Source organism: Streptomyces sp. NPDC017202 (assembly GCF_044331705.1).
GTDB lineage: Bacteria > Actinomycetota > Actinomycetes > Streptomycetales > Streptomycetaceae > Streptomyces.
In genome coordinates, this window is record NZ_JBIRNP010000027.1 from 1 (window position 1) to 54584 (window position 54584).

Sequence of the window (54584 nt, forward strand, 5' to 3'; positions counted from 1 at the left end):
ACCCGCTACGACAAGACCGCCGAGTCCTACCAAGCAGCCGTCACCCTCGCATCGCTCCTGATGTGGGCGTGACATTTGAAGACACCGCCTAGCGCGAGTCGCACAGGGCAGGGGCCTCTCGGAAGTGCCTCGCACAGGATGCAGGTTCCGAGAGGCCTCTTGCGAACGACGACCCGTGGAAACGTGATCACGGAGGGATCGTCGCGGAACTCCCGCAGACCGGTCATGTGCGGGAGTCACCGGGCGCGACGATCACCACTTCGTGCTACGCGGTGCTGCGTCGGGAGAGCGTGGCGGACTCCGGAAGCCCCAGGGTCCGCCGATGTCGCGGTCGGGCCCGCACCGGGAGGGCGGGTGCCGAGGTTCATTCGCGGCGTTGGCCGCGCAGTCCGTCGAGGGTGAACCCCAGCATTCTGCTCCGGGCCTCGGGGGCGGCGTGCGCAACGCCGATCATGGAAAGCAGTAGAGGGTGCAGGTCGTCGGGACCGAAGTCCGCTCGCAGGGCGCCGTCGCGGCGCGCTTCCTCGATCAGGCGAAAGCCTCGCTCCAACCCCTGTCGGCAGACCTCGTGCACAGACGGGGTCGGCTCCGAGCACCCGGTGAGCGCCTCGCGCAGAACCGCGTCGCTGCTGCCCAGCATGCTCAGCCCTTCGACGTATGCGGTGAAGCGACCCCAGGCGGTCTCCTCACCTTCTGCGGCGTCGATGACCGCGCTGACCTTCTCGGCCGCCACCTGCGGGGCGACGGCGTCGACAAGCCCGGCACGCCCGCCGAAGCGGTGGTAGATGGTGCCCGGGCTGACCCCGGCGCGCCGGGCGATCTCCTCCAGTGGACAGTCCAGTCCCTGCTCGGCGAACAGTTCGACGGCCGCGACGGTGATCTTCTCGATGCTGCGCCTGGCGTCGCTCCGCACGGTCGTCGTCACGTCCCCATCCTCGGCTCCCACACCGCCGCCATAATTTGACGGCACCATCAGGATAACTTACGGTCCGATCCGGAGATAACTTGATGGGCTCCTCAAATTAGGTGGTGCAGGTTATGGCGGAGACGATCGCTGTCTTTGGAGCCGGTTCGGGGCTGGGCGTGGCGACTGCCCGGCGGTTCGGCCATGAGGGGTACCGGGTGGCGCTCGTCGCCCGCCGCCCCGAGCCGCTTGCCGAGCTGGCGGCGCAGCTCGGCAAGGAGGGGATCGAGGCCTAGCCCTTCACCGCGGACCTTTCCGACCCGGCCACGGCGCCCGCGCTCCTGGCGCGGATCACCGCCCGCTTCGGCCGCGTCGACGCCGTGGAGTACGCTCCGGTCGGCTCCATGGCCCAGTTCATGCGGCCGGCGTCGCAGATGAGCGCCGAGTTCCTGCAGAGGCACGTCGACCTGCTACTGAACACTCCGGTCGAGATCGTGCGCGCCCTCGCCCCGCAGATGGCCGAGCGGGGAGACGGCTGCTTCCTGTTCGGCCTGGGATCCTCCGCCCTCGACGCCTCGGTCACGCCCGGCATGAGCGGCGCCCCCAGTGTCGCTGCCGCCACCCGGCACTGGGTGCACGCCCTGTACCAGGACCTCGCCGGCAAGGGCGTCTACGTTGGCCTGCTCCTGGTGGCGGCAGTCGTCGACGGCAGCCATGGACAACGCGAGGCCGTCCGGCTCGGCGTCGACCTGAGCGCCATCTCCACCGTCTCGCCGGCCGACCTCGCCGACGTCCACTTCGACCTGTTCACCGCGCGCGACCGCGTAGAACAGATCGCCCCGCACGGCGCCTCCTGACTGGCCCCCGGCATGGCCCTCGGCGTGGTCCCGGGCTCCCGGGCCAGACGACCGCACCGGGGCAGCGCGCTCAGTATCCCCGACCCCAGGAGCACACGTGGAAGCGAAGACCATCGTCATCACCGGCGCGAGCGACGGCGTCGGCGCCGAGGCCGTCCGTCAGTTGCATCACCACGGCCACCAAGTCGTCGTGGTCGGACGCTCCGCCGGCAAGACGAACGCCGTCGGCGACGAACTCGGCGCCGACCGCCACATCGCAGACTTTTCCCGCCTCGCCGACGTCCGCCGCCTCGCCGCCGACCTGCGCGCCGCCCACCCCCGCATCGACGTCCTGGCCAACAACGCCGGCGGTATCTTCGGCGACCGCATCAGGACGGGAGACGGATTCGACCTGACCTTCCAGGTCAACCACCTCGCCCCCTTCCTCCTCACCCACCTTCTCCTGGACACCCTCACCACCAGCAGGGCATCGGTCATCCAGACCTCCAGTGCCGGCGCACGCCTGTTCGACAACATCACCTTCGACGACCTCGCACACGACCGGGACTTCACCCCTCAGCGCGCCTACGGCACCGCCAAGCTGGACAACATCCTCTTCACCCAGGAGCTGCACCGCCGCTTCCACGACCAGGGCATCTCCGCGGCCGCCTTCCACCCCGGCACCGTCGCCTCCAACTTCGCCTCCAGCTCTGGCAACTTCGTGCAGCGCCTGTACGGCAGCCGCCTCACCCGACTGCTGATGACCACACCGCAGAAGGCCGCCGGGCAGCTTGTGTGGCTCGCCGAGGGCCGACCCGGCACCGACTGGGAATCCGGCGTCTACTACGAAAGGCGCAAACCCGCCAAGCGCACCCACCCACAGACGCGCGACTCGAACGTCGCCCGGCAACTGTGGGACGAAAGCGAGCGCATGCTGAAACTCCCCAAGGGATAACCGCCGGTCCCAGCTCGACACTGCGCCGGTCCGCACGGCGCCTGGCAACGGGAGTGTCCAATCAACAGATCCGCCGTTGGTTGGACACTCCCGGCAGCGCACCTCATGAAGGGTGGCGACCCATGTGCGCGTCGGGTCGGGTCCACGCCTGTCGTTCCTGGCCGCGAGGGTCGTCGTTCTGGGTCCACTCCGTGTCGATACGCATGGTGGTCCGGCGCTCGGGGTCGTACGGGTCCCACCCGGGATCGCCGGTCGAGGCGAACCGGATCCATGCCTCGTGGACGCGGGTGGCAAGGCCCGAGGGTGGCTTGTCGGGGCCGAGCAGGGCATGGGCACCGCGCAACCGCGGCAGGTGCGTGAGATCGAAGACGAAGGGCAGCTCCACCGCGTGGGTGGCCCCAAGCTCGCCGTCCAGAGCGTGCGAACGCCACGCGAACTCATAGCCGAAAGTGGCGGATCCGGACCGGCCGGCGTGGGCGTCCGCCAGGGCCCGGCTGCCCGCGCCGAACAGCGCGTCGCCCATGATGGCGGACCGCAGCTCGCCGAAGGTCGCTCCCGGGCGGGTCCTTCGGTACGTGTCCACGAGTCGGGCCGGATCGTGATGGGCACGTACCGCGGCGGTTTCAACGTCCTCGCTCGTCGAGGTGGCGTAGGCACCCACCGGGACCAGGTAGAGGTTGCCCTCCTCCGTATTGGTCCCGACGAGTAGGTCGACGTCGGCGCCGAGGCCCGCGGCGACGGTTTCGGCGGGCTGGGTGTCCAGGACCAGGCTGAAGGGGCTGAGCCCGACCAGCGGGTCGTGGTGGGTCGCTGTCCGCAGGTCTATGCCGGCGAGTGCGGAGGCCGCCTCGACCAGGCGGTCGTCCGGCATCTTGGCGAAGGCGTCGACGTGCGGCTCGATGTTCAGGTGCCGGGCCGCGGCCCCGGTGACGCGGGCGGCCTGCTCGGTCGTGAACGCGCCCAGGCCGTTGCCGCTCTGGACGATCGCCCGGCGGAAGAGGCCCGCGGCCTCCGGAGTGGCCAGGACCCCGCCGACGACGGTCGCTCCGGCCGACTGGCCGAAGAGAGTGACGTTGTGCGGGGAACCACCGAAGGCGGCGATGTTGTCCTGCACCCAGCGCAGCGCGGCTACGACGTCGAGCAGGCCGCGGTTCGCGGGTGCTCCGGGAATGTCCAGGAACCCCCCTATGCCGAGGCGGTAGTTGAGGGTGACGAGGACGACACCGTCGCGGGCGAAGGCGGATCCGTCATACAGCGCGGACCGTGTCGACCCCGCGACGAATCCACCGCCGTGGACGAACACCATGACGGGCAGGTCACCGTCCGCGGCGGCGGGTGTCCAGACGTTGACCGTGAGGTAGTCCTCCCCGCGGCTCCAGCCGTCTCCGAAGTAGGGGGACATGTCCACGCTGCCGAGCCTGCGTTCGGACTGCGGCGCGTTGGGACCCGGCGCCGTGGCGTCCCGTACGCCGTCCCACGGTTCGTGCGGTTGCGGCGGCGCGAACCGGCCGGCGCCACGGGGCGGAGCGGCGTAGGGGATGTTCAGGAAGGCGGTGGTGCCGCCCTGGCGCAGGCCGCGGACGGATCCCCGCGTCGTGGTCACGACGGGGTCGATGCGAGGGTTCACTGATGTGCCTCTCCGCAGGGCTCAGCCCTGCTCGGTGTACGGGGCGAAAGGGGCCCAGCCCCTGATGGCGAACCTGCTGCCGTCGCGCTCCACTTCCGCGGCGCCGTGGCCGCCCAGGTGCGCTGGAACGACGAGGGCGTTGTTGTCCGCCGCCCAGCCCAGTACCTTGCGGCGGGTGGCGCGCGCCTGCGCGGGGTCCTCGCAGAAGCAGCTGTTGGAGTCCGGTTCGAGGATCTGCACCGGACTGTGCAGCAGGTCGCCGACGAAGACCGCCCGGTCCGTCCCGGAAGTGAGGGTGAGTACGGAGGATCCCGGCGTGTGCCCCGGGGCGGTGTCCAGACGCAGACCGGCGTCGATCTGGTGGCTGTCCTCCCACAGCAGGGTCTGGTCGGCCTGGTGCACCGGGGCGACACTGTCCTCGAACACGTTCTGGTTGCCGCGGCCGAGTACGGTCCTGTGGCCGTTCTCCGGGTTCCAGAAGTCGAAGTCGTCCTTCGGCATCAGATAGGTCGCGTTGGGAAAAGTGGGGACCCAGGTACGCCCGTCGAGGCAGGTGTTCCAGCCGACGTGATCGATGTGCAGGTGCGTGTTGATCACGATGTCTACATCCTCGGGACGGACACCGGCGCGGGCGAGGTTGTCGAGGAATCCGGTGCCCATCCGGCTCCACACAGGCGCGTACGGGCGCTCCTTGTGATTGCCCACTCCGGTGTCGACGAGGATGGTCCTGCCCTCGCTGCGCAGCAGCCAGGTCTGGATCGCCGAGTTGACGATGCGGGTGTCGTCGTCCAGGAAGTCCGGGACCAGCATGCCGCGGTTCTCTTCCCATGCCTTCACGGGGCTGTTCGGGAAGAACGTCTCGGGAGTCATGTCCACGGGCCCGGAGTACTCCCAGACGCGGGTGAGTGAGATGTCACCCAAGGTGATGGTGTTCATGGCCGGTCTCCCTTGTGTTGTCTCATCAGGTGTCTTGTCTCATCCGGTCGGTCCGTCCGGTGGGACGGCTGTTGTCGCCTCGCTCCGCAATCCAGCGGGCCAGGGCGAGGAGGGTGTGCTCGACGCTGGTGGCCATGTGGTCGCGGAGGGCGTCGAGGTCTCGGCGAGTGTGGCCGAGCACCGGGTCCAGGCGCAGGAGTTGCCAGGACTGCTCCACGACGGTCCCCGTGCCGTCGGCGCGAAAGGTCCAGCGCCATCGGACGATGTCGTCGACGACGAAGGCGAAGGCCTTGCCGGGCAGGCACTCGACGACCTGGGAGCGGCTGCTCCACTCACGCTCGCCCCTGCGGTTGCGTCCCTGGAAGCGAGCGCCCGGCCAGGGGCCGTCACCGTCGTCGTAGGCGACGTCGTGAGCGCTGGGGCTCCACGTGCTGATCATCGAGACATCGCTGATCAGCTCGAACAGGGTCGCCGGGGCAGCGTGGGCCCACGTGCTGCGGGTGAACGCGTACTCGGCCGCCTCGGGCGCGGGGGCGGAGTCGGTCCGGTGTGCGGTGGTGTGCAAGGTCTGCTCCTGGGTCGGACGGTCGGCGGACAGTCGCTCGGGGGGGCTGGAGGCTGCGCGGGCCGGGGAGCCGCCCAGGGCTCCGGTCCGCTGCCTGTGGCGCGGCCGACGGGCGGCCGGGCGGCCGGGCGGCCGGGACACGGTCGCGTCAGGCCGTCACCGCGCGGTTCAGTGCTTCGATGTCGGCCGCGCCGAGGCGGACGGAGGCGGCGGCGATGTTCTCCTCCAGGTGGGCCACCTGCGAGGTGCCCGGGATCGGCAGCACGTTCGGAGCCCTGTGCAGCAGCCAGGCCAGAGCCAGTTGTGCGGGACTGGCGTCGTATTCCTTGGCCAGGGCGTCCAGCGGGCCGCCCGGCGCCGCAAGTCGGCCGGTGGCGACGGGGAACCAGGGGATGAAGGCGATGTTCTCGCGGGTCGTGTGGTCCAGGACGTCCTGGGCGGAGCGTTCGACCAGGTTGTACATGTTCTGGACCGACACGATGTCCACCACGAGGCGGGCGCGCTCGATCTCCTCCACGCTCACCTCGGACAGCCCGATGTGCCGGATCTTGCCCTCCTGCTGCAACTGACGCAGCTCGCCGAGCGATTCCTCCAGCGGGACGGCGGGGTCGACACGGTGCAGCTGGTAGAGATCGATCCGCTCCAACCTCAGGTGGCGCAGGGAGAGTTCGAGCGCGTGCCGCAGGTACTCCGGGCGTCCCACCGGCTGCCACTCACCGGGACGGGGACGCACCACGCCGCCCTTCGTCGCGATGACGAGATCGTCGCGGTAGGGGCGCACGGCCTTGGCGATGAGCTGTTCGGCGTGGAAGGGGCCATACGCGTCGGCGGTGTCGATCAGGTTGACTCCGAGTTCGACGGCCCGGCGCAGTACCCGCACGGCCTCGGCCTCGTCGCGGGCCGGGCCCCAGTACCCCGGGCCGATGATCTGCATCGTGCCGTAACCGAGCCGGTTGACTTCGAGATCACCGCCGATGCGGAAGCTCCCGGAGGGCGCGGTGGACAAAGCGGCGGCATCGGAGAGCTCAGTCATGTGGTCGTCCTCACGAGACGTACGTGGCGACGGGGCGTGCCCTCCGTCGCCAGGGGTGAACGGTGCTGAACCCATGTCAGCGGCATCGCGGCGGCCGAGCCAGACCGGGCCGTGCCTACCCCTGAGCGGGGCAGGTTGCCGGTCGGCGGGGCTCGCATACTGGGTCTCGTGAGCGGACAGCGAGAACTCGGGAACTTCCTGCAGACCCGGCGGGCTCAGCTGCGTCCCGAGGACGTCGGCCTGCCGGACTACGGTGACCGGCGCCGGGTACCCGGCCTGCGCCGTGAGGAACTGGCACTGCTGGCCGGCGTGAGCTCCTCGTACTACACGCGTCTGGAACAGGGCCAGTCCGTGGGCGCCTCACCGGAGGTCCTCGACGCCATCGCCAGGGCGCTGCACCTGGATGGGGCCGAGCAGCGTCACCTCCACGACCTGGCGGGCAGCGTGAAGCGGCGCACGGTCGTCCACCGCCCGCCCGCCGAGCACGTCGACGCGACGACCTTCAACCTGCTGGAGGCCTTCGGTGACGTTCCGGCCCTGGTCAGCGGGCGGCGCAGTGACGTACTGGCCTGGAACCGGATGGGACACGCACTGTTCGCCTCCCACATCGACCCGGCCGGCCCGGCGGATCCCGGCAACCGCCCCAACCTGGCCCGCCTGATCTTCCTCGACCCCCACACCCGCGCCCTCTACGCCGACTGGCCGGGCAAGGCGAGGGCTGTCGTCGAGAACCTTCGTATGACGGCCGGCCGGCACCCCGACGACGCGCTGCTCACCTCGCTCGTCGGCGAGTTGACCATGATGAGTCAGGAGTTCGCGGCCATGTGGGCCGACCACGGTGTCAGCCCCTGCGACTCCACCGTGTACGAGATGCACCACCCGCTGGTCGGCAGCCTCACCGTGACGCAGCAGAGCCTGCGGCCTCCGCAGGACGAGGAACGGCACATCGTGCTCGCCGTCGCCGCACCCGGCTCCCCCTCGCAGGCCGCACTCCACCTCCTCGCCCAGGCGACAGCCCCATCGACCCGTCTGGAACGCCCTGCGGACCACGTCTGAAGCTGCGCTCGCGTCGCCGCATCGCGCATCCCCGTCAGGCCTCTTCTTCACAGACCGGGTACCGAACCGGTCGGTGAAGAAGAGGCCTGTGCTCTGCCGCTCGCGTAGCTGTTCACGTGCGCCGAGCGGCCTCGGGCGTGGCGGTGTCAGCCGCCAAAATGATCACCGACAACGGAGCCGTGCCCCGCGCGGTCTGCACCGCACGGGGCACGGCTCGCCGTGTCAGTGCCGGGCCAGGTGAGCCAGCAGCAGGTTCGGGTCGCTCTGCGTCGTGTACGCGGCGCTCGGTACGTAGACCTTGGTGCCACGGATCGCGACCGACGTGGGATTGGACAGACCGTCGGCCCGGGTCAGTACGACCCTGCGGGCTCCCTTGCCGTCGGCCAGCACCACCGTGTTCTCCGTGACGAGGCTCGCCAGGAACTCGTCGCCCCTGCCGGTGAACTCGAAGTCGTCGATGCCGGTCAGCCCGTCGGCGAAGGTCGTGAACGTACCGGCGCGGGGTCCTCGCAGCGGCGTACGGGAAACAGTGCCCTTGTCGGTGTTGGACACGTACAGGTCCCCGTTACGGATCTTGGCTCCGTTCACGCCGAAGAAGCCGGCGGGGGCAAGGGCCTCGCTGTCGCTGAAGAGGGTGGCCCGTCCGGCCGCGGGGCCCCTGGTGGGCACCGTGTAGACGGTGCCCTTCGCGGACTCGGTGATGTAGAGCGTGCCGGTCCCGGGGTCCATGACCAGGCCGTTGGGAAGGCCGTCGGGGGGCAGGTCGGCGAACTTCCGGGGTTCACGCCCTTCGGTGAAGCTCCAGACACCGGTTTCCGCCTCGGTGCCGGTTGCGTACAGGACATAGAACGTGTGACCTTGACGGGCCAGACCAGTCGTCAGCGGAAATCCCAGCAGCGGCGTCTTGGCCGTGGCGTCCGCGGGAGCCGGCAGAGTGGCTAGCACCTCGGTCCTGCCCGCCGCCGTGATGCGGGCCACCTGCCGGGCTCCGGCGAAGGTGACGACGACACTGCCGTGCCGGTCGAGCACGATGTTCTCTGGCATCTGGCCTGTCTGCAGGTCCAGATGGAGCACGGAGGACCTGCCGCCCCGTGGCGTCGCGGCTTCGGCCGTACCCACGGTGAGCGTGCCCAGGAGCGCCGAGGCGACAGACGCCCCGACGATGATGCGGTGCAATCGAGTACGCATGACTTCTTTCTTGGTTCTCTGCGCGAGCGGGCAGTCGGAAGTACGTGGTCGTGGGCGGCGTCCGCTCGTGAGGCACGGGCGGACGCCTTCACCGAGGCGCGTGTCAGCCGGTCGCCCGTGCCGCTTGTGTGATCAGACGGGCCACGGCCCCGGGGTGGGCGACGGGAGCGGCGTGGGACGACTTGATCTCCACGATCGAGGCCCCGGCACGCTTCGCCATGAAACGCTGGGTCTCCGGCGAAAGGGATTGGTCGTCCTGAGTCACCAGGTACCACGAAGGAATGTCTCGCCAGGCGGCCTTCTGCGTGGTCCCGGTCAACGCCTCAGCCGCCGCAGGTCGCTGGACGGCCGCCAGGACCGCGGTCCGCTCGGCGGATACGTCAGCGGCGAAGATCTCGCGGAACCTCGCGGGGTCCAGATAGATGTCGCTGCTTGCGGTCCCGTCCGGCAGGACGGTCGGCACCGTCACGGTGGGCAGCTCGGGAAGGGGCTTGCTCACCGGCCGGGACGCCAGCTCACCCAGGCTCTCTCCCTCGGCCGGAACGAACCCCGCGATGTACACGAGGGCCTTGACCACCGGAAGGCCGGCAGCGGCGTCAGTGATGACGTTGCCGCCGTAGGAATGCGCCACCAGCACGACGGGACCGTCTGTAGCGGCGAGGAAGGCACGCACGCCGGCCGCGTCGGTCCGAGGCCCGCGCAGCATGTTGGGTATCGCTCGCACGGTGTACCCCTGGCGCTGCAGAGTGCCGATGACGCCGGACCAGCTCGACGCGTCGGCCCAGGCGCCATGCACGAGGACGATCGTCGGAAGGGGCCCGCGACGACCTCGGCCGGTCGTCTCCCCTCTGGCGGTGACCGGGACGGAGGCCACGCCGGCGGCGGCGACGGCCGCGGACGCGCCCACCATGACGGATCGGCGGCTCAGCCGATGTTTCACGTTGTCTCCAGGATTGGACGATGGGGATGGAGTACCTGCCAACCGGCACGGCGAAGCAGGTATGACCGCCTCGATGCGGTCCTTCGTCGACCCGCTCAGCCCGTGCCGTCGGCCGTTGCACTCATCCTGGAGCCGGGTACTCCGGGCAACCAGACCCGCTGCCGCCTACCCCCGGCATGATCAGGCAGGACATCGCCCTGTGCGGTTGGGAGTGGCAGGGCCGTTGGAGAACAGGCCTGACCCGCCACAGCGCGCGACCTTCCGCCTGATCCTGTTGAAGGCCTTAACCACGGTGGTCCCGCGGTGATCCCGCGGTGGTCGCCATCCATCTGGGCGGTTGCTTCACCGTGGGACGGGCGACTGTCCCTGGACGACATGACGTCTCATGTTCGCGGGTGCCTGCGGGACGTGGTTGGAGCGGGTACGCCGTGCCGCAGGTTGACCACCTGCATGGCTGCTCCGGCCGCGATCACGTCGGTGCCCAGGGTGGTCAGCGTGACGTCGACATCGAGCCAGTCGGCCCCCGGGAGCTGGGTTTCCACGGCTCGTTCGACGGCCCTGAGATAGAGGTCACCGTGGCACAGCAGATCCGCGCCGGCGAGGATGATGTGGCCGAGGTCGAGAGTCTGGATCAGATTCACCACACCGGTGGCGAGAACGTCCGCGGCTGAGGCGGGGTCGGCGGCCCGCTCGTGGACGACCTCCAGGCAGCCGTGCCGGCCGCAGACGCACAGCGGTCCGCCAAGCTGAATGACGGTGTGTCCGAACTCGCTGGCGTTGGTGTGGGCGCCGCGGTGTGCCGTGCCGTTCAGCCACAGTCCGGCGCCGACGCCGGCTTCGACCAGGATCAGTGCCGCGTCGCGGAAGCCGGCGCCACGGAGCCAGGCTTCGGCGGTCACTCCGGCGGTGACGTCCTTGTCCACGACCACGGGCAGTCCGAGCTCGGATGCGGCGAGCTCCGCCAGCGGGACATCGTGCCAGTGATGAAGGCGGTGCGCGTCGCGGATCCTGCCGCCGGCCTGCTCAAGCGGTCCCATCATGCCGATGCCCAGCCCGATCAGTTCACGGGCGACAACAGTCTCCGCCTTGATCCGTTCCAGCCGGTGCTCGTCGATCATCCGGCCAACGCCGGGCACGAGGAGATTCAGCAACTGTTCCGGGGTGAAGTCGGCCGGCAGTGGCGTAGTGGTGGAGGCGTGGACCACGCCGGCCAGATCGACCAGGACCAGGCGCAGCTCCCGGCGAGTGACGTGGGCGCCGACGGCCCAGCGACGGTCGGGCACCAGCCGGTACACAGCGGCCGGTTTGCCGAGGCGGGGGCGGCGCACTCCGGCCGGTGCGATCACGCCTTCCTCGACCATGCGTGCCAGCACGTTGGAGACGGCCTGTGGTGTCAGGCCGGTGAGATCGGCGATCGTACCGCGTTCGATCGTCGGCGTGGTCCGCGCCAGGGCCAGGACGAGTGACTCGTGGTAGTCCCGCAGGAAACTCTGCTGCACGAGGACACCGTACAAGTAATGCAAAAGCTTTGCGGAACCGCTTCTACTAACGCAAGAGCCTTGCTAAAGTCGCCGTCATGGCTGCTAATCCGCCCGCCGCCCTTGGCCGGCACTGCTGGCGCTGACTCTCGGTGCGGTCGCGATCGGTCTGACCGAGTTCGTACCGGCCGGACTGCTGCCGCAGATCGCCGACGGAATGCTGGGTGCCGAGTACGTCGGCTCGCACTCCCGGGCAGAGGGGCACGCCGGCTGGATGATCACCGCATACGCGCTGGGCGTGGTGGTGGGCGCGCCGCTGATAGCGGCACTCACCGCCCGGATGCCCCGCAAGCGTCTGGTGGTCGGGCTACTGGTGCTGTTCGTGCTCGGCACTCTTGCCTCGGCTACCTCAGTCCCATCGAGTTCGAAGAGAAGCACTACGCCGACCAGGCAGCGGCCGAACCAGTGAACCTGAAACCACGTCAACCCGCCCTGACTGCTAGTCAGCCACTCCCGCGCAGCGGGGGAACCTCAGACCAAGCACACCCCCGTCACGGCACGAGCAGGCTGACACTGTCGACAACACTGGCCGGCTTCCCCCGCCCTCGACCTCAACGGCGCGTCCTCTCCATGGTGCTCCTCCGTGGCAGGGCCTTTACTCACCGTCTCGATCGGCCTGAGGTTCAAAAATTCGACCTGCTGGCTGTCAGCACACTTTTGTGCCCTCTGCCACACATGGCAGGCCCTACGGTCGGCGGCGATCCGGATCGGGCGCCCCTTCTCGTAGGTCAGGGCGAGGAGGGCGGGCTCGCCGCCCGACGTGAGCAGGCGAGCCCGTGGTCGGACCAAATCCCCACGGTGTCGGCGGGTCACCGCACCGACCGCCGAGGGGCCGATCGCCGGCCGGGAGGCGCCGCTCCACCAGTCCCACACGCTCAGACGCGCGTTCTCGGCGTCTCCCGCACGGCCGTGCGCGTGGCGTGGCCCACAGCGCGACCGACGGCATTGCGTACCGCGAGCCCGCGGCGGGTGCGCGGGATCATCAGCGTGGCGATCAGGTTGGTGCGCCGGTGCCGCGGGTCCACCTGACGTCGGTGTTTCGCCTCGTAGACCTGGAAGGCGCGGGCATGGTCGCCGGGATGGTCCGCGAGTGCCTGGGCGAGTGTATGCGCGCCCGCCATCGCCATGCTGGACCCGTCGCCGAGCAGTGCTACGGCGGACGCCGCGTCACCGAGCAGTGCCACCCTGCCGCGCGACCAGGTGTCCACCCGCACGTTGTTCAGCGGGTCGAAGAAGGGCGCCGGATGGTTCCGGTACGCGTCAACCAACTCGGGCACCCGCCAGCCCACTTCGGCGTACGCCTCGGCCACGAGGCGCTTGTGGAGTGCGGTGTCATGGCGGTCGTACCCGACTACACGCGGGCCGCGGAACGTAAACATCGCGAGCGGCTTTCCTCGCGATGGATGTACGGCCAGCATCCGGCCGGGCGCGTTCAGCATGACCATCTCGTGCGGGTCGTCGAGGGCGCCGGGCTCCAAGGGCACTGTCGCTCCGTACATGCCCAGGTCGTTGGTGAACTGCTCCTCTGGTCCGAAGACCAGCCGGCGCACCGTGGAGTGTACGCCGTCCGCACCGATCACCAGGTCGAAGCGGCGTGGCGTGGCGTGGCGGAAGGTGACGTCGATACCCGACTCGTCCTGCGCGATGGCCGTGATCGTCTCGTCGAAAAGGAACTCCGCGTCGTCGGCGGCCGTCCGGTGGAGGACCGCCGACAGGTCGGAGCGGGTCAGCTCGACGGACGGTGACCGTTCGGACGTCAGCGGGAGCCGGAGGATCCGCCGGCCGTCGGGGTCGAGGAGGGAGACTGAGGTCGCGTGGGTGGCGACCTCGCGCAGCTGCGGCATGATGCCCATCTTCTCGGCGGCCGGAATCGCCGGCCCCTTGACGACTATGGCGCTGCCGCCGGAGCGTAGTTCTTTGGCCAACTCCACGACTGTGGGCCGGAACCCGTGCCGGGCCAGCCAGTAGGCGAGTGCGGGTCCGGCGATGCCGGCGCCGAGGATCATGACGCGCGGAGGAGCCATGCCAACTACCTTTCAAAATAAACGAATGAGGAAATTGAGGAAAGCAAGAGAGCGGTGATATTCACCGAATCATTTTTTACGCGCGCTTCTTCAGCTTTTGGACCAGCCGATGGCCGGTGCGACATGTTCGGCAATGTTGTCCAGTAGCCGGAGGTTCTCGGTGACACCGAGAAGATTGGGGATGGTGACCAACAGGGTGTCGGCGGCGGCGACCGCTTCGTCCTTCCGCAGGTTTTCCACAATGGCGTCGGGCTCACCTATGAAGCTCTTTCCGAAGCGCGATACGGCTCCACCGAGCACGCCGACATGCTCCTGCGACCCGTATACCGCGGATGCGCCGAAAAGGGCGCGGTCGCGCTCGGACACGATGGGCAGGACACTGCGCACCACCGCGACACGGGGTGTTCCGGGATGACCTGCCGCCCGCCAGGTTTCATGGAACACACTGATCTGTTCCGCCTGAAGTTCCGCGAACGGTATTCCGGTGTCCTCGGACAGCAGCGTGCTGCTCAACAGGTGGAGTCCTTGCTCGCCGGCCCACCGCGCACTCTGCCGCGTGGACGACCCCCACCAGATCCGTTGCGGCAGGGTGCGCGATCGCGGTTCGATCGTGAGAGGCACACTCATGCCGGTCTCGACCGGGTCGCTCGCTGCCATGGGGGTTCCCGCGATCGCAGCCCTGAAGCGGTCCGTGTGCTCCCTCGCCATGCCCGGCGCTTTCGGCTCGTCGTCAGGAGAGGGGCGGAAACCGAAGGATTCGTAGCCGCGGAGAGCGGGTTCCTGGGACCCCCTGCTCAGACCGAGTTGCAGACGGCCCCCACTGATGAGATCCGCAGCGGCGGCCAGTTCAGCCATGATGAGCGGGTTCTCATACCGCATGTCTATGACCGCGGTGCCGATCTCGATGCGTTCCGTCCTGACCGCTGTCGCGGACATCAGTGCCCACGGACTGGAGAATTGCTTCTGATAGTGGTGGATCCGGCTCCATGCGCCATCGAAACCAAGTTGCTCGGCACCGACGGCAATGTCGATTCCCTGGGTCAGGGCATCGGCCGCACCACGAGTCCCCGATCCCGGGATGTCCTGGTAGTGGCCGAAGGAGAGAAAACCCAGACGCTTTCGCATGTTCACACCTTTCGCTTTTCACCGGCTGATGACGACGCATTCCGGATGTGCTGCATGGTCACCGTCGACGGGACCGGGGAGATACGCCGTTGCGCGCCGGAATATCCGCCCCGACCCGGCAATGAGCGCGGCGAGCGGAAAGCGGAAAGCGCGGGAAGACGTCAGGGCACGGCTCGCGAAGCGCTCACGCCGGTCACTCCGACGGCGCGAGCGAAGCCATGCCCCTTCCTAGGTACCATTAATCTAGTACCTTGAGTGAATCACACTCCGAGGTACGATACAAGTCGTACCAACAGGGAGGCGGCTTCAGTGACAGACACCCACACAGGACGTACAGGCGCCGATGGCATCGACCTGGGCGTCGTACTTCGCGCCCTCGCCGACGAGCACCGCCGAGCTGTGATCATGGAGCTCGCCGCCGATCCGAACGACGGCGAGCGCGCCTGCCACTCCTTCGACCTGCCGGTCGCCAAGCAGACCCGGACCTACCACTTCCGAACGCTTGTCGACTCCGGACTCCTCTGCGAGATCGACTACGGCAACAAGAAGGGGGTCAGGTTGCGGAGGGCAGATGTCGACCGCCGACTTCCGGGCCTGCTCGACCTGCTCGCAGCAGAGTTCAACAGCTCCCCGGCTCCAACTCCACGACCGTAGACACACGTCTCCCACACCGCCAGCATGGCCCCCGACGCCCCTTGTATGACCTGCCCACCGGATTCAACGAACTACCGGTAACGGCCGAGTCGAGTGTTTGTGGCGGAAGCGGGCCGTCCCGTGACCTGCGCCCGATACCGCCCTGGTGTAGTGCCGAACTCCCTCTCGAAGGCGTGAGAAAGCGCGTACGGGCTGCCGTAGCCGACTCGGCCAGCGATGGTGGCCAGGGTTTCCTGGGTGTCGCGGAGCAGGGCCGCGGCAAGGATCACGCGCCACCATGTGAGGTACGCCATCGGAGGACGACCGACCAGAGTGGTGAACCGGCGCGCCAGGGTGGGACGGGAGACGCCCGCCTCCGCGGCCAGACGGTCATTGCTCCACGGTGCGGCCGGTGCCGAGTGCAGCGCCCGCAGGGCGGCGGCCGTCACCGGGTCGCCCAGCGCGCCGGGCCAGGCTCCGCAGGTGGTCTCGGTCATCCAGGAGCGGATCATGTAGACGAGGAGGAGGTCGAGCAGGCTCGGTAGCGCCACGCAGGAGCCGGGCCGGATCTCGTCCAGCTCGCCGGCGAGTAGGTCGATCGCGGCACGAAGTTCGAGGTGGCTTCCCACTCGGCTGGGAAGGTGGACGACCTCGGGCAGCTCCGCCATGAGGGGGTGCATGCGGGTGCAGTCGAGCCAGTACTTGCCGCAGAGTATCTCCGTCTCGTCGCGATCAGGCCGGGCTGGCGGCCCTGTCTCCGCGAGCCACTGCTCGAATGGCACTGCCCTCTCCCTGGCCGCGGTCGCGTCGACGGCGGAATCGGCGATCACATGGCCTGTGCCGTGAGGCAGCAGCACCGCGTCACCCACGCCGAGAGACACTGGCGCACCGCCGTCGGTCAGCAGCCAGCAGTTTCCCTTGAGTACGACATAGAAGCCCGCCCCTTCGTACGAGTCCAACCGCGCGCACCAGCTCGCCCTCGTCCGTACTCGGTGGGACCAGGGGTGCCCGATGTGCGCCACGGAGATCGCATCGCTCACCACATCCATTCGTCCAGCGTATCCCCTGTATGAAGCGTGAGACGGTTGCGTATCTTATTGAGCTGGAAGCGCATTGAGAGAATCTTTCGATCTCTCTTAACGTCGACTCATGATGAACGAGAACGAGCGTGTGCAGAACATGATGCTGGGGGATGTGGAGGTCATCCGGGTCATTGAGTGGCACGAACCGTTCCTGACCACCTCCGAGTTTCTTCCGGAGGTGAATGCCGGCGCGTGGAAGGACAACGAGCACTGGCTGGCACCGGACCACTGGAGGCCGGACAGTGACAGGACGGTGATCGCGTTGCAGTCGTGGGTACTGCGCAGCGCGGGCCGGACTGTCCTGGTCGACACAGGAGCGGGTAACGGGCGCGATCGGCCGGGCATGGCACCTTATTTCGACCAGAGGCAGGGAGATTTCCCCGAGCTCCTGGCGAGGGCCGGTGTCCGTCCGCAGGATGTCGATGTCGTCGTCAACACCCACCTTCATGTCGATCACGTCGGCTGGAACACCGTCGACGCGGACGGGCAGTGGGTACCGATGTTTCCCAACGCCCAATACCTCATTCCGGCCGCCGACGACTTCCACTACGGTCCGGTCAACGCGTACGGAGGCGGCGTGCAGGAGGTCGACCGCCTGATCTACGAGGACAGCATCGCCCCCATCCACCAGGCCGGACAGGCCGTGCTGTGGGACGGCCTCCACCACATCGACGAACACCTCACCCTGGAGTCCGCACCTGGCCACACTCCCGGTGCCTCCGTGCTGCGACTGGCGTCCGGGAGCGACCGGGCGGTCTTCGCCGGAGACCTGCTGCATAACCCGGCGCAGATCCTGCACCCCTGCTGCAACAGCAGTTCCTGTCTCGACCCGGGGCAGGCGGCGGCCAGTCGCCGTCGGATTCTCGGGCGGGCGGCCGACGAACGAGAGTTGCTCGTCCCCGCGCACTTCGGTGGCGCGGGCGCCGTGGAGATCCGACGGGACGGCGACGGGTTTGCCCTCGGCCCATGGGCGGAATTCAGTCCCCGCACCGGAGTGCATCCGACTGATGATCAGCTACTGGCACAGGGCCCTGCTAATTGATGTCGGCAAGGACTTCCAGAGCCCGTGTGATGTCCTTGGGTTCGGACTGCCACCCCGGGCGGGCGAACACCCGGCCAGAGGTCTCGAACAAGGGGGTGAGCAGCTCCAGTCCGTTGGCTCCGGCTGTCCGGCCGCTCATGTAGGCGTCCACCGCTACGTCCACCATTCCGGTGCGGACGTAGAGTTCGGCCGCACCGCTGATGTTGAGCAGGTGGCACTCGGGTGATCCCGGCCTAGCCTCGATCTTTCGTGATGGGCCGCCGAGGGAGTCGGGGGCCCATTTCGTTGTCGGTGGCTGAGACCGGGCAGGTTGAGTGCCCGGGTGTCGTCTCGGGTGGACGCCGGGTTCCACTGCTCCGGGCTGGCACGTTGTCTTGCAGGGACAGGTGAGTTGGCTGGTCAGCCAGGGTTTGGCAGGGGTGCGAGCCGCGCGAGGGCAGGTCCAGGGCCAGTGGCGGGCGAGGCGGAGGATGCGGCGTCGGCCGGTGGTGACGAGCTGGCCGGCCGCGGAGAACAGGCGGAGTCGCAGGCGGCGGGGTTCCCAGAGCCGGGTCTGGCCGGTCAGGGCGAGCATGGGCATCCAGGCCAGCAGGTCGAGGGCGATCTGGACGATCTCCAGCCAGAGCTGGTTCTGCGCGGTGTGGTGCAGGGGCAGGTTGCGCAGTCCGGTCGCTCGCGCGGCCCGGATGCGGTCCTCCGCGCGGGCTCGCAACCGGTGGCGGAGTTCGAGTCCGGCGATCGGCTGGTTGAGGGTGCTGGTGGCGAAGCAGGTGATCCGCATGCCGTCGGCGTCCGTGATCCTCAACTGGGCTCCGGGATGGGGCCGTTCCTTGCGGACGATCAACCGAGTGCCCTGCGGCCAGCCGTCGAGCGGGTCACCGGTGAGTTCGGCGACCCAGGTCCCGTCACGGACCTCGCCGTCCGATTCGACCGCAGGCGTCCAGGCCGATGCGGGGATCTTCAGAACGTGCTCGTGGATCGCCTCGGTGATCACCATGCCGACCGAGTAGGACAGCCAGCGTCCGCGCTGGGCGAGCCAGGCCACGAGCTCGTGGGTGCCGCCCGCGGAATCACAGCGGATCAGTGTCCGCCGTCCCCGCCGGTATTTCTTGGGCAGTTGAGCGAGGGCGAGGCGAGCGACGGTGATGTGGTCGGCGGCCGTGTTCGAGCCCGCGTTGCCGGGCCGGAGGTGCGCTGCGACAGGTTCGCCGGTTCCTCCCGGGCCGTGGTCGACGAAGCCCATGAGTGGATGGTGTCCGTAGGTCTTCTTCCAGGTCGGGGCCGCGTCCTGCTTGTCCGAGTGTGCGACGACCAGGACCCCGTCCAGGTCCACGGTCACCTGTCCGCCGGCATCCGGAGCCCGCTCGCCGGGGCCAACTCCCATACTTTTTTGCGGACTTCGGAACGTGCAGCGCGGATCGCGGTCAGCGCCTTCTCGCCGGAGGTGGCGAGGGTGCCGATCAAACGGGAGACCGTCGGATCGGAGGCAACCGGGCCGAACACACCCGGCTCGGCCCGCAGCATGGCGACGTCGGCCAGGCAGTCGCCGCCGAGTGCGACCGCCAGTGCGAGGTCCACGAGCATCTTGCCGGGGTCATGGACGGCTCGCGGTCTCCGCCACGGGGTCAGGGCTGCGGATATCGCCTGGTCAAGGCCGATCTTGCGGACCGTTTCGACCAACAGGACCGAACCGGCCTGCGAGACCACGGCCCGGCCGTCATCTCGGACAAGGACATGGGGATAGGCCCCGATAGGCTGCTTCACCTGGAAAGTGCCTCCGACAGGGGCAGGAACAAGGACCTCGACAATCCTCATTCTTGCTGGTCAGAGGCACTTCCTGCTTTCCTGACCGCCTGCCGGACAGCCCGCTTCATGAAAGCGCGAGGCTAGGGCCGCACGTGCAGTCCGCTCCGTGCCGGTAGAGGTGCTCCAGGAGCCGGACTGCATCGTTTCCGGTGGTGAGGGTTCTGGTCTTGGGCTTGGTGGGGTTTGTGCCCAGGCGGACTGGACGGTCATAGCGACGCGCCCAGTCCTCATCGACCAGCTCGTCCAGCAGGTGCCCGGCGAGGCCAGCGACCTCTTCCAGCACGGCGCGGACCGCCTCGGTGATCAGCTCCAGGCGGGTCAGGTCACGCACCGCGGCCAGGACATGGGTGGAGTCGGTGCGCTGGGTGGCGCATTCGCGCATCAGGCTGGCCTCCTTGAGGCGGACCCGACGCGAGGTCGAGGAGACGGTCGGCACGATCTCCCTCGGCGAGACGGTCGCGGAAGTCGGCCGGCACGCTGTGGTGAAAGCCAGGGTCGGCCGGCTCCATGGCCATGGCGTACGTGAAGTCGATGTGGCAGCGGACCGCCTCGGCAACCTCTCTGCCCGACTAGCCGCAAAAAATATAAAAAATAGCATTTTGTAATGAATTCCGTGTATGAGCTACATTCATCCGGATACCCGGACGGCATGGAAGGTATGACGGGCACGCCGCGGCCGGCCAGAAAGTCGAGGCCGGGCGGGGGGCGGGTGCCGGACCGGATGAGCAAGTGGAGCGGCAGGCGCCGGACACTCCGGCGGACCTGCCCAAGGGCTCCCGGCGGGCGGCGCTGAAAGGCACTCTGAAGGAGTTCAAGAAGGATGAGCTGGCCGACCGGGCCGCGGCGCTGACCTACTACGGGATCCTGGCGCTGTTCCCGGCCCTGCTGGCGCTGGTCTCGCTACTGGGGATCGTCGGCCAGAACGTGACGAAGCAGGTGCTGGACAACATCCAGAAGCTCGCCCCGGGCGCGGCGCGCGACGTCCTGAGCAACGCGGTGAAGCAGATGCAGGGCAACGGCGGGCTCGGCTCGATCATGGCGATCGTCGGTCTGGCGCTCGCCGTGTGGTCAGCCTCCGGCTATGTCGCGGCGTTCATCCGCAGCGCGAACGCCATCTACGACATTCCCGAGGGCCGTCCGATATGGAAGGTGATACCGGTCCGGGTCGGTATGACCGTTGTGCTGATGATCCTGGCAGTTGTCAGTGCGCTGATCGTCGTCTTCACCGGCGGCCTGGCCCGGCAGGTCGGCACCGCGCTAGGCATAGGGGACACGTTCCTGACGGTGTGGTCGATCGCCAAGTGGCCAGTGCTCGTCGTCCTGGTCACGGTCATGATCGCAATCTTGTACTGGGCGACGCCGAACGCGAAGGTCCGCGGCTTCCGCTGGATCACACCGGGCAGCTTCCTGGCCCTGGTGATCTGGATGATCGCCTCCGCCGGGTTCGCGCTGTACGTGGCGAACTTCGCCTCCTACAACAAGACCTACGGCGCCCTCGCCGGCGTGATCATTTTCCTGGTGTGGCTGTGGATCACGAACCTGGCGGTCCTCCTGGGCCTGGAGTTCGACGCCGAGATGCACCGGCAGCGCGCCGCCGCGGGCGGCCACCCGGTCGGCAAGGAGCCCTACGTCCAGCCCCGCGACACCCGAAAATGGGACGAAGAGGACCGCCGCCGCCTTGAATCCTGAACGGCGAGACCACCGTCGCCAGGTCCGCTCCCGGGCACGGCCTCGGCGTCGTCCTTACGGACCCACGTCCGCAGCGACTCCGCGGTGATGCCGAGATCCGCGGCCACCGCCGCCTACGTCTGCTTGCCCGCCGCGGCGCGGTAGAGCGCGACGGCGTCCTTCCGGAACTCCTCCGGGTACGGAGACTTGCGTCCCACCTGGACACCCCTCCCTGGACCATCAAGATCCATTATCAGGGTGTCCACTCCAGAGGATCAGCCTCAAGGAACCAGCTCGCCCTTCCTGGCGGCCGCCACGGTTAGGGACGCTCCATGGTCTCATCGTCGTCGAGCCACTCCAGACCGGCGCTGCCGCTGCTGAGCCCGGCCGCGACGGCGCGGTGGCCGTCTCCTTCCAGGAGGTCAGCTCTGCGATCGCGAGGTGCGGCTGGTCGGTGGAGAACGACGCGCGCGCCGCATCGACGCGGTCCTGCGCACAGGACTCCTGGTCGGCCGGCGACAGCGCGAGCATCCAAGGAAAGGCCTTGGACATCCGCTCGGCGAGCGAGCCGCGGTCGTCGAGGGTGACGGTGATGAGCTGCGCGGCAAAGTTCAGCAAACGGGCACGGCCCTCGGCCTCGCGCTGCGACATCAGGACCAGAGCCTCTCCGTCGCGCCGGGTCACCGTCACGGGGTGGTCCTCGGCCTCGGCGAAGACCTCGGCAGAGCGCTTGCTCAGGTCCGAGGAGCGTCGAGTCGCCGCGGGGAGGTCTGCTGCGATGGTCATGGATCCATAGCATTCGGAACGTATTCGGAAGTCCAGTGGGGGCCGCGGAGTGCGTGCGCCAGATTCGACCTCCGGATACGGTCCGAAGTCAGATCTCAGCCTTCCTTCTGTCCGGGGCGCGGCTGTACGTGTTCGCGGTGATCGGGCACGCCGGCCGGCGCATCCGCATCCTGGGCGCGACAGCCCACCCGACCGCCTCCTGGGTGGCACAGGCCGCCAGTGACCTTGCGGATGGCCTTGCCCAGGCCCAGGTGGTGATCGCCGATGACGAGCCGGACCCCGGTCAGACCGCGTTCGCACAGGTGACGCATGGAGCAGGAGATTGCCGATTCGCTGCAAACCCGGTGGCTGCGCTTCGTGGCGAGCGAGGAGAACGCTGGACGGTGCCCCCTCTCTCCCATTCAATCTTGAAGAGTGGCGGAAACAGCAGGTCAAAGCACTCAGGACCTCGACCTATGAACCCGTTCATGAAGTTCATCAGCACCAAGTCGTTCATGCCGTTCGTGTACTACCGGGTGGTCCTCGGCATCGTGATCATCGCCCTCGTCGCGATGGGCGTCCTGAGCCCGCACGCGGCGGAGTCGGCGGGCTGATCCCGCTCGGGCGGCAGTCGACCCGCACCGCCCCGGCACGGCCGTTCCGCGACCGGCCGGGGCGGTCCCGTCCGCGGGCAGCGGGCAGCGGGCAGCGGGACCGGCTTACTCGGCCACCACGATCCGGTCGACCGCCGCCGCCACCAGTTCTTCGCGCTCCGCCGCCGTGAAGACGTCCGGCAGGGTGAGCTGCTCCACGATCAGCCAGTTCAGCGCCAGGATGAGCAGCTTGACGGCCATGGCGTCCCCGGGGAGCCCGGAGGCCTCGTGATAGGCGACGTTCCCCTCGATGTCGGCCCGGACCCGTTCGGTGAGGACCTTGCGCAGTTCGGGGCGGCGGGTGGCCTCGAGGCGCAGTTCGAGCAGGGCGAGGTAGCCGGTGCGGAACGAGGCGACGCGGCCGACCAGTTCACGCATCAGCTCCGCGTACGTCTCCCGGTCGCGGCCTGCCGTGCGCTGCCGGACGAGCGTGGCCTCGTCCGGCTGGAGCCGCTCGTAGACGCGGGCGCCGGCCTGGGTGAGCAGGTCGTCGCGATTGGCGAAGTAGTTGGACGCGGTGCCGACGGGCACAGCGGCCTCGGCGTCCACCGCCCGGAAGGTCAGGCCTCGGGCTCCCTCCCGGGCCAGCACCTCGATCGCGGCATCCACCAGGGCGGCGCGCCGCTCGTCGTTCCGTCTCGCCATGGACACCCTCCCGGTGCGTCATCAGACCACTTCGGCGAGAGTACTACGCGTGAAGTTGCCGGGCCGGGCACCGGCAGGCCGCCACCTCTTCGCTACTTCACCCCTTCACCCCTTCACCCCTTCACCCCCTCGCCCCTTCGCCCCTTCGCCCGGCCGACAACGCCGCCCCCGTGCGGTGAACTCGGCCCGTGACCAAGCCCATAGGGATTGCGTAGCCACCCGGTAGCGCAGTGTCAGTGCTTGCGCCTAGGCTGTTGCGCATGTCCCCGAGTTCATTAGCCCCTGGTTCCGTGCGGTCTGCCGCCGAGTTGAACGAGCAGATCCGGGCTCTGTGGCTGCGCGCGGGCGGGTCGCTGTCGGCCCAGGAGCGGGCGGAGTACGAGCTGTTGGTGGTCGAGTGGGCCGCGGCCATCCGCGGAGAGGTCGTCAGGGCGGCCTGAGGCCGGCCCCGCCGCGGCACGTCTCCCGGCCGGGCCCTCGCCCTGATCCCCGCCCGACCCGGCCGGGCGCGCCCCCGACCAGGTCGGCGCCGCGCCGCGCCGCGCCGCGCCACCCCATCCGCCGGCGCCTTCCCCGGCAGGAGTGCTACGACGGCACCACGACCCCGTCGTGCACCTCGTCCGCCCCCGGCCCCTCGGCCGGGTCGGTGAGTTGCTCGCGCACGTAGTTCCAGATCACCGCGAGCAGTGCCGCGACCGGTACCGCGAGCAGACTGCCGACGATCCCGGCGAGGCTGCCGCCGAGCGTCACCGCCAGCAGGACCACCGCCGCGTGCAGGCCGAGCCCCCGGCTCTGGATCATCGGCTGGAAGACGTTGCCCTCCAGCTGCTGCACCACGACGATGATGGCCAGCACGATCAGCGCGTCCGTCAGACCGTTGGAGACCAGCGCGATGAGGACGGCGACGAATCCGGCGAACAGCGCGCCCACGATCGGCACGAACGCGGAGACGAAGGTCAGCACCGCCAGCGGAAGCACCAGCGGCACGTCCAGGATCCACAGCCCGAGGCCGATGAGCACCGCGTCGAGCAGACCGACGACCGCCTGCGACCGGACGAACGCGCCCAGCGTGTCCCAGCTGCGGGCGGCCACCGTCGGGACGTCCGTGGCGAACCGACCGGGCAGCTGGCGGGCCAGCCAGGGCAGGAACCGGGGGCCGTCCTTGAGGAAGAAGAACATCAGGAAGATCGCCAGGACCGCGGTGACCAGGCCGTCGACCACCGTGCTCACTCCCGTGACGACGGCGGTGACCATGCTCCCCAGGCCGTCCTGGGCACGGGCGACCCCGGTGTCGAAGGCCTTGTTGATCTGGTCGTCGCCGATGTTCAGGGGCGGCCCGGCGGCCCATTCGCGCACCCGCTGCAGGCCTTCGACCACCCCGTCGGTCAGCTCCCCGGACTGGGAGGCCACCGGTATCGCGATCAGCGCCACGGTGCCCGCGGCGACCAGCAGGAACAGGACGGTCACCAGCGACGCGGCGAGGGCGGGCGGCCAGCCGCGCCGGCGCAGGTAGCGCGTCGGGGGCCAGGTCAGGGTGGTCAGGAACAGGCCGACGACGAGGGGCCACACGATCGACCACATCTGTCCCAACAGCCACAGTGCGACCGCGAGCCCCACGAGGAGCAGCAACAACTCGACGGATATGCGCGCCGACGCGCGGAGCGCGGCGCGGGTCCTCGTGGAACTCAACGTGGCAGACATGGGGCTCACCCTATGGGTACGCCGCTCGGGGATACGTCGGTCGGGGATACGCCGGTCAGGGTTGCGCGTGAACCCGGACCCGCCCGGCCCGGTTCCTGCCGGAAGGACTTCGGCCCTCCGGCCGCGCCGATCGGGCGGACGTACCCGCACGGCCCTTGGCGCCACGCCCGCCATGCCCAACACTCGGGCCATGACGCAGCGTGTGGAGCTCGCGGCCGTGATGGACCGCCTGGCCGTCGACGGTCTGATCACCGACTACGCGGTCGCCGTCGACGACGGCGACTGGGCGGCCTACCGGGCCTTGTTCACTTCCGACGGGCGGGCGGACTACCGCTCGGCCGGCGGCATCGAGGGAGAGGCGGGAAAGGTCGCCGCCTGGCTGGAGGAGAGCATGCGGCCGTTCTCGATGCGCCAGCACCTGATCGTCAACCGCCGGCTGCGCTTCGGGATCCTGGAACAGGACCCGGGCGACACCGCCCGGCTCCAGGCCGACTACGTGAGCCCGATGCGGCGGGCGGGCGGGGAGGAGGGGGCCGCCGGGGCACCGGACCTCGTGTGCGGCGGCCGGTACGCCTTCGAACTGCTGCGGACGGAGGACGGCTGGCGGGTGCGCGAGGTGGTGGTGCGGGAGAAGTGGCGCCGGCTGCCGGGCCGGGACATCGCCGGCTGACCGGAGGACTCCCCGTCCGCCGGAGACCATCTGGTCGGAGATCGCCCCGGACGCGCACACTGGAGCGACCACGGGGTAGGGAGGTGCCGTATGAAGACGTTCGGTCACTGGCTCTCCTCCCCGTGGCGGCGCTCGGCCCTCGTGGCCCTGGCAGGCGCGCTGCCCGTCCCGTCCTTCCCGGCGCCCGGCCTGTGGTGGTGGGCGTACGCCGCGCTGGTCCCCTGGCTCCTGCTGGCGCGTTCGGCGCCCACGGGCCGGCGGGCCCTGTACGACGGCTGGGCCGGCGGGTTCGGGTTCATGCTGTCCATGCACGTGTGGCTGCTGCCGAGCCTGCACGTCTTCACACTGGTCCTCGCCGCCCTGCTGGGCGCGCTGTGGGCGCCGTGGGGCTGGCTGGCGCGGCGGTTCCTCGGCGGGGTGCCCTCGCGGGGCCGGGCCTGCGCCGCGCTGCTGGTGCTGCCCTCGGGCTGGCTGGCCGTGGAGCTGGTCCGTTCCTGGCAGGGGCTGGGCGGGCCGTGGGGTGTGCTCGGGGCCGGCCAGTGGCAGGTGGAGCCGGCGCTGCGGCTGGCGTCCGTCGGCGGGGTGTGGCTGCTGAGCTTCCTGGTGGTGGTGGTGAACGTCGCCCTCGCCCTGCTCGTCGCGGTGCCGGCGCACCGGGTGCCGGCCGTCGCCGGCCTGGTGGCGACGGCCGCCGCGGCCTCCGCCGCATGGGTGTGGTCGCCGCGGCCGGAGACCGGCGGGCAGGCGCGGATAGCCGTCGTCCAGGCCGGTGTCGTCGACGGGCCCGAGCGCCGTTTCGACCGGGAGGAGCAGCTGACCCGCCGGCTCGTCGGGCAGGACGTCGATCTGATCGTCTGGGGCGAGAGCAGCGTCGGCCACGACCTGGCCGACCGTCCCGACCTGGCGCGCCGGCTGGCCGCGCTGTCGCGCGCGACCGGCGCCGACATCCTGGTCAACGTGGACGCCCGCCGGTCCGACCGGCCCGGCATCTACAAGAGTTCGGTCCTGGTCGGACCGGACGGACCGACCGGCGACCGGTACGACAAGATGCGGCTGGTGCCGTTCGGTGAGTACGTCCCCGCCCGGTCGTTGCTGGGCTGGGCCACGTCCGTCGGCAAGGCGGCCGGCGAGGACCGGCGGCGCGGCACGGAGCAGGTCGTGATGAACACCGGGGCGGGCCTGCGCATCGGCCCGCTGGTGTGCTTCGAGACGGCGTTCCCCGACATGAGCCGCCATCTCGTCGAGGACGGCACCGACGTCCTGGTCGGCGAGTCGTCGACGTCGACGTTCCAGAACAGCTGGGCCCCCGCGCAGCACGCCTCGCTGGGCGCCCTGCGGGCCGCGGAGACCGGCCGCCCCTTCGTGCACGCGACGCTGACGGGTGTCTCGGCGGTGTACGACGCGAGCGGCGCGCGGCTCGGCCCGCGGCTGGGGACGGACGCGAGCACCGCCGCCGTCTACGAGGTGCCGCTCGCGGACGGTGTCACCCCGTACGTCCGCTTCGGCGACTGGCCGGTCCACGCCGCCCTGCTCGTCCTCCTCGTACTCGGCCTGGTGGAGGGGGCGCGGGCGGTCAGGCCGCGCCGGAACGCTCCCGCACCGCTCGGACCACCCGCTCGCACAGTTCGTGAGTCGCCAGCGCGTCCCGGGCACTGAGCGTCCTTCCCGCGCGGACGGCGTCGAGGAAGGCCCCCGCCGCCTGCTCGATGCCGCGCTGGCGGGCCACCGGCACCCAGTCGCCGCGCCGCCGCACGGTCGGCTGCCCCTTGTGGTCGATCACCTCGGCGAGGTTGACCACCTGGCGCTTGGTGTCCTGGCCGGACACCTCCAGGATCTCCTCGTTGGACCCGCTGAGCCGGTTCATCACCCCGAGCGCGGTGAAGCCGTCACCGGAGAGCTGGAGGACGACGTGGTGCAGCAGCCCGGCCTCGACGCGGGCCCGCACGGTCACGTCCTCGACCGGTCCCGGGGCGAGGAAGCGCAGGGTGTCGACGACGTGGATGAAGTCGTCGAGGATCATCGCCCGCGCCTCCTCGGGCAGGCCGACGCGGTTCTTCTGCATCAGGATCAGCTCGCGCGGGTGGTCGGCGCACTGCGCGTACCCGGGGGCGAACCGACGGTTGAAGCCCACGGCCAGGCTGGTCCCGCGCTCCTCCGCGAGCGCGACGAGCCGCTCGGAGTCGGCGAGGTCGTACGCCAGCGGCTTGTCGACGTAGGTCGGGACACCCGCTTCCAGGAGCCGTGTGACGATCTCGGGGTGGACGGCGGTGGGGGCGTGCACGAAAGCGGCGTCCAGGCCCTGGGCGAGCAGCGCGTCGAGGTCGCGGTGGCGCTGCCCGGCCGGCAGGCGCAGGCCGTCGGCGATCCGGTCGAGGGTGGCCGGGGTGCGCGTCTGGAGATGGAGTTCGATGCCGGGCAGCGCGCCGAGCACCGGCAGATACGCCTTCTGCGCGATGTCGCCGAGTCCGATGCAGCCGACCTTCACGGGGGCTCCTTCACTGCTGGTCCGCGCCTGCCTGCACGGCAGCATACGGGGCCCGCGGCGGCGTCCGGCGGGCGCTCCCGCCGAGGCCCGCGCGGCGGGAGCCCGGGTCGGGTCGCCGGGTCGCCGTTGCGCACGGCGACGACGGCCGGACGGGCGCGGGACGCGCCCTGAGAGGCAGCCGGGCGGGCGGGGCGGGGCGGCCGGTGTGACGCCGGGCGGGGACGACGGCGCACTCGCCCGGCCTGGCCGCCGGGCCGGACGGGCCGGACGAGCCGGACGAGCCGGACGAGCCGGACGAGCCGCGGCAGCATCGTGCAGCCGCGGCAGAGAGGCGGCCGCGGCGTGGAGGTGGCCGTGGCGGGGAGGTGGCCATGGCGGGGAGGTGGGCAGCGTCGGCCGCGGGCCCGGCGAGCGGCCCGGCGGGCCGGGCCGCGGGCCTTCCGAGCCGCGCGGGCGCCGGGTCCCCGGCCTGGAGAGACCGGTCCGGGCTGCGGGAACCGCCGGCCGGACCCTCGCTCGCCGGCCTCCGCCCGGCGGAAAACACGTGGTGGCGGAGGGGCCGGCCGGGCGACCATGCGGGCATGACGACCGAGCGCACCGAACCCGCCCAGAACGCCGGCGAACGCACCATGCTGGAAGGCTGGCTGGACTACCACCGGCAGACCCTCGCGTGGAAGTGCGAGGGCCTCACCGACGCCCAGCTCCGCACCGCTTCCGTGCCGCCCTCCGAACTGTCCCTGATGGGGCTGGTGCGGCACATGGCGGAGGTCGAGCGCAACTGGTTCCGCCGGATCCTCGTGGGCGACGAGGCCGGCCCGATCCACTACGGCGACGAGGACCCCGACGGCGAGTTCCACCTCACCGAGCAGGACACCTGGCAGGAGGCGTACGCCGACTGGCAGGCCGAGATCGCGATCGCCCGGCGCAACGCGGCCGGTTTCGGGCTGGACGACCTCTCCCGTGGCAGGAGCCGGTTCACCGAGGATCCGTTCAGCCTGCGCTGGATCTACACGCACATGATCGAGGAGTACGCGCGGCACAACGGCCACGCCGATCTGCTGCGCGAGCGGATCGACGGCGTCACCGGCGACTGACGTCACGTCACCCCCGGCCGCCGCGCGCCCTCCCTGGGGGGTATGGGATCACCCGCGTGGGGGATCCTCCGCCGGTGCGCCGTGCCTCGGCGGGCCGGAGCCAGCAAAGTGGCGCGGGTGCAGCGAACGACGACTACCGCGACGCTTCTGGTGACCGTGGCCGTCACGGCCCTCGCCGGATGCGTGACCGTCCGGCACCCGCCCGTGCCCCGCCCGCCCACGGCCCCGGCCCAGCCGTCCCTGCCGCGGCCCGACGGACGGACCGGGGCACAGGTGGTGCAGGCACCGGCCCAGGAGGCTCTGGAGATGGTCGGGACGGAGCCCGGGCGGGAGCCGAGCACACCGGCGTCACCCCGACGGGCCGCGCCCGCCGCGCAGCCTCCGTCCGCCCGCCACCGCCCACCGGCCCCGGCGCGCCCGGGACCGGCCCGGCCGGAACGCCGCCGCCCCACGCAGCCGCGCGGCGAGGTCCCCGACGGGAAGGAGGGGGCGCGCGGGAACGCCGATCTGTGCGACCTCGGCCGGAAGTACGGGGGCTGGCGGCCGGGCAGCCCGGAGTCCGTGATCTGCGAGGGCACCTACGGGCGTTGAGGCCCTGCCGCCCCGCCTACTCGGACCAGAGGTGGTCCTGACCGCCCTCCCCCAGCCGCAGCTCCATCCGGCTGATGGCCGCCCGCACGCCGTCGCCGTAGGTGTCGTCGCCGAGTCCCCGGGCCGCTCTGCGGGCCTTGCGCACGTGGGTGCGGGCGGCTTCCGTACGGCCGAGTTTGACGTAGTCCGCCGCGAGGTTGAGGTGGAGCGAGGGGTACAGCGCCCGCACGGCGGGCGCCCGCTCGTGCTCCTCGGCCGCGGTCAGCGCTCTCAGGTCCCAGGCCAGTTCGTCGAAGGGGTCGTCCTGGGTGTCGGCGAGGTAGTGGGCGACGGTGCAGCGGTGCAGCGCGTCGCCCTCCTCGCCCAGCTCCTCCCACAGCTCCAGCAGACGCCGCCTGGCCTCCTCCCGGTCTCCCCCGTGGTGCAGCATCACCAGCTGCCCGATCCGGGTCAGCACGGCGTCCGGCGCCGCCTGTTCCTGCCGATGCTCCGCCACGAACCCTCCTTGCGTTGTTGCGAAGACGCTAACCGCAGGCACCGGGGATCCCGGTCAGGCGGCACCGGGCCGGTCCGCCGGGGGGACCGGCCCGGTGCGGGTCAGGTCAGGTTCGGCACCGTCCAGTCGATCGGCTCGTGGCCCTGCCGGGCCACCGCCTCGTTGATCTGCGTGAACGGACGGGAGCCGAAGAACTTCTTCGCCGACAGCGGTGAGGGGTGCGCGCCCTTCACCACCACGTGCCGGGTCTCGTCGATCAGGGGCAGCTTCTTCTGCGCGTAGTTCCCCCACAGGACGAAGACCGCCGGGTCGGGCCGCTCGGCCACGGCCCGGATCACCGCGTCGGTGAACCTCTCCCAGCCCTTGCCCTTGTGCGAGTTGGCCTCACCGGCGCGGACCGTGAGGACCGCGTTGAGCAGCAGCACGCCCTGCTCGGCCCACGGCATCAGATAGCCGTTGTCCGGGATCGGGGTGCCCAGCTCGGCGTGCATCTCCTTGTAGATGTTGCGCAGCGACGGCGGGATCTTCACCCCGGGCCGCACCGAGAAGCACAGGCCGTGTCCCTGGCCCTCGCCGTGGTAGGGGTCCTGGCCGAGGATCAGGACCTTCACCCGGTCGTAGGGCGTCGCGTCGAGCGCGGCGAAGACCTCCTCGCGCGGAGGGTAGACGGGCCCCTTCGCCCGCTCCTCCTCGACGAACTCCGTCAGCTCCTTGAAGTAGGGCTGCTCCAGCTCGTCGCCCAGGACCCCGCGCCAGGTCTCGGGCAGCATGGCGATGTCGGTCACGTCAACGTCCTCCGTCGTGCGGTCACTTACCGGGCACAGAACCTACAGGTGACCACTGACAACGGCGTCCGCGGTGCGCCTACCAGCTGGTCTTGCGGGACAGCTCCCACACCATCATGATCGTCGACGGGTCCAGCGCCCGCTCGCCGCCGGAGACGTCCTCGTTCGCGGCGATGTACTGCTTGCCCTGCCACAGCGGCAGCAGCCGGGCGTCGTCGACGAGGATCTGCTGGGCCTCCTGGAAGTCCTTCACCACGTTGGCGCGGTCGCTCTCCTGGCGCGAGCGGGGCAGCAGCACCTGGGTGATCTCCTTCGCCGGGTAGGGCGTGCCGAGCGCGTTCTGCTCGCCGACGAAGGGGGCGATGAAGTTGTCGGCGTCCGGGAAGTCGGGGGCCCAGCCGCGCCCGAACACGGGGTACTCGCCCTTCTGGTAGCCCACCACGTAGGTCTTCCAGGGGCGGCTCTTGAGGGTGACCTCGAACAGGCCCGAGGCCTCCAGCTGGGTCTTGATCTCCTTGAACTCCAGGGCCGTGTCGGAGCCGTAGCGGTCGGTGGTGTACCAGAGGGTGAGCGGCACGGGGGCGGTGATGCCGGCGTCGTCGAGGATCGAGCGGGCCTTGTCCGGGTCGGGGTCGCCGAAGTCGTCGAAGAAGCCGGTGGTGTGGCCGGTCAGGCCCTTGGGGACCATCGAGTACAGCGGGTCGACGGTGTCCTTGTAGACCTTGTGGGCGAGCGCGGCCCGGTCGACGACCTGGGCGACGGCCCGGCGCACGGCCAGCTTGTTCGACCACTTGTCCTTGGGGTTGAACACCAGGTAGTTGATGTTGCTGGCGGCACCCTCGACGAGCTGGAGGCCCTCGTTCTCGTCGCTCTTGTTCTCCAGGGTGACGATGTCGTCGGCGGCGAGACCCTGGTAGGTGATGTCGATCTGCTTGCCCCGCAGGGCCTTGACCATCTCGGCGGAGTCCTGGAAGTAGCGGATGGTCACGGCGCCGTTCTTGCGGTCGGCGGCACCCTTGTAGCGGTCGTTGCGGACGAGCTCCGCCCGGTCGCCCTCCTTGTAGGCCTTCAGGTCGTACGGGCCGGAGCCGACGATGCCGTCGCCCTCGCGCACCGCCTTGGCCGGGTAGTCGTCCGGGGCGACGAGGGACATGCCGGGGGTGGCGAGCACGAACGGGAAGGTGGCGTCGGCCTTGTTCAGCCGGAAGACGACCTCGCGGTCGCCGACGGCCTCGACCCGGTCGAGGCTGCCGAGCAGTCCCGCGGGGCCGGTGGGCGCGTTGATGGCGAGGATCCGGTCGAAGGTGTACTTCACGGCCTCCGCGTCGAGCTTGTCCCCGTTGGAGAAGGAGAGGCCCTCCTGCAGCTTGCAGCGGTACGTCCGGCTGGTGCCGTCGGTGAACTCGCAGGTGGCGGCGTCGGGCTGGGGCGTCGTCGCGCCGTTGGGGTACGACAGCAGCGTCTGGTAGACGTTGCGGAACAGCTCCCAGGAGCCGTCCCAGGCGGCGGCGGGGTCCAGCGTGCTGGGGGCACTGGTGGTGCCCACGACGATCGGCCCGGCATCGTCGGAGCCTTCCTCTCCCAGGAGGCTGCATCCGGCCACCAGGGATATGGACACGATCGCCGCGACCTGCTGCAAGGATCGGTTCCGGTTGAACACGCGCACGCTCCTCGATCTGCCATGCCAAGGGTTGGCAGACCATACCGCAGCGCCACGCCGGCTGAACCCGCTCCAAACATCACGTTATGGATCACGGTGAATGACGACGTTGTCATGACACTGTGCGACGTTTTCACGGCCGTACGGGCGCCGCTTCCGGTGTCGGAGGCGGCGCCCGTACGGCGGGTACGGCGGGGTCTCGTCAGGCCACGCCGGCGTTGAGGAACATGCCGCCGTCGACGACGAGGGTCTGACCGGTGACCCAGTCCGACTGCTCCGAGGTGAGGAACGCGGCGGCGCCCCCGATGTCGGAGGGCACGCCGAGCCGGGCCAGCGGGTAGGCGGCGGCCGCCTCGGCCTCCCGGCCCTCGTACAGGGCCTGCGCGAACTTGGTCTTCACCACGGCCGGGGCGATGGCGTTGACCCGCACCTTCGGCGCGAACTCGTGCGCCAGCTGCTGCGTCAGGTTGATCATCGCGGCCTTGCTCACGCCGTACGCCCCGATGAAGGGCGAGGGCGCGAGGCCCGCGACGGAGGCGATGTTGACGATGGCGCCGCCGTTGTCCTTCTGCCAGGCGTGCCAGGTGCGCTGGGCGAAGCCGAGCGCCGAGATCACGTTGGTCTCGAACACCTTGCGCGCCACGTTCAGGTCGAGGTCGGCGATCGGCCCGAACACCGGGTTCGTACCGGCGTTGTTGATCAGGTGGTCGACGCGGCCGAAGGCCTCCATCGTGCGCTCGACGGCGATCGCCTGGTGCGCCTCGTCGTGGGCCTTGCCGGCGACACCGATGACGCGGTCGGCGCCGAGCCTGTCGACGGCCTCCTTGAGGGCGTCCTCGTTGCGTCCGGTGATGCAGACCCGGTCGCCGCGGGCGAGGAGCGCCTCGGCGATGCCGTAGCCGATGCCGCGGCTGGCGCCCGTGACGAGGGCGACCTTGCCGGAGAGTGCGGGCAGTTCAGTCATGTCCGTGATCCCTGGTGGTCTAGTTGAGCGGTCCGCCGGCGACGTACAGCACCTGGCCAGAGACGAAACCGGCGGCCTCGCCCGTGAAGAAGGCGATCGCGTTGGCGATGTCGTCGGGCTCGCCGACGCGCGCCACCGGGATCTGGGTGGCGGCGGCGGCCTTGAACTCCTCGAAGCCCATGCCGACGCGGGCGGCGGTCGCGGCCGTCATGTCGGTGGCGATGAAGCCCGGGGCGACGGCGTTGGCGGTGATGCCGAACTTGCCCAGCTCGATGGCGAGGGTCTTGGTGAAGCCCTGCAGACCGGCCTTGGCGGCGGAGTAGTTGGCCTGGCCCCGGTTGCCGAGCGCGGAGGACGAGGAGAGGTTGACGATGCGGCCGAAGCCGGCGTCGACCATGTGCTTCTGGACCGCCTTGGTCATCAGGAACGAGCCGCGCAGGTGCACGTTGAGCACCGTGTCCCAGTCGCCGGCGCTCATCTTGAACAGCAGGTTGTCGCGGAGCACACCCGCGTTGTTGACGAGGATCGTCGGGGCGCCCAGTTCCTCGGCGACGCGTGCGACGGCCGCCTCGACCTGGGCCTCGTCGGAGACGTCGGCACCGACCGCGATCGCCCGGCCGCCCGCCGCGGTGATCTTCTCGACGGTGTCCTTGCAGGCGGCCTCGTCGAGGTCGATCACCGCGACCGCGCGGCCCTCGGCGGCCAGCCGTACGGCGGTGGCGGCACCGATGCCGCGCGCCGCGCCCGTGACTACTGCGACCCGCTGCTCTGTGGTGGACATTGCTGCTTCTCCTCGCCCTCGAGAATGTACGTCCGTGTGGGGAGCGACCGTCCTGATCACCGTCGACTCGGTGAGCGACCGCTTAGTACCTTCGGCAGACGTGACGCTAGAAGCCTTGGCATCCGGTGTCAACGCCACACGGGGGCGGTGTGATTCATCACCCGGCCGCTCACCTCACCAGGAGCTCCAGCAGGCGGTCGGTCTCGGCCGCGGGATCGGTGGTGAGCCCGGTGTGCACGGGCCCCGGCCGGACGACCGTCGAGCGGGGGGCGATCAGCCAGCGGAACCGCCGCCCGGCGTCGTCGTGCGCCGCCTGTCCGGCCGCCTCGCCGCCGCCGCACACACTCTCCACGGCGCGCAGCGCGGCGCGCACCCCGGCCACGTCCGCGTCCGGGTCCAGCGCCAGCAGCCGGGCCTCGTCGAGGTGGGTGCGGGCGCCGACGTAGCCCTGGGCCCGGCAGTAGACGAGCACGCCGGCGTTGATGCGCTCGCCGCGCTCGACGCGGGGCACGATCCGCAGCAGGGCGTACTCGTAGACGTCCCGCTCGTTGGCCTCGCCGGCCCTGATGATGTGGCGCTCGTTCACCGGTTCCTCTCGATGCGTTCGTGGATGACGGCGGCGCGCGCGAGGAGGGGCGCCGCGTAGGCACGCCGGAGCGCGTCCGGAGTGTCGAAGCCGGGCTCGTCGGTCAGCCAGACGTCGGGGATCTCGGCGGTGACCTCGGTGAGGAGATCGGCGGTGATCAGGGGGGCCAGCTCGGTCGCGGCGGCCTCGACGTCCGGGCGGAAGCGGGCGAGGGCGTGGTCGGTGGCGTCGTAGGGGCGGGCCGCGGAGGCCTCGGCGGAAGGCCAGTTGTGGTGCCAGATCATGGTGGCGCCGTGGTCGATGAGCCACAGGTCGCCGCGGTGCACCAGCAGGTTGGGGTTGCGCCAGGAACGGTCGACGTTGTTGACCAGCGCGTCGAACCAGACGATCCGCCCGGCTTCGGCGGGGTCGACCGGGAAGGCGAGCGGGTCGAAGCCGAGGGCTCCGGACAGGAAGTCCATGCCGAGGTTGGTGCCGCCGCTGGACCGGAGCAGGTCCTGCACCTGCTGTTCGGGTTCGCCGAGGCCCAGCACGGCGTCCAGCTCCACGGTGACCAGGCGCGGCACCCTCAGTCCCAGGCGGCGGGCGAGTTCTCCGCAGACGACCTCGGCGACGAGTGTCTTGCGGCCCTGTCCGGCACCGGTGAACTTCAGGACGTAGGCGGCGAGGTCGTCGGCCTCGACGAGGCCCGGCAGCGAGCCGCCCTCACGCAGGGGCGTGATGAAACGGGTCGCGATGACTTCCTTCAGCATCGCCCCAGGCTACTGGGGTCGCGCGGGCCCGCGGGGCCCGGCCGACAGCTCCGCGACAGCTGTGGCTCACGCCCCGCTGATCCCGAACGGGTCAGGATGTCGACACCGTCCGAACGGGCTCGACCGCCGCTGAACGGGCGGCACCCGTGGTCCGTACCTCTCGGCACACCGTCGAATCCGCCCGAAGGGAACCCCAGCATGACCAGCGCATCGTTCCACCCCGCCCCGGGACCCGCCCGCCGCACCGTCGTGGCGGCCGCCGGAGCCGCGGGGCTCGCCGTCGCGCTGACCGCGTGCGGAGGCTCCGACGACGACTCGTCCGCCTCGGCGGACTCCTCGGGTGCGGCCGGCGCCACCGGCGGTTCCGGGTCCGCGAGCACCGGCGGCGGAGCCGCGGCGGGTGCGGCCCTGACGACGACCGCGGACATCCCCGAGGGCGGGGGGAAGGTGTTCGCCGATCAGAAGGTGGTCGTCGTACAGCCGACGGCGGGTGAGTACAAGGCCTACTCGGCGGTGTGCACGCACCAGGGGTGCGCGGTGAAGAGCATCGCCGACGGGGTCATCAACTGCCCCTGCCACAACAGCAACTTCTCCATCACCGACGGCAGCGTCAAGAGCGGCCCGGCGACGAAGTCCCTGCCCGAGGTGCCGATCAGCGTGAGCGGCGACTCCATCACGCTGGCCTGACGCGACCGCCCCGGCACGCGGGGACGGCCACCGTTGCGCGAGCGGGGAGGAGAACTCATCCTGTGCGGGCGGGCCGTCCTTTTGCGACGTGACGCCGGAGATGCCTGCGGCACGACGTGCGTGACGTGCGTGACGTGAGAGAAGCCGAGAGAGAAGAGGGATGGATGACCGTCGCCCAGCGCAGGGGCCGGAAGATCATGATGTCGCCGGGCGAGGTGAGCGCGTTCCTCACCACCCAGCGCACCTGCCGGGTGGCCACCGTGTCCGCCGACGGCGCCCCGCACGTGAGCGCCCTGTGGTTCCTGTGGGACGGCTCCGCACTGTGGCTGTACTCCGTGGTGCGCAGCAGACGCTGGGCGGACCTGCGCCGGGACCCGCGGGTCGCGATCGTGATCGACAGTGGCGAGGAGTACGAGTCGCTGCGGGGTGTGGAGCTGTCCGGCACCGTGGAGTTCGTGGGCGAGATCCCGCGCACCGGGGAACTGTGCGCCGAACTCGACTCCGTGGAGACGCTGTTCGCCCGCAAGAACTTCGGTCTGGACGCCATACCGCACGACGGACGGCACGCGTGGGTGCGGCTGCGCCCGGAGAAGATCGTGTCGTGGGACTTCCGCAAACTGGCCGACCTGTAGGGCCTGTAGGGCCTGCGGAGGCGGAAGCCGGCGTCCGTCGCGTCGGCCGGCGGCCGGCCGGTGCAGACCCGGGCCGTCGGCGGGCGGCCGGTGTCAGCCGAGGTTGTCGGCGGCCGACTTCAGTGCCCGCACCGCCGCCCTGATCGACGGGCGGCGGTCGGCGTCCGCCCGCCACAGGGCGTAGACGTGCCGCCGCAGCCGCTGCCGGAGCGGGACCATGACGATTCCCTCCGGGACCGGGTGGCGTCCGAGAAGCGGGGCGATGCACACCCCCAGACCGGCGGCCACCAGGCCGAGTTGGGTGTGCGTCTCGGCCGCCCGGTGGCCGACGATCGGCTCGACGCCCCGCGAGCGGAGCGTGAACATCAGCCACTCGTGGCAGAACTCGCCGTCGCCCCAGGTGATCCACTCGTCCCCGGCGAACTCCGCGAGGTCCACCTCGTCCCGTCCCGCGAGCGGATGCCCGGCCGGCATCGCCACGTCGGCGGGATCGTCCAGGATCGGCGCCTTGACGAGCCCGTCCGGCACCGGCATCGGCTTGTTGTACCAGTCCAGGACGACGGCGAGATCGAGGTCGCCGCGGATCACCCCGGCGATGCCGCGCTCCGGCTCCAGCTCGCAGGAGCGCACGCGGAGCCCGGGGTGCTCCCCGCGCAGCCCGGCGAGCGCGGTGGGGAACAGGCCGCGCGCGGCGGTCGGGAACGCCGACAGTCTCAGCTCCCCCACCACCTGGCCGCGCTGGGCCTCCAGGTCCGACTGGGCCAGCTCGACCTGGGACAGGATGCGGGCCGCGTGGTCGGCGAGCAGCCGGCCCGCGTCCGTGAGCCGGACGCCCCGCCCGTTCTTGGCGAGGAGCTGCTGGCCGACCTCCCGTTCCAGCTTGGCCATCTGCTGCGAGACGGCCGATGTGGTGATGTGCAGCCCCGCGGCGGCGCCGCTGACCGAGCCGTGCCGGGCGAGGGCGTCGAGGGTGCGCAGGCGCTCCAGATTCAACATGTAAGCGATGCTACGAGATATCGCTCGCGAATTCTCGCTTGTGCTACGACGTTGTTGTCGGGGACGGTGAGGACCATGACCACCGCCACCACCACGGGTTCTCCGTCCACGCCCGCACCCGAGGCGACCTCCGCACCCGAAGCCACCTCCGCGTCCGGGGCCATCTCCACGTCCGGGGACGTCCGGCCGTCCGCCCCGCCCCGCCGCGCCCTGGACTGGCGGCTGCGCTTCGGGTTCCTCTCGCTGATCTGGGGCTTCAGCTTCCTGCTCATCAAGGTGGGCACGGGGAGCTACGCGCCGTTCCAGGTCACGCTCGGCCGGCTGGCGTTCGGGACGGCGGTGCTGGCCGTCGCCATCGCCGTGAAGCGGGACCGGCTGCCGCGAGGCGCCCGCACCTGGGCGCACCTGACCGTCGCCGCGCTGCTCCTGAACGCGCTGCCGTTCTCCCTGTTCGCCTACGCGGAACTGACCATCCCGTCCACCCTGGCGGGTATCTGCAACGCGACCTCGCCGCTGTGGGGCATGGCCCTGTCCCTGGTGGCCCTCTCCGAGGACCGGCCCACCCGGGTCAGGGTGGCGGGCCTGGGGCTCGGCTTCCTCGGCGTGCTGACGGTCCTGGGCGCCTGGCAGGGCTTCAGCGGGCTCGACGCCCGCGGCACGGTGCTGGCGCTGCTGGCCTCGCTGAGCTACCCGATCGGGTGGATCTACGTCCGCCGCACCCTGGCCGGCACCGGCAGCTCGGCCCTGTCGATGACGGGCGCCCAACTGTTCCTGGCCACCCTGCAACTCGCCGTGGTCACCGCGCTGTTCACCACGTTCCCGGCACGCTTCCCGCTGCTGCCGCTGCTGGCGGTCGCCGCCCTGGGCGCCCTGGGCACCGGCCTGGCCCTCCTCATCCAGTACGGCCTGGTCACCGAGGTCGGCCCGACGACCGCCCAGATGGTCACGTACTTCATCCCGGTCATCGCGACGGCGGCGGGCGTGGCCCTGCTCGGCGAGTCCCTGAGCTGGTCGACACCGGTGGGAGCGGTGATCGTCCTGGCGGGAGCGGCACTGACACAGGTGCGGGGCAAGGCGTAGCAGCGGGGTACGGCCCCGAAGTCCTGGCCCGGGCACCGGGGAACCGGCCCGGACACCGGGGAACGGACAGCCCGCCGGTAGGTGACGACGGGCCCGCGCCGCCGTTGCCGTACGCCGGGCGCGTCGTTGAGCCGTCCGTGTGAATGCCCGGAGTGGCCGACCGCGAAGGGGCGGGGCGCGCGGCAGGAGTGGTCGCCGGAAGCCGTGGTGGCGTGCTGGACCCTGGTCGACGGGGACGGGGACTTGGTGCTGGTACAGGCAGATCGCGTCGACGCCCAGGCGCTCGGCGGAGGCCTCAGCGGCTTGCTCGAGGTGGGCGGGGGCGGCGGTGACGGTTCAGCTGCCGTCGTCAGGGCGGCCGCGGCCGCCCTGGGCAGCCACCAGGACAGGGGAGGTGTCGCCGCCACAGTGGGCCAGGGCGCGGGTGATCAGCAGCTCGTCGTGGCCCGCCCCGTCGGCGTGGCAGTGGTAGCTGTCAGCGGTGTCGACAAGGGTGGCACCGGCATCGAGGGCTGCGTGGACCTCGCCCTCGCCCACCACTTCGACGGCCTGCTCCCCGCTGGACCGGGCCCCGGCTCCAGCCCGGCCTGATCCCAACGAGAGGCCCTAGACGACCCCCCGCCCGCTCCCCACCCGTACCGCTGAGGCCACCGCGTCCGCCAGCGCCTCCACCTCCCCCTCCTCCAGCGTCGACACGGTGATCCGGATGCCGGGCGGAGCCGCGAGCCGGAACCGCGCGCCGGGCGCGACCGCCCACCCCGCGTGCAGCAGCCGCGCCACCGCCCCGGTCTCGTCGGGGACCGGGATCCACACGTTCATCCCGCTGCGGCCCCGCGCCGCGACCCCCCGCTCGGCCAGCGCGCCGATCAGCGCGTCCCGGCGCCTGCCGTACGCCCCCGCGACCGCCGCGGTGTCCACCGCGCCGTCGGTCCACAGCCGCACGACGGCCCGCTGAGTGATCCTGCTGACCCAGCCGGGCCCGAGCCGCTGGCGCCCGCGGACCCGGTCGAGGGTGACCTCGTCACCGGTGAGGACGGCGAGCCGCAGATCGGGGCCGTAGGCCTTGGCGACGGAGCGGACGAGGGCCCAGTGCCGGGTGACGCCCGCGAGGGGGTGCAGGGGCAGGTCGACGATCCGGTGCCCGTGGTCGTCCTCGATGAGCAGGGTGCCCGGATGCCTGCGCAGCACGGCCCGCAGGGTACGCGCGCGTACGGCGCCGAGCGTGGCGCCGGTCGGGTTCTGTGCCCGGTCGGTCACGATCAGGGCGCGCGCGCCGGCCTCCAGGGCACGGTCGACGTCCTCCGGGAGCGGTCCGTCGTCGTCGACGCCGACCGGGACCGTGCGCAGGCCGAGTGCCGGGACGAGGTCGAGGAGCGAACCCCAGCCGGGGTCCTCGACGGCCACCGTGTCGCCGGGCCTGATGTGCGCGGCGAGCACCCGCTCGATGGCGTCGAGCGAGCCGGAGGTGACGGCCACCGGCCCGGCCGGGACGCCGTCGGCGTCCAGCTCGGCGCGGGCCAGCCGCGCCAGTTCGGGCTCGACCGGCTCGTCTCCGTAGAGGACCGGTTCCCGGTCGCCCCGGTCGGCGGCCCAGGCGAACGCCGGCCCGAGCGGCGGCAGCAGCCCGGGGTCCGGATTGCCCTCCGACGCGTCCCGCACCCCCTCCGGCACGTCGACCCGGATGAACTCGCGGCCGGTCGTGGCGGGCTTGGACCGCACCCTGCTGCCCCGCCGGCCGTCGGTCTCGATCACCCCGCGCTCGCGCAGGGTGCGGTAGGCGGCCGCGACGGTGTTCGGGTTCACCCCGAGCCGCTCGGCCAACTCCCGCATCGGGGGCAGAAGTCGCCCCGGTTCCAGCTCACCGGCGCCCACCGCACGCTCGACGCTCGCGGAGATGTCGGCTGCGCGCCGCCCTTTGATCGGATACTCTCCTAGCACAAACACGATTATGCACTAGTGCAATGGAGGACGCCATGCAGGGGACCACGCAGCCGCAGGGGACCGCACCGTCGACGACGCCACCCGCCGCCTACGCCCCGAGCGACCGCACGGTCCCCACCCGGTCCGCCGAGAGGGCCTCCTACGACAAGGACCTGGTGCACGCGATACTCGACGAGGGTTACGTCTGCCACCTGGGCTTCGTCCGCGACGGCGCGCCGGTGGTGCTGCCCACGCTCTACGGCCGGGTCGGCGAGACGCTCTACGTGCACGGGTCGACGGGCTCGCGCCCGCTGCGGATGACGGGACAGGCCGACCCGGGCCTGCCGGTGTGCCTGACGGTGACGCATGTCGACGGACTGGTCCTGGCCCGCTCGGCCTTCCACCACTCGGTCAACTACCGCTCCGTCGTCGTGCACGGCCTCGCCCACGACGTGACCGACCGCGAGGAGAAGCTCATGGCCCTGGACGCCCTGGTGAACCACGTCGTCCCCGGCCGTGCCGCCGACTCCCGGCCCGCGAACAAGAAGGAACTGGCCGCCACCGCGGTCATCCGCATCGACCTGAACGAGGTCTCGGCCAAGACCCGCACCGGCGGCGTGAACGACGAGCCCGAGGACCTCGCCCTCCCGCACTGGGCCGGCGTGGTCCCCCTCCGCAAGGGCTACGGCACCCCGGTCCCGGAGGCCGACCTGGCGCCCGGCACCGGACTCCCCGCCTACCTCGGGGCCCTGTGATGCTGATCCACCCCTGGGACGCACCCCGCGACGACGCCGAGTGGCAGCGGTGGCTGGCCGGGCGCGACTTCGGCCAGCTCGCCGTCAACGGCCTTCCGGGCGACCCCCCGTGGGTCCAGCCCCTGCACTTCGCCTACGACGCCGACCGCGGCGAGGCCGTCACCCACCTCGCCCGGCCGAACCCCCTGTGGGCGGCGCTGGAGGCCGACCCCGAGGTCGTGCTCAGCGTGGTCGACGACTACGCGTACGTTCCCGGCCCCTGGCAGGCGCCGCCGGAGGGACCGGCCGAGCACGGCACCCCGACGAGTTTCTACACGGCCGTCCAGCTGCGCTGCACGGCCCACCCGGTCGACGACCCCGAGGCCAAGGCAGACCTGCTGAACCGGCAGATGGGCCACTTCCAGCCGGAGGGCGGCTCCGCGCGGGTCGCGGTGGGCGAGGTGCCGTACGGCCGCCTGCTCCCCGGGATCCGCGGGATCCGGCTGGAGGTGACGGGCGTACGGGCCAAGTTCAAGTACGCGAACCACCGCCCGGCCGAGACCCGGGAGCGCATCGCGGCGGGCCTCGCGGCGCGCGGCGGTCCGGGGGACGCGGCGGCACGCGAGCACCTGCTGCGTCGCGGCCCCGGGACGTGACCGCGGGGCGGCGGGGCCGCGTCCGGGCCGGCTCTCCCGGCGCACCGGCCGGATCGGGCAGTGTGCTGGGGCCGCACAGCCCGCCCGGCGCCCGCCCGGCCCTCCCGGGCCCCTGTCAGGTCGCCGTCCCGCGGGCGGACAGCTCCCGCTCCGGGCCGCCGGCGGCCACCGGGTCCGGGGAGCCCTTGGCGGGAGCGGACGACTGGGCGATGAACGCGCCGAGCAGGACGACCGTGCCCCCGACGATCTGCGGTGCCGAGAGGTGCTCGCCGAGCAGGACCCAGGCCAGCACGGTGGCGATGACCGCCTCCAGGCAGGCCACGACACCCGCCACCTGCGGGGAGAGCCGGCGCACGGAGACCACGCCGGTGACGTACGCGACGACCGTGGCGATCAGGACGATCCAGCCGAGCAGCAGCCAGGCCGGGACCTCGGTGCCGTCCAGGGCGGCGGTGCCCGCGAGCACCGACCAGTCCATGCCCCACGGGCGGGCCACCGCCGTCAGGACGACGGCGCCGACGAGGAGGCCGTAGGCGATCACGCCGAGCGGGTCGGGGGCGTCGTCGCCGGAGTCGCCGCCCTGGTCGGAGAGGACGAAGTAGCCGACCTGGCAGCAGGCGGCGGCCAGCGCCAGGGCCAGACCGAGGGCGTCGAAGCCGAGCCCCGACCAGATCTCGACGACACAGGCGAGCCCGCCCACCGCGAGGACCACGCCGAGCGCGGCGGCCCGCGTCACCGGCCGCCGCTGCACGAACCGTACCCAGCCGAGCACGAGGGCGGGCGCCAGGTACTCGACGAGCAGGGCGACGCCGACGGGGATGCGGGAGAGGGAGGCGAAGTAGAACGCCTGGACGCCGGCCACGCCGAGCAGCCCGAACCCGGCGAGCAGCGCGGGACGGCGGCGCGCCAGTGCGCGGTGGCGCACCGCCAGGGGCAGCATGACCAGGGCCGCGCCCGTCACGCGCAGCCACACCACGTGCAGCGGGTCGAGTCCCGCCTCGATCAGCGGTTTCGCCGCCACTCCTGATCCGCCGAAGGCGATGGCCGACCCGACCGCGAGAGAGAGCCCGATGCCCTTTCCGCGACTGACCTGACTGCTCACAGACGTACGCACCGGCACATGATGACAGGCCACGACATGACCGTCACCCTGGTTGACACCTGTCTCAGTCGTTGGACGGGGAAGGAGCCCGGTCAGGGCACGTCGCCGTCGACGGCGTACTCGTCGAGGCCGCCGTCGATCCGGGCACACACGGCCAGTGGCTCGATGCCGGCCCGGCCCAGCACCTCGACGGCACGGGCCTGCGGGTCGGCGAGGATCGCGGCGAGCAGGTCGACACCGCGGGCGGTGCCGCGCGCGCAGGAGGGCAGGCCGGCGTCGGGGGCGCGAAGTCCGGAGCGCCCGGCGGCACGGACCCGCGCGTGCCACAGCGCCGCGGAGGCGAGGGGAGAGAAGCCCTCGACGGCCGTGCCGACGGACAGGGCGCCGGAGTCCTCGACGCCGCCCTGCCAGCGCAGGCCGTAGCCGATGCTGCGCTGGACGAGGTAGCCGAAGAGACGGGCGAGCCGGGGACCCCCGCCGAAGGCGGCGCGCACCTCGGGGTCGCTCTCCAGGAGGGAGTGCAGCAGGTGCGCGGTGTCGATCTGCCGGTCGCCGTCCCGGACGGCACGCCGGCGCGCGCCCCCGACCGCCGCCGCCAGCTCGACACTGAGCCCGGCGTCGTCTTCCATGGCCCGGAACGCGTGGTCGCGGACCGGCTGCCGGGGGATACGGGGTTGCACGTCCTCCATCCCATCAGCCCCGGCCGGCCGGGACATCCACGGAGGGAACCATCTTCGCGTCCCACGCAGAGCCGACGGCGGACGCCGCGATCTCCTCCTCACGGAGGAGATCAGGCCGTTTTCGCACCGGCGGCGCACGTCGTCCCGCCTCACAGGGACACGGGGAACGGGTGCCACCCGGTGGCCTCCACCGACGTCTTTGACGGCGGGCCTCCCGGCGGAGAGAGCGAAGGCGCCCCGCGGAGTCCTCCGCCAGGCGCCTTCGTTCTCGTGCGGAACGGCCGTCAGTCCTCGTCGGCAAGGATCAGGTACAGCTTCTTGCGGGCGTCGTTGACGACCGTGAGCGCCTTCTCGCGCTGTTCCTTGCTGCCGGTCTTCCAGACCTGCCCGAAGGCCTCCATCAGACCGAACCCGGCCTGCCGGATCTCCCCGAGGGCCTCCCAGTCGACCCCGCGGGAGGCTTCCTCCCAGGGGGCCTCGGGCCCCTCCTCGGCCGCCGTACGGCCAGCGTCGGTGAGCGAGAACAACTTCTTGCCGCCCTCCGACGCACTGCTGATCAGACCCTCGTCCTCCAGCAGCTGGAGGGTGGGGTACACCGAGCCGGGGCTCGGCTTCCACGCGCCGCCGCTGCGCTCGGCGATCTCCTGGATCATCTCGTAGCCGTGCATGGGCCGGTCCTTCAGCAGCGCCAGGATCGAGGCCCGCACGTCGCCGCGCCGCGCCCTCCCCCTGGGTCCGCCGCGGCCCCGGCCGCCCCAGGGTCCCGGCCCGAAGCCACCACCGGGACCGCCGGGGCCGCCGGGACCGAATCCCGGACCACCCGGACCGAAGGGCCCGAAGGCCGCCCGGCGCCCGTCGAAGCCATCCCGGCCGCCCCGGCCACGTCGGGAGAAGCCGTCCTGCCCATGTCCACGCTCGTATCCGTGGGTACGCATCGCCATCACTCCATTCATTCGTTCGTTGATCGATCGCGATGCGTCAACGATATATCGGAACAGTTCGCATGACAAGGCCCGCACGACAACGTCCGGCACGACAACGTCCGGCACGGCAGGGCTTCGGTGCGCCTGATCCCGTGGGACGGGCCCCCGTCCCGTCCCACGGGATCAGGCCAGGGCCGGCTCCAGCGGTGTGAAGGAGAACATCTCGTCGCCGTCGGGCTGCACCACGCCGCCCGTGCCCTCGGGGACCGCGTTCCAGGCGCCGGGGAGGTCACCGAGGGGCTCGGACACGATGAGGCGTGTGGTGTCGGAGACCTCTTGCAGGAACTCCACATCGGGGTGGAGGGCACGCAGGGTGTCCACCCGGGTGCTGTAGAACAACGAGCGCGAGGCCTTCTGGCTGGAGTAGCGGAACGCCCACAGCCGCTCCCCGTCCGTCACGGCCACCGTCATCTGCAGCGGGAACTCCACCCCGTGCTCGTGGCCGGTCCGCTCCACCAGGCCCGCCATCCGCGCGACGGCGCTCGGCGGGTCCTGCTCCAGGCCGAGGGTGAGCGCCAGGTAGAACATCATCTCGGAGTCCGTGGAGCCCTCCATGTCGAGGAACAGCGCCGGGTCGACGGCCAGCGCCAGGTCCCGCCGCATCCGGTGGAACTCGGCGATCGCGCCGTTGTGCATCCACATCCAGCGGCCGTGGCGGAACGGATGGCAGTTGGTCTGCTGCACCGCGGACCCCGTGGAGGCGCGGATGTGGGCGAAGAAGAGGGAGGAGCGGACGTGGCCCGCGATCTCCCGCAGATTGCGGTTGCTCCAGGCCGGTCCGATGTCGCGGACGACCGCGGGGGTGCTCAGGTCCGGCCCGTACCAGCCCACTCCGAAGCCGTCGCCGTTGGTCGTCTCGACGCCCATCCGGGAGTGCAGGCTCTGGTCGATCAGTGAGTGCGTCGGCTTGTAGAGGATCGTCTCGAGCAGGACGGGCGTACCCGAGTAGGCGAGCCATCGGCACATCGCGCGCCGCCTTCCTGGCCGTTCGGACGCGCGCGGGCGGCCGTCGTGCCCGCGCGCGGGCGGATCGCTAGCGCAGCGAGGCAGTGTCCGACCGCGGCATGCACAGAGCCCAGATGACGAACCCGGAGAAGGCGATCATCACGACGGACCAGACCGGGTAGTACGGCAGCGACAGGAAGTTGGCGATGATGATGAGTCCCGCGATGGCCACGCCGGAGACGCGTGCCCACATCGACCCCCGGAAGAGCCCCATGCTGACGAGCACGGCCACCACGCCGAGCGCCAGGTGGATCCAGCCCCAGCCGGTCAGGTCGAACTTGAAGACGTAGCTGCGGGTCGTGACGAAGACGTCGTCCTCGGCGATGCCCATGATGCCGCGGAAGATGTCCAGGATCCCCGCGAGCATGAGCGTCACGGCGGCGAAGACCGTCAGTCCCTCGGCCCACTGCTGCTTTGCGGTCCCGGTGTGCGAAGAGTGCGTCGCGCTCATACCGTCGCCTCGATTCGGATGTCGTGGATGGTCAGCGGCCCGGGAAGGAGGCGGAGGCCACAGGACCGGGGGCAGGGCGGTCGGGGCCAATTCCGTCACGCGCTACGGCGGATGTGACACGGGACCGACCCGCATCACCCTCCTCGAGCCCGGCACGGCGTTCACCGCCGCTTCTCGTCAGGCCTTGGGCAACGCTCCCCCCAGCATCCCAGCGTGCCGGTGAGTCCGCGCGGTGGAGAGCCTCCCCACCATCGGGTCAGCACCCCGTGCCGTACGCCATCGTCCGCGGACGGCGCGCACGGGACGCGCCGTCCGCGGACGGGCCTCGGCCGGGACGACCCGCCGAGAGCTCCCCGGGGTGCGCGGGACGGACCCTCCGTACCGGCCCGCGGGCCATGTCCCGGGCCCCCGGTCCGTGCCCCGCGGTGCCTCAGGCGCCCCGCCCCAGCCGCTCCCGGTACCACTCGGCCGCGTCCGGGATGCGACTCAGCGGGCCGGGGCCAGGTGGCTCGGCCGTCAGTTCCCAGATCTCGTCGGCGCGGTACCAGTGGTCGCGGCCGACCAGGGCGAACTGGCGTTCCGAGGCCCGGCCGGGGGTGGCCCGCAGGCGCTCCAGGCAGGTGGCCCACGGCCAGTCGGCGTCGGGCCGGGGCGGCAGCACGCCGTACCGCGCGAGCGCGGCCAGCAGGTCGCCGACGCGCACGGGGTCGGGGTGGCCCGCGTGGTACACGCCGGGCGGAACCGGGTGGGGGCCGACGGCGACCGCGGCGATCAGGCGGGCGAGGTCGCCGACGTCGATCACCGACAGCAGGGCACGGCCGCCGTCCCACTCGGCCGGCACCCGATCGACCAGTTCCCGCAGGCCCGGCACCACCCACCGGTCCCCGGCCCCGAGCACGAGCCCCGGCCGCAGGACGACGGCGCCGGCCTCCCGGGCGGGCGCCTCCCCCGCCAGCCGGGTCCGGCTCACGGCGGAGACCGGCTCGGCCGGTGTCTCGTCCACAGCGATACCGCGGTGCGGGCCGGCGCCGTACACCGCGGCCGTCGACAGGTGCACCACGCGGCGGGCGCCGGCCCGCCGGGCCTCCGCCATCAGCGCCCGGGTGCCAACGACGTTGACCGCCTCGCACAGCCGCTCGTCCGCGCCGACGTACGAGGCCAGGTGGACGACCGTCCGCGCCCCCTCGCACAGACCACGCACGGCGTCCGCGTCGGTCAGATCGCCGCGCACCCACTCGACGGCCCCGGCCTCCCCCTCGTCGCCGGGAACCGTGCGGACCAGGGCACGCACCCGGGTTCCCCGGTCCAGCAGCGCGCCGAGCACATGGGACCCGATGAAGCCGGTCGCCCCCGTCAGCACGAGGGGGCCCTCGCCGCTCCTTGCCGTGGTGCCGTTCAGGGCAGTGTCCTTCCGCCGGTCGTCGTGGCTGCCGGGGCCGTCCGCCCCACCGCGATCAACGTCCGGGCGGGCGCGGCCGGTTCCCCGACCGGTCCAGCACTCGCCGATTGGCCTTGGCCCGCCGACGCTCGCGGCGCCTACCGTCGCCGCATGCGGATTCGTATCGTCGACGCCTTCACCGACCGTCCCTTCGCCGGGAACCCCGCCGGGGTCCTGCTCCTCGACGCCTTCCCCGGCGACGACCGGCTCCAGAACGTGGCCCTCGAGGTCAACCACGCCGAGACGGCCTTCGCGCACCCGCTGCCCGCGGGCGGCGAGGCCGACTGGGCGCTGCGCTGGTTCACCCCCGTCACCGAGGTGGCGATGTGCGGTCACGCCACGCTGGCCACCGCCCACGTCCTGCACAGCACGGGCACCCACACGGGACCGGTGCGGTTCGCGACCCGCAGCGGGTTGCTCGTGGCGACGCCCGCCGAGGACGGTTCGATCACCCTGGACTTCCCGACCGCCCCTCTCACCCGCGTGGAGGTCCCGGAGGGGGTCGCCGAGGCCCTGGGCGCCGAACCGCTCACGGCCTTCGACACCGGCCCGGACGTGGGCGACCTGCTGGTCGAACTCGCCGACGAGCACACCGTCCGCGCCCTGCGCCCCGATCACCGGGCCCTGCGCGCCCACTCCGCGCGCGGCGTCATCGCCACCGCCCGTGCCGAACGCCCCGGACTGGGCCACGACTTCGTCTCCCGCTGCTTCTTCCCCAACGTGGGCATCGACGAGGACCCGGTCACCGGCAGTGCCCACACGGCCCTGGCCCCCTTCTGGTCGGAGCGCCTCGGCCGTGCCGAACTGACCGGTCTGCAGGCCTCACCGCGCTCCGGTCACGTCCGCACCGGACTGCGCGGCCCGCGCACCCTGCTCAGGGGCCGCGCGGTCACCGTCATCGACGGCGACCTGCTCGCCTAGGGTCTTTCGTTCGGATCAGGCCGGATCAGGCCGGATCAGGGAGCGGGGTCCGGTGCTGGGGGCACCTCCCACGGCTTTCGGGCAGTGGGGGAGCATCGCAAGGCGGAGGAGGGAGTCAGGGCGGAGCCCTGGCGACCGACGACAACGCGGCGAGGTCCGGTGCCAGGGCCCGCGAGCCCGGCACGATCCCAACGAGAGGCCCTAGACCTGCTCGCCCAGGACCCTCCGGCCAGGGGACGCAGGGCCCGCGCTCATGCCGTGGGCAGCCAGTCGACCTTGCCCGCCAGCAGCGCGTATCCGACGAAGGCGCCGATGTCGAGCAGGGAGTGCGCGACGACCAGGGGCCCCACCCGGCCCCAACGCCGGTAGAGGTACACGAACACCACGCCCATCACCATGTTGCCGACGAACCCGCCGATGCCCTGGTAGAGGTGGTACGAGCCGCGCAGCACGGAACTGGCCGCCAGCGCCCCGACCGGTGTCCATCCCAGCTGTCCGAGGCGGCGCAGCAGATAGCCGACCACGACGACCTCTTCGAGGATCGCGTTCTGCAGCGCCGACAGGATCAGCACCGGGTACTTCCACCACACGTCGGGCAGGGCCTCGGGAACCACCGTGAGGTTGAAGCCGAGGCCGCGGGCGGCGAGGTAGAAGGCGATGCCGGAGCTGCCGATGACCGCGGCGATCGCGGCGCCGCGGCCGAGGTCGGACCAGGGGCGGGTGCGGTCGAAGCCGAGGGTGCGCAGGCCCTGCCCCTCGCGCAGCAGCAGGTGTGCGACGAGCGCGACGGGGACGAGCGCACTGGCGATCCCGAACAGCTGCCAGGCGAGGTCGAGCCAGGGACGGCCCGGCGCGGCCGAGGCGTTGAGAGTGGCCGCCTGGTCCTTGAGGCCGCCCGGCTTCGTGACCGATCCGACGAAACTGATCAGGGCGGACACCCCGCTCGCGCCCAGCGAGACGCCCAGCACGAGCAGCGTCTCGTCCCGGAGGATCCGCCGGGAGAACCGCTCCTGCGGAAAAGAATCAGCCACCTGCGGGGCCTCCACCTTCACACCTGCCGCACCACCATCGGACGTCACAGCTTGCCCGATCCCCACGGTGCGACCGGCGGCGGCCCCGGGCCGCGGCGACCCGCGCCCACGGCCCGTCCGCCCGGGGCCGCGCGGAACCGCGACACCCCGGGACCGTCACCCCGCGGGGACGGGCTCCGGCAGTCCCACCGGCCAGGTGTGCGCGGGCTCTCCCCGACGGCTCAGCTCCGCGTACCGCCGGGTCGTCGCCGCCAGGGCCGCGTCCCTCGGCAGCCCCGCCTCCAGCGCGGCACGGAAGGTCGCCACCTGCCAGCTCGCGCCGTTGGTCCGCAGCCGGCACCGCTCCTCGATGACTCCCAGGTAGAGGTCGCGGTCGGCCGGTTCCACTCCCCACGCGTCCAGTCCGGCCTCGGCCAGCGGCAGCAGCTCGTCGCGTACGAGGCTCACCGCGTCGATCTCCGCGACGCCGCCGAGCCGGCCGCGCCGGGGCCAGCGCAGCCGGGCGTCGATGCCGTGGCGGCAGGCCGCGTCGAAGTTCTCGGCGGCGGTCTCGAAGGGCATCCGGGTCCACACCGGTCGTGACTCCTCGGCCAGGGCCCGGACCACGCCGTAGTAGAAGGCCGCGTTGGCGACGACGTCGGTGACGGTCGGGCCGGCGGGCAGGACGCGGTTCTCGACGCGCAGGTGCGGAACGCCGTCGGCGACGTCGTAGACGGGGCGGTTCCAGCGGTACACGGTGCCGTTGTGCAGGACCAGCTCGGCGAGCTTGGGGGTGCCGCCCGCCGCCAGGACCTGCGCCGGGTCCTCGTCGTCGCAGATGGGCAGCAGGGCGGGGTAGTAGCGCAGGTTCTCCTCGAACAGCTCGTACGCGGAGCTGATCCAGCGTTCGCCGAACCAGGTCCGCGGGCGCACTCCCTGGGCCTGCAGTTCCGGCGGCCGGGTGTCGGTGGCCTGCTGGAACAGCGGCGGCCGGGACTCGCGCCACAGTTCGTGGCCGAAGAGGAACGGCGAGTTGGCGCCGATGGCGATCTGGGCCGCGGCGACGGCCTGCGCGGCGTTCCACACGTCGGCGAAGCGGCCCGGCGTGACCTGGAGGTGCAGCTGCACGGACGTGCAGGCGGCCTCGGGGACGATCGACTTCGAGGTGCAGGACAGATGCTCGACGCCGTCGATGTCGAGGGTGAAGTCCTCGCCGCGGGCGGCCACGATCTGGTCGTTGAGGAGAGCGTAGCGGTCGACGTCGGAAAGGTTGGAGGAGACCAGGTCGTCACGGTCGAGAGTCGGGAGAATACCGATCATCACGATTCCCGCGTCGACCTCCCCGGCCTTTCGGTGGGCATATGCCAGTGACGTACGGAGTTCCTCCGCGAGCCGGTCGAATACCCGGCCGCCCAGGCGGTGTGGAGCTATGTTCACTTCCAGATTGAACATGGCGAGTTCCGTTTGGAAGTCTCGGCTGGCGATCCGCTCCAGCACTTCCCCGTTCAGCATTTTCGGCAGCCCGTCCGCGCCGGCGAGATTCAGTTCGATCTCCAGCCCCATGAGATTCTTGGGGCGGTCGAAGCGCTGCTGGGCCAGCAGTCGCTCCAGCACCGACAGGCACTGGCGGAGCTTGTCTCGGTAGCGCTGGCGATCGGACAGGTCGAACCCGCCCGCCACGACCTTCTCCCCCATCGGGCGTCCCTCCTCGCGTGGGCGGTCCGAGGATCCGGCCGCCGGTGTGCCGGGGTCAGGTGGGATGATGCCCAACCCCGTCGATCGATAACGTCACCTACCCGGCATCACACCCGCTACTCTGACCGGAGTCGCCGGAGGTGACCGGAGGCACATTCACGGGGCATGAGGCAAAGGGCCGATTCACGAACTCGGGATCTCGTGAAAAAAGCCGACGGAAATAAGCCGACCGCTGCGCCCGCATATCCTGAGGTCATCGGGGCGCACCCCACTCCGAATCGGGATGATTCACGCGTACCGCCGTCCGAATGGAATCTTGACGGGTATCCCGGGAGCGGCTAGGCGAAACACAGTCTGAACACGTGTCGTATAAACTCCGCGGACAAGGCGGAGAAGGTGGACATCCGCGGTCGAAGGAGCCTGTCGTCGTCTACGAGACGGACGGCGGGCCGCAGGCGCAGCCTCCGTTCCCAGACCCCGGCCCCCTGCCTCTCCGACCTCACCCTGAGAGCTGACAGCGCTGTCCGCCCCACCACGCCCTCGTGCCACCGTGCCTGTCCAATGAGAGGCGACCCACCATGCCGCTGCATGTCCCCCCGGCTCCCGCGCCCGCCCTGCGCTCCGTCCTCACGGCACTGGGTTCTCCCACCGCGGTCCGCGAGGCGAGGACCCCCTCCCTGCGCACCGCCCAGGGGCCCGTCACCCCCGAACTCCCGCTGCCCGTGCACGTCCTGGACCCGATCGCCCCCGAGGGCATGTCCGCGACCAGGCTGGCCGGCTGGCGCTTCCTGATCCGCTGCGGAGACCGGTCGCTGGCCGCGGCCGAGACCCGACTGACCCCGGACGGCTGGGCCTTCTCGCACTTCTTCGAGGGCCCGTACCTCGCCTCCACCGAACTGGCCCTGCGCCAGGCCGAGTCGACGACACAGCCGTACCAGGCGCGCCTGCTGTCCCTGCCCAGCCTGTACATGCTCACCCTGTGGCTGCACGGCGACTGCGCCTCGGACGGCACCTCCGGGCATCCGGCGGCGACCGACATCCTGGTGCCGCTGGCCCCGGCGCCGCCCGGCATCGCCGCGCACCGCCCGCACCGGGTCGCCGAGTTGCTGCCGGTGCTCAGCCTCCGGGTGACCCGGCCGCCGCTGCTCGGCTCGCCGGCCTGACCGTCCGCCCACGGCGCGCCGTACCCCGCCACCGCGGCCCCGGTGGCGGGGTACGGCGCGCTCTCCGGTCCGGCGCGCTCTCCGGCCCGGTCCGAGGACGTCGGCCCCTGCGGACTAGCCCCATTTGACCAGCCGGAACCACCCGAACTGACGGTGCAGGGGGAATGAACCCCCCGCGCGGGTGACGCGTCATGAACCTGTGAGGAGCGGTGCTGCGAAATCCCTGCGGATCGACGCCCGTGGGGCAACACTGGGTTCCGACCGACTTATCACAACGGGGGGCGGCCATGAACGACGTTTCACGCCGCGGGACAGACACGACGCACCTTCCACACACCACGCCTGAGCGAGAGATCCCCTCCATGTGCCAGCACCAGCCATCGTGCCCGACAGCCGACTCCGCCGACCGGGAATCCGCCCGCCTCGTGGCGCACCACCCGGAGCAGGGCTGGAGCCTGCTGTGCAACGGCGTCCTGCTCTTCGAGGACACCGGCGAGATCCTGCCGGACGGCCGGATCATCGCACCGCACCGCCCGCTGGCCGGCGGCCGCATCGTGACGGCGGCCTGAGCAGCACCGCCTCGGCACCACCCGGACGGCACCGTCGAGTGCCGTCCACCGACCCGAGGGGCCGGACCGCGGCCGCCGCCGCGCGCCGGCCCCGACGCGCGTCCGCGGCCGCTCACTCCCGGTGACCCCGTGGTCGCCCTCGTGGACCCCCACGGTCGCCCTCCCGCCTCCTCGCCCACGGGTGCGCGAGGTCCGCGGGACTCCCGGACGTCGCGCCCCCCGGTACGCTCCCGCCGGGCCGTGCCCGCGCCGCCGCCCTACTTCAGCGCCTCCCGGATCGCGTGGTACGCCGGCTTCGGCGCGAGCTGCTCGTCCCACGGCAGGGCCGCCCCCTCGCCCGGGAAGAAGTCGGGGATCCACGAGTACTTGTCCGTGTAGTCCCAGACGGTCACCCCCGCGCACCGCCGCACCGCGAGGCACGCCTTCGTCAGGTCCCGGTACCAGTCGGCCTGCTGGGCGAGCTTCTCCTCGGTCGCGGGCAGTTGCATCCGCACGTCGACCTCGGTGAGCGCGGTGTCCAGGCCGAGGCGGCCGAAGCGGCGGAGGTTGTCCTCCAGGCTCGCCGGATAGCCGTACTGGAGGGCGAGGTGGGCCTGGAGGCCGAAGCCGTGCAGCGGGACCCCTTGCGCCTTCAGCTCCTTGGCGAGGGCGTAGTAGGCGTCGCTCTTGGGGCCGACGGCCTCGACGTTGTAGTCGTTGAGGTAGAGCCTGGCCTTGGGGTCGGCCTGGTGGGCCCAGCGCAGGGCGTCGGCGATGTAACCGGGGCCGAGCGTCTTGTAGAAGACCGTCTCGCGGTAGGTGCCGTCCTCGTTGAACGCCTCGTTGACGACGTCCCAGGAGTAGACCTTGCCGCGGTAGTGCCGCACCTCGGTCTGGATGTGGTTCTTGAGGACGGCCCGCAGCTCGGGGGCCGTCCACTCCCGGTCGGTGAGCCAGCCGGGCAGCTGGCTGTGCCAGACGAGGGTGTGGGCCCGGATCTTCTGGTGGTGCGCGCGGGCGAGGTTCACGATCTCGTCGCCGGCGGAGAAGTCGAAGACGCCTTGCTGCGGCTCGGTGGCGTACCACTTCATGCCGTTGCCCGGGGTGATCATGTCGAACTCGTCGCCGAGGATCCCCGTGTAGGCGGTGTCGGTGAGTTCGGGGTTGTCGGTGGCGCTGCCGAAGTAGCGGCCGTGGCGCTCGGCGAGGTCGGCGAGCGTCCGGGGCTTCTCGTGCGCCTGTGCGGCCGGGCCGGTGACGGCACCGGCGCCGACCAGGACAGCGGTGAGCACTCCGG

General features: G+C 71.1%; 55 protein-coding genes and 4 pseudogenes (1 of these 59 running past the window's edge). 20 read left to right on the plus strand and 39 right to left on the minus strand.

The features are described from left to right. Positions 1-364: 364 nt before the first annotated feature. Positions 365-925: a TetR/AcrR family transcriptional regulator gene (locus tag ACH4N1_RS31820; RefSeq protein ID WP_398103170.1), complete on the minus strand. Its 561-nt coding sequence runs from the start codon at positions 923-925 to the stop codon at positions 365-367. Positions 926-1038: 113 nt separating this feature from the next. Here ACH4N1_RS31820 and ACH4N1_RS31825 point away from each other — a divergent pair. Further along, positions 1039-1761 (plus strand): annotated as a pseudogene (locus ACH4N1_RS31825) (SDR family NAD(P)-dependent oxidoreductase). A gap of 97 nt (positions 1762-1858) precedes the next feature. Then, a complete protein-coding gene (locus tag ACH4N1_RS31830) occupies positions 1859-2695 on the plus strand; it encodes an SDR family NAD(P)-dependent oxidoreductase (protein ID WP_398103173.1) in 837 nt (278 codons plus the stop codon). 103 nt (positions 2696-2798) lie between these two features. Here ACH4N1_RS31830 and ACH4N1_RS31835 read toward each other — a convergent pair whose 3' ends face one another. The 4 genes from ACH4N1_RS31835 to ACH4N1_RS31850 form a co-directional block, all read right to left on the minus strand. Then, positions 2799-4322 (minus strand): carboxylesterase/lipase family protein, encoded by a 1524-nt coding sequence (locus tag ACH4N1_RS31835; RefSeq protein WP_398103176.1) that lies wholly within the window; start codon positions 4320-4322, stop codon positions 2799-2801. A gap of 21 nt (positions 4323-4343) precedes the next feature. Next, complete coding sequence (locus ACH4N1_RS31840) at positions 4344-5258, minus strand: MBL fold metallo-hydrolase (protein ID WP_398103178.1); 915 nt, start codon at positions 5256-5258, stop codon at positions 4344-4346. 25 nt (positions 5259-5283) lie between these two features. Then, on the minus strand, positions 5284-5823 hold the full coding sequence (locus ACH4N1_RS31845; RefSeq protein ID WP_398103181.1) for an SRPBCC family protein: 540 nt from the start codon (positions 5821-5823) through the stop codon (positions 5284-5286). 148 nt (positions 5824-5971) lie between these two features. Further along, positions 5972-6856, minus strand: a complete 885-nt coding sequence (locus tag ACH4N1_RS31850; protein ID WP_398103184.1) for an aldo/keto reductase — start codon at positions 6854-6856, stop codon at positions 5972-5974. Positions 6857-7024: 168 nt separating this feature from the next. On the opposite strand from ACH4N1_RS31850, the gene ACH4N1_RS31855 reads away from it, so the two are divergent. Next, complete coding sequence (locus ACH4N1_RS31855) at positions 7025-7912, plus strand: helix-turn-helix domain-containing protein (protein WP_398103187.1); 888 nt, start codon at positions 7025-7027, stop codon at positions 7910-7912. A 222-nt stretch (positions 7913-8134) separates the two neighbouring features. Here the strand turns inward: ACH4N1_RS31855 and ACH4N1_RS31860 are convergent, their stop codons facing one another. The 3 genes from ACH4N1_RS31860 to ACH4N1_RS31870 form a co-directional block, all read right to left on the minus strand. Continuing rightward, positions 8135-9100, minus strand: a complete 966-nt coding sequence (locus tag ACH4N1_RS31860; RefSeq protein ID WP_398103189.1) for a hypothetical protein — start codon at positions 9098-9100, stop codon at positions 8135-8137. Between the two features lie 103 nt (positions 9101-9203). Continuing rightward, positions 9204-10040 carry an alpha/beta fold hydrolase gene (locus tag ACH4N1_RS31865; RefSeq protein ID WP_398103192.1) on the minus strand — a complete coding sequence of 279 codons (837 nt, stop codon included), beginning with the start codon at positions 10038-10040 and terminating at the stop codon, positions 9204-9206. A gap of 383 nt (positions 10041-10423) precedes the next feature. Continuing rightward, positions 10424-11539, minus strand: a complete 1116-nt coding sequence (locus ACH4N1_RS31870; protein WP_398103195.1) for an ROK family protein — start codon at positions 11537-11539, stop codon at positions 10424-10426. Between the two features lie 121 nt (positions 11540-11660). On the opposite strand from ACH4N1_RS31870, the gene ACH4N1_RS31875 reads away from it, so the two are divergent. Beyond that, positions 11661-11987, plus strand: coding sequence for an MFS transporter (locus ACH4N1_RS31875; protein WP_398103342.1), 327 nt, complete (start codon positions 11661-11663; stop codon positions 11985-11987). 466 nt (positions 11988-12453) lie between these two features. Here the strand turns inward: ACH4N1_RS31875 and ACH4N1_RS31880 are convergent, their stop codons facing one another. After that, positions 12454-13602, minus strand: coding sequence for an FAD-dependent monooxygenase (locus tag ACH4N1_RS31880; protein WP_398103198.1), 1149 nt, complete (start codon positions 13600-13602; stop codon positions 12454-12456). Positions 13603-13692: 90 nt separating this feature from the next. Next, positions 13693-14727: an LLM class flavin-dependent oxidoreductase gene (locus ACH4N1_RS31885; RefSeq protein ID WP_398103201.1), complete on the minus strand. Its 1035-nt coding sequence runs from the start codon at positions 14725-14727 to the stop codon at positions 13693-13695. 309 nt (positions 14728-15036) lie between these two features. On the opposite strand from ACH4N1_RS31885, the gene ACH4N1_RS31890 reads away from it, so the two are divergent. After that, positions 15037-15381, plus strand: coding sequence for an ArsR/SmtB family transcription factor (locus ACH4N1_RS31890; protein WP_398103204.1), 345 nt, complete (start codon positions 15037-15039; stop codon positions 15379-15381). A 71-nt stretch (positions 15382-15452) separates the two neighbouring features. On the opposite strand, the gene ACH4N1_RS31895 is transcribed toward ACH4N1_RS31890, so the two are convergent. After that, entirely contained in the window at positions 15453-16409 is a 957-nt protein-coding gene (locus ACH4N1_RS31895; protein ID WP_398103207.1) for a cupin domain-containing protein, read from the minus strand. Between the two features lie 100 nt (positions 16410-16509). Here ACH4N1_RS31895 and ACH4N1_RS31900 point away from each other — a divergent pair, with 100 nt between their 5' ends. Continuing rightward, positions 16510-17484, plus strand: coding sequence for an MBL fold metallo-hydrolase (locus ACH4N1_RS31900; protein ID WP_398103209.1), 975 nt, complete (start codon positions 16510-16512; stop codon positions 17482-17484). On the opposite strand, the gene ACH4N1_RS31905 is transcribed toward ACH4N1_RS31900, so the two are convergent. The 3 genes and pseudogenes from ACH4N1_RS31905 to ACH4N1_RS31915 all read right to left on the minus strand — a co-directional run bounded on the left by ACH4N1_RS31905 (position 17477) and on the right by ACH4N1_RS31915 (position 19726). Continuing rightward, positions 17477-17836, minus strand: coding sequence for a hypothetical protein (locus ACH4N1_RS31905; protein ID WP_398103211.1), 360 nt, complete (start codon positions 17834-17836; stop codon positions 17477-17479). The genes ACH4N1_RS31900 and ACH4N1_RS31905 overlap by 8 nt on opposite strands. A 47-nt stretch (positions 17837-17883) precedes the next feature. Then, positions 17884-19248 (minus strand): annotated as a pseudogene (locus ACH4N1_RS31910) (IS1380 family transposase). 106 nt (positions 19249-19354) lie between these two features. Further along, positions 19355-19726 carry a hypothetical protein gene (locus ACH4N1_RS31915; protein WP_398103354.1) on the minus strand — a complete coding sequence of 124 codons (372 nt, stop codon included), beginning with the start codon at positions 19724-19726 and terminating at the stop codon, positions 19355-19357. Positions 19727-20019: 293 nt separating this feature from the next. Between ACH4N1_RS31915 and ACH4N1_RS31920 the strand changes: the two genes are divergently transcribed. Beyond that, complete coding sequence (locus ACH4N1_RS31920) at positions 20020-20979, plus strand: YihY/virulence factor BrkB family protein (protein WP_398103213.1); 960 nt, start codon at positions 20020-20022, stop codon at positions 20977-20979. Between the two features lie 44 nt (positions 20980-21023). On the opposite strand, the pseudogene ACH4N1_RS31925 reads toward ACH4N1_RS31920, so the two are convergent. The 3 genes and pseudogenes from ACH4N1_RS31925 to ACH4N1_RS31935 form a co-directional block, all read right to left on the minus strand. Beyond that, positions 21024-21176, minus strand: a pseudogene (locus ACH4N1_RS31925) (transposase); the annotation flags it as partial. A gap of 22 nt (positions 21177-21198) precedes the next feature. After that, on the minus strand, positions 21199-21744 hold the full coding sequence (locus tag ACH4N1_RS31930) for a prevent-host-death protein (protein WP_398103216.1): 546 nt from the start codon (positions 21742-21744) through the stop codon (positions 21199-21201). Positions 21745-21839: 95 nt separating this feature from the next. Then, entirely contained in the window at positions 21840-22055 is a 216-nt protein-coding gene (locus ACH4N1_RS31935) for a transposase (RefSeq protein ID WP_398103218.1), read from the minus strand. A 153-nt stretch (positions 22056-22208) separates the two neighbouring features. Here ACH4N1_RS31935 and ACH4N1_RS31940 point away from each other — a divergent pair. Further along, positions 22209-22337 (plus strand): annotated as a pseudogene (locus ACH4N1_RS31940) (undecaprenyl-diphosphatase); the annotation flags it as partial. A gap of 105 nt (positions 22338-22442) precedes the next feature. Here the strand turns inward: ACH4N1_RS31940 and ACH4N1_RS31945 are convergent. Further along, the gene (locus tag ACH4N1_RS31945) at positions 22443-23021 is read right to left on the minus strand and encodes a TetR/AcrR family transcriptional regulator (protein ID WP_398103221.1); all 579 of its coding nucleotides are present in this window, start codon (positions 23019-23021) and stop codon (positions 22443-22445) included. Positions 23022-23281: 260 nt separating this feature from the next. Between ACH4N1_RS31945 and ACH4N1_RS31950 the strand changes: the two genes are divergently transcribed. Beyond that, the gene (locus ACH4N1_RS31950) at positions 23282-23461 is read left to right on the plus strand and encodes a hypothetical protein (RefSeq protein WP_398103224.1); all 180 of its coding nucleotides are present in this window, start codon (positions 23282-23284) and stop codon (positions 23459-23461) included. Positions 23462-23606: 145 nt separating this feature from the next. Here ACH4N1_RS31950 and ACH4N1_RS31955 read toward each other — a convergent pair whose 3' ends face one another. Next, positions 23607-24722: an AI-2E family transporter gene (locus ACH4N1_RS31955; protein WP_398103226.1), complete on the minus strand. Its 1116-nt coding sequence runs from the start codon at positions 24720-24722 to the stop codon at positions 23607-23609. A 190-nt stretch (positions 24723-24912) separates the two neighbouring features. Between ACH4N1_RS31955 and ACH4N1_RS31960 the strand changes: the two genes are divergently transcribed. Together ACH4N1_RS31960 and lnt are read left to right on the plus strand one after the other, a co-directional pair. Then, the gene (locus ACH4N1_RS31960) at positions 24913-25392 is read left to right on the plus strand and encodes a nuclear transport factor 2 family protein (protein WP_398103229.1); all 480 of its coding nucleotides are present in this window, start codon (positions 24913-24915) and stop codon (positions 25390-25392) included. A 90-nt stretch (positions 25393-25482) separates the two neighbouring features. Then, positions 25483-27048, plus strand: coding sequence for an apolipoprotein N-acyltransferase (gene lnt / locus ACH4N1_RS31965; protein ID WP_398103232.1), 1566 nt, complete (start codon positions 25483-25485; stop codon positions 27046-27048). Here lnt and ACH4N1_RS31970 read toward each other — a convergent pair. Next, complete coding sequence (locus ACH4N1_RS31970; protein ID WP_398103235.1) at positions 26966-27877, minus strand: Gfo/Idh/MocA family protein; 912 nt, start codon at positions 27875-27877, stop codon at positions 26966-26968. The genes lnt and ACH4N1_RS31970 overlap by 83 nt on opposite strands. Before the next feature lie 581 nt (positions 27878-28458). Here ACH4N1_RS31970 and ACH4N1_RS31975 point away from each other — a divergent pair. After that, entirely contained in the window at positions 28459-28971 is a 513-nt protein-coding gene (locus tag ACH4N1_RS31975) for a DinB family protein (RefSeq protein WP_398103238.1), read from the plus strand. A gap of 607 nt (positions 28972-29578) precedes the next feature. On the opposite strand, the gene ACH4N1_RS31980 is transcribed toward ACH4N1_RS31975, so the two are convergent. From ACH4N1_RS31980 to ACH4N1_RS32010, 7 genes are all read right to left on the minus strand, one after another. After that, the gene (locus ACH4N1_RS31980; protein ID WP_398103241.1) at positions 29579-30058 is read right to left on the minus strand and encodes a hypothetical protein; all 480 of its coding nucleotides are present in this window, start codon (positions 30056-30058) and stop codon (positions 29579-29581) included. Positions 30059-30159: 101 nt separating this feature from the next. Beyond that, complete coding sequence (ung, locus tag ACH4N1_RS31985) at positions 30160-30843, minus strand: uracil-DNA glycosylase (protein WP_363089885.1); 684 nt, start codon at positions 30841-30843, stop codon at positions 30160-30162. Positions 30844-30922: 79 nt separating this feature from the next. After that, complete coding sequence (locus tag ACH4N1_RS31990; RefSeq protein ID WP_398103244.1) at positions 30923-32503, minus strand: ABC transporter substrate-binding protein; 1581 nt, start codon at positions 32501-32503, stop codon at positions 30923-30925. Between the two features lie 202 nt (positions 32504-32705). Continuing rightward, on the minus strand, positions 32706-33467 hold the full coding sequence (locus tag ACH4N1_RS31995) for an SDR family oxidoreductase (protein ID WP_398103247.1): 762 nt from the start codon (positions 33465-33467) through the stop codon (positions 32706-32708). A gap of 19 nt (positions 33468-33486) precedes the next feature. Continuing rightward, on the minus strand, positions 33487-34248 hold the full coding sequence (gene fabG, locus ACH4N1_RS32000; protein WP_382788136.1) for a 3-oxoacyl-ACP reductase FabG: 762 nt from the start codon (positions 34246-34248) through the stop codon (positions 33487-33489). A 169-nt stretch (positions 34249-34417) separates the two neighbouring features. Then, complete coding sequence (locus tag ACH4N1_RS32005; RefSeq protein WP_398103250.1) at positions 34418-34834, minus strand: DUF3037 domain-containing protein; 417 nt, start codon at positions 34832-34834, stop codon at positions 34418-34420. Continuing rightward, positions 34831-35586 carry a HipA family kinase gene (locus tag ACH4N1_RS32010; RefSeq protein ID WP_398103253.1) on the minus strand — a complete coding sequence of 252 codons (756 nt, stop codon included), beginning with the start codon at positions 35584-35586 and terminating at the stop codon, positions 34831-34833. The genes ACH4N1_RS32005 and ACH4N1_RS32010 overlap by 4 nt, the downstream gene beginning before the upstream one ends. Before the next feature lie 198 nt (positions 35587-35784). On the opposite strand from ACH4N1_RS32010, the gene ACH4N1_RS32015 reads away from it, so the two are divergent. Further along, positions 35785-36273, plus strand: coding sequence for a Rieske (2Fe-2S) protein (locus ACH4N1_RS32015; protein ID WP_398103256.1), 489 nt, complete (start codon positions 35785-35787; stop codon positions 36271-36273). A gap of 164 nt (positions 36274-36437) precedes the next feature. Further along, the gene (locus ACH4N1_RS32020; RefSeq protein WP_382788128.1) at positions 36438-36905 is read left to right on the plus strand and encodes a pyridoxamine 5'-phosphate oxidase family protein; all 468 of its coding nucleotides are present in this window, start codon (positions 36438-36440) and stop codon (positions 36903-36905) included. Positions 36906-36998: 93 nt separating this feature from the next. On the opposite strand, the gene ACH4N1_RS32025 is transcribed toward ACH4N1_RS32020, so the two are convergent. Continuing rightward, positions 36999-37901, minus strand: a complete 903-nt coding sequence (locus tag ACH4N1_RS32025; protein WP_366059928.1) for a LysR family transcriptional regulator — start codon at positions 37899-37901, stop codon at positions 36999-37001. 75 nt (positions 37902-37976) lie between these two features. Here ACH4N1_RS32025 and ACH4N1_RS32030 point away from each other — a divergent pair, with 75 nt between their 5' ends. After that, the gene (locus ACH4N1_RS32030; RefSeq protein WP_398103260.1) at positions 37977-38981 is read left to right on the plus strand and encodes a DMT family transporter; all 1005 of its coding nucleotides are present in this window, start codon (positions 37977-37979) and stop codon (positions 38979-38981) included. A 336-nt stretch (positions 38982-39317) separates the two neighbouring features. Here ACH4N1_RS32030 and ACH4N1_RS32035 read toward each other — a convergent pair whose 3' ends face one another. Next, the gene (locus ACH4N1_RS32035; protein WP_398103345.1) at positions 39318-39521 is read right to left on the minus strand and encodes a hypothetical protein; all 204 of its coding nucleotides are present in this window, start codon (positions 39519-39521) and stop codon (positions 39318-39320) included. 66 nt (positions 39522-39587) lie between these two features. Next, positions 39588-40919 carry an aminotransferase class I/II-fold pyridoxal phosphate-dependent enzyme gene (locus ACH4N1_RS32040; RefSeq protein WP_398103262.1) on the minus strand — a complete coding sequence of 444 codons (1332 nt, stop codon included), beginning with the start codon at positions 40917-40919 and terminating at the stop codon, positions 39588-39590. A gap of 35 nt (positions 40920-40954) precedes the next feature. Between ACH4N1_RS32040 and ACH4N1_RS32045 the strand changes: the two genes are divergently transcribed. Next, a complete protein-coding gene (locus tag ACH4N1_RS32045) occupies positions 40955-41656 on the plus strand; it encodes a pyridoxamine 5'-phosphate oxidase family protein (RefSeq protein ID WP_398103265.1) in 702 nt (233 codons plus the stop codon). Beyond that, positions 41656-42291: an FMN-binding negative transcriptional regulator gene (locus tag ACH4N1_RS32050; protein WP_398103268.1), complete on the plus strand. Its 636-nt coding sequence runs from the start codon at positions 41656-41658 to the stop codon at positions 42289-42291. Before ACH4N1_RS32045 ends, ACH4N1_RS32050 begins: the two co-directional genes overlap by 1 nt. 115 nt (positions 42292-42406) lie before the next feature. Here ACH4N1_RS32050 and ACH4N1_RS32055 read toward each other — a convergent pair whose 3' ends face one another. From ACH4N1_RS32055 to ACH4N1_RS32080, 6 genes are all read right to left on the minus strand, one after another. Continuing rightward, the gene (locus ACH4N1_RS32055; RefSeq protein ID WP_398103346.1) at positions 42407-43411 is read right to left on the minus strand and encodes an EamA family transporter; all 1005 of its coding nucleotides are present in this window, start codon (positions 43409-43411) and stop codon (positions 42407-42409) included. Positions 43412-43485: 74 nt separating this feature from the next. Further along, the gene (locus ACH4N1_RS32060) at positions 43486-44082 is read right to left on the minus strand and encodes a Clp protease N-terminal domain-containing protein (protein ID WP_398103270.1); all 597 of its coding nucleotides are present in this window, start codon (positions 44080-44082) and stop codon (positions 43486-43488) included. Between the two features lie 275 nt (positions 44083-44357). Beyond that, complete coding sequence (locus ACH4N1_RS32065) at positions 44358-45008, minus strand: PadR family transcriptional regulator (protein ID WP_398103272.1); 651 nt, start codon at positions 45006-45008, stop codon at positions 44358-44360. A gap of 171 nt (positions 45009-45179) precedes the next feature. Next, positions 45180-46022, minus strand: a complete 843-nt coding sequence (locus tag ACH4N1_RS32070; RefSeq protein ID WP_398103275.1) for a class II glutamine amidotransferase — start codon at positions 46020-46022, stop codon at positions 45180-45182. A gap of 67 nt (positions 46023-46089) precedes the next feature. Then, entirely contained in the window at positions 46090-46512 is a 423-nt protein-coding gene (locus ACH4N1_RS32075; protein WP_398103278.1) for a hypothetical protein, read from the minus strand. Between the two features lie 430 nt (positions 46513-46942). Further along, the gene (locus tag ACH4N1_RS32080) at positions 46943-47872 is read right to left on the minus strand and encodes an NAD-dependent epimerase/dehydratase family protein (protein WP_398103280.1); all 930 of its coding nucleotides are present in this window, start codon (positions 47870-47872) and stop codon (positions 46943-46945) included. A gap of 189 nt (positions 47873-48061) precedes the next feature. Here ACH4N1_RS32080 and ACH4N1_RS32085 point away from each other — a divergent pair, with 189 nt between their 5' ends. Then, a complete protein-coding gene (locus ACH4N1_RS32085) occupies positions 48062-48871 on the plus strand; it encodes a PhzF family phenazine biosynthesis protein (protein WP_398103283.1) in 810 nt (269 codons plus the stop codon). Between the two features lie 251 nt (positions 48872-49122). On the opposite strand, the gene ACH4N1_RS32090 is transcribed toward ACH4N1_RS32085, so the two are convergent. Continuing rightward, positions 49123-49923, minus strand: coding sequence for a CPBP family intramembrane glutamic endopeptidase (locus ACH4N1_RS32090; protein WP_398103286.1), 801 nt, complete (start codon positions 49921-49923; stop codon positions 49123-49125). A gap of 135 nt (positions 49924-50058) precedes the next feature. Then, positions 50059-51576 carry a glutamate--cysteine ligase gene (locus ACH4N1_RS32095; protein WP_398103290.1) on the minus strand — a complete coding sequence of 506 codons (1518 nt, stop codon included), beginning with the start codon at positions 51574-51576 and terminating at the stop codon, positions 50059-50061. A 578-nt stretch (positions 51577-52154) separates the two neighbouring features. Here ACH4N1_RS32095 and ACH4N1_RS32100 point away from each other — a divergent pair. Then, entirely contained in the window at positions 52155-52739 is a 585-nt protein-coding gene (locus tag ACH4N1_RS32100; protein WP_398103293.1) for a hypothetical protein, read from the plus strand. Positions 52740-53101: 362 nt separating this feature from the next. Then, on the plus strand, positions 53102-53308 hold the full coding sequence (locus tag ACH4N1_RS32105; protein WP_363092975.1) for a DUF5999 family protein: 207 nt from the start codon (positions 53102-53104) through the stop codon (positions 53306-53308). Between the two features lie 257 nt (positions 53309-53565). On the opposite strand, the gene ACH4N1_RS32110 is transcribed toward ACH4N1_RS32105, so the two are convergent. Then, positions 53566-54584: the 3' portion of an endo-1,4-beta-xylanase gene (locus ACH4N1_RS32110; RefSeq protein ID WP_398103296.1), read on the minus strand. 34 nt of this gene lie beyond the right edge of the window; 1019 of the gene's 1053 nt are visible here — the last part of the coding sequence; its start codon lies off the right edge, out of view; the stop codon is at positions 53566-53568.

What these genes read in the sequence shown, in the direction of transcription:
- ACH4N1_RS31840 (WP_398103178.1), bottom strand. Translation starts at nt 5,258, where the DNA reads ATGAACACCATCACCTTGGGTGACATCTCACTCACCCGCGTCTGGGAG.
- ACH4N1_RS31850 (WP_398103184.1), bottom strand. Translation starts at nt 6,856, where the DNA reads ATGACTGAGCTCTCCGATGCCGCCGCTTTGTCCACCGCGCCCTCCGGG.
- ACH4N1_RS31860 (WP_398103189.1), bottom strand. Translation starts at nt 9,100, where the DNA reads ATGCGTACTCGATTGCACCGCATCATCGTCGGGGCGTCTGTCGCCTCG.
- ACH4N1_RS31880 (WP_398103198.1), bottom strand. Translation starts at nt 13,602, where the DNA reads ATGGCTCCTCCGCGCGTCATGATCCTCGGCGCCGGCATCGCCGGACCC.
- ACH4N1_RS31885 (WP_398103201.1), bottom strand. Translation starts at nt 14,727, where the DNA reads ATGCGAAAGCGTCTGGGTTTTCTCTCCTTCGGCCACTACCAGGACATC.
- ACH4N1_RS31895 (WP_398103207.1), bottom strand. Translation starts at nt 16,409, where the DNA reads ATGGATGTGGTGAGCGATGCGATCTCCGTGGCGCACATCGGGCACCCC.
- ACH4N1_RS31900 (WP_398103209.1), top strand. Translation starts at nt 16,510, where the DNA reads ATGATGAACGAGAACGAGCGTGTGCAGAACATGATGCTGGGGGATGTG.
- ACH4N1_RS31930 (WP_398103216.1), bottom strand. Translation starts at nt 21,744, where the DNA reads ATGACCATCGCAGCAGACCTCCCCGCGGCGACTCGACGCTCCTCGGAC.
- ACH4N1_RS31935 (WP_398103218.1), bottom strand. Translation starts at nt 22,055, where the DNA reads ATGCGTCACCTGTGCGAACGCGGTCTGACCGGGGTCCGGCTCGTCATC.
- ACH4N1_RS31945 (WP_398103221.1), bottom strand. Translation starts at nt 23,021, where the DNA reads ATGGCGAGACGGAACGACGAGCGGCGCGCCGCCCTGGTGGATGCCGCG.
- ACH4N1_RS31950 (WP_398103224.1), top strand. Translation starts at nt 23,282, where the DNA reads ATGTCCCCGAGTTCATTAGCCCCTGGTTCCGTGCGGTCTGCCGCCGAG.
- ACH4N1_RS31955 (WP_398103226.1), bottom strand. Translation starts at nt 24,722, where the DNA reads ATGTCTGCCACGTTGAGTTCCACGAGGACCCGCGCCGCGCTCCGCGCG.
- ACH4N1_RS31960 (WP_398103229.1), top strand. Translation starts at nt 24,913, where the DNA reads ATGACGCAGCGTGTGGAGCTCGCGGCCGTGATGGACCGCCTGGCCGTC.
- lnt (WP_398103232.1), top strand. Translation starts at nt 25,483, where the DNA reads ATGAAGACGTTCGGTCACTGGCTCTCCTCCCCGTGGCGGCGCTCGGCC.
- ACH4N1_RS31975 (WP_398103238.1), top strand. Translation starts at nt 28,459, where the DNA reads ATGACGACCGAGCGCACCGAACCCGCCCAGAACGCCGGCGAACGCACC.
- ACH4N1_RS31995 (WP_398103247.1), bottom strand. Translation starts at nt 33,467, where the DNA reads ATGACTGAACTGCCCGCACTCTCCGGCAAGGTCGCCCTCGTCACGGGC.
- fabG (WP_382788136.1), bottom strand. Translation starts at nt 34,248, where the DNA reads ATGTCCACCACAGAGCAGCGGGTCGCAGTAGTCACGGGCGCGGCGCGC.
- ACH4N1_RS32010 (WP_398103253.1), bottom strand. Translation starts at nt 35,586, where the DNA reads ATGCTGAAGGAAGTCATCGCGACCCGTTTCATCACGCCCCTGCGTGAG.
- ACH4N1_RS32015 (WP_398103256.1), top strand. Translation starts at nt 35,785, where the DNA reads ATGACCAGCGCATCGTTCCACCCCGCCCCGGGACCCGCCCGCCGCACC.
- ACH4N1_RS32020 (WP_382788128.1), top strand. Translation starts at nt 36,438, where the DNA reads ATGACCGTCGCCCAGCGCAGGGGCCGGAAGATCATGATGTCGCCGGGC.
- ACH4N1_RS32025 (WP_366059928.1), bottom strand. Translation starts at nt 37,901, where the DNA reads ATGTTGAATCTGGAGCGCCTGCGCACCCTCGACGCCCTCGCCCGGCAC.
- ACH4N1_RS32030 (WP_398103260.1), top strand. Translation starts at nt 37,977, where the DNA reads ATGACCACCGCCACCACCACGGGTTCTCCGTCCACGCCCGCACCCGAG.
- ACH4N1_RS32045 (WP_398103265.1), top strand. Translation starts at nt 40,955, where the DNA reads ATGCAGGGGACCACGCAGCCGCAGGGGACCGCACCGTCGACGACGCCA.
- ACH4N1_RS32050 (WP_398103268.1), top strand. Translation starts at nt 41,656, where the DNA reads ATGCTGATCCACCCCTGGGACGCACCCCGCGACGACGCCGAGTGGCAG.
- ACH4N1_RS32060 (WP_398103270.1), bottom strand. Translation starts at nt 44,082, where the DNA reads ATGGAGGACGTGCAACCCCGTATCCCCCGGCAGCCGGTCCGCGACCAC.
- ACH4N1_RS32065 (WP_398103272.1), bottom strand. Translation starts at nt 45,008, where the DNA reads ATGCGTACCCACGGATACGAGCGTGGACATGGGCAGGACGGCTTCTCC.
- ACH4N1_RS32070 (WP_398103275.1), bottom strand. Translation starts at nt 46,022, where the DNA reads ATGTGCCGATGGCTCGCCTACTCGGGTACGCCCGTCCTGCTCGAGACG.
- ACH4N1_RS32075 (WP_398103278.1), bottom strand. Translation starts at nt 46,512, where the DNA reads ATGAGCGCGACGCACTCTTCGCACACCGGGACCGCAAAGCAGCAGTGG.
- ACH4N1_RS32085 (WP_398103283.1), top strand. Translation starts at nt 48,062, where the DNA reads ATGCGGATTCGTATCGTCGACGCCTTCACCGACCGTCCCTTCGCCGGG.
- ACH4N1_RS32095 (WP_398103290.1), bottom strand. Translation starts at nt 51,576, where the DNA reads ATGGGGGAGAAGGTCGTGGCGGGCGGGTTCGACCTGTCCGATCGCCAG.
- ACH4N1_RS32100 (WP_398103293.1), top strand. Translation starts at nt 52,155, where the DNA reads ATGCCGCTGCATGTCCCCCCGGCTCCCGCGCCCGCCCTGCGCTCCGTC.
- ACH4N1_RS32105 (WP_363092975.1), top strand. Translation starts at nt 53,102, where the DNA reads ATGTGCCAGCACCAGCCATCGTGCCCGACAGCCGACTCCGCCGACCGG.